Here is a 55,729-nt window from a genome sequence, read left to right as displayed (position 1 = left end):
CGCTATGGGCGAAACCCTGCGTCATGCCCATTTCCGCGACCGGATCGAGGTCAACCGCGCGGGCCAGCCGCTTTTTCACGACGCGATGACGCTCAGCGGCGATGTCACCGCGCATCTGGGGGCGCCGCACATCGCGGCCGGGGCCGGTGCCCTTGCCACGCTGATCTATGTGGCCCCCGATGCCGAAGCGCGGCTGCCCCGGCTTCGCGCCCAATTGCCCGACAGCGCCGGGGCCAGTCTCATCGGTCCTGACCTGCTGGTCGCCCGGATCCTCGCCGCAGATAGTTTCGACCTTCGCCAATCGCTCGTCCCGATTTTGGGCACGTTGAGCGGTGACACCCTTCCCCGATCATGGATGACCTGACGTGCAACTGACCCCGCGAGAGAAAGACAAACTGCTGATTTCAATGGCTGCCGAGGTCGCCCGCAAGCGCCTTGCGCGGGGGGTCAAGCTGAACCACCCCGAGGCCATCGCGCTCATCACCGACACCGTTGTCGAAGGCGCGCGGGATGGCCGCAGCGTGGCCGATATGATGCAGGCCGGTGCCCATGTCATCACCCGCGACGACTGTATGGAGGGGGTGGCCGAAATGATCCCCGAGGTGCAGGTCGAAGCCACTTTTCCCGACGGGACCAAATTGGTCACCGTGCACAACCCCATCAGATAGGATATCCCATGCCGCGTTTTGCCCCCCTTCTTGCCCTGCCGCTTATGTCGCTCGCCATGGCGGCCTTCGCCCATAGCGCGCCGCTCCCCCACAGCCATGGCGGAGAGGGTGACGGATCGCTCGCCGTCTACCTGATCGCCGCCGCGGCCTTTGCGCTATCGGGGGGGATCCTCGTCCTGCGGCGTCTGAAGACCGCCAAAGCATGATCCCCGGAGAGATCATTCCGGCGGAGGGCCTGTTGACCCTCAATGCCGACAGCACGGCGATCACGCTGATGGTCGCCAATACCGGCGACCGCCCGGTGCAGGTCGGCAGCCACTACCATTTCGCCGAGAGCAATCCCGCGCTTGAGTTCGACCGCGCCGCCGCGCGGGGCTTGCGCCTCGACATCGCGGCAGGGACTGCGGTGCGTTTCGAGCCCGGCCAACGGCGCGAGGTCGCGCTCATCCCGATCGGCGGGGCGCGGCGGGTCTTTGGCTTTAACAGCGCGGTGATGGGAGACCTCTGATGCCTGCACAGATCAAACGCGGTGACTATGCCGCCATGTTCGGCCCCACGGTGGGCGACCGGGTGCGGCTGGCCGATACGGACCTTATTATCGAAGTCGAGCGTGACCTGACCACCGGCGAGGGCCGGGCCTACGGCGAAGAGGTCAAATTCGGCGGCGGCAAGGTGATCCGCGACGGCATGGGCCAGTCGCAGGTCACCCGCGCGGGCGGCGCCGTGGACACGGTCATCACCAATGCGCTGATCGTCGATCATACCGGCATCTACAAGGCCGATGTCGGCCTGAAAGACGGGCGCATCGCCAAGATCGGCAAGGCAGGCAACCCCGACACGCAGCCGGGGGTCGATATCATCATCGGGCCGGGGACCGAGGTGATCGCGGGCGAGGGGCGCATCCTCACCGCCGGGGGGTTTGATAGCCATATCCATTTCATCTGCCCGCAACAGATCGAAGACGCGCTGCATTCGGGACTGACCACCATGCTCGGCGGCGGCACTGGCCCTGCGCATGGCACTTTGGCCACCACCTGCACGCCGGGCGGCTGGCATATCGGGCGCATGATGCAGGCCGCCGATGCCTTTCCGATGAACCTCGCCTTTGCTGGGAAAGGCAATGCCTCGCAACCCGCCGCGTTGGAAGAGCAGATCAACGCAGGCGCCTGCGCGCTGAAACTGCATGAGGATTGGGGCACCACCCCGGCGGCCATCGACTGCTGCCTTGGCGTGGCCGATGCGATGGACGTGCAGGTGATGATCCACACCGACACACTGAACGAGAGCGGCTTTGTCGAACATACCGTGAAGGCCATGAAAGGCCGCACGATCCACGCCTTCCACACCGAAGGCGCGGGCGGGGGCCATGCGCCAGATATCATCAAGATCTGCGGCGAAGAGCATGTGCTGCCCTCCTCGACCAACCCCACGCGGCCCTTCACGGTCAATACTTTGGAAGAGCATCTGGATATGCTCATGGTCTGCCACCACCTCGACAAGTCGATCCCCGAGGATGTGGCCTTTGCCGAAAGCCGCATCCGGCGAGAGACCATCGCCGCCGAAGACATTCTGCATGACATGGGGGCGTTCTCGATCATCGCCTCTGACAGTCAGGCCATGGGCCGGGTCGGAGAGGTCTTGATCCGCACATGGCAGACCGCCGACAAGATGAAAAAGCAGCGCGGGCGGCTGCCCGAAGAGACGGGCGACAACGACAATTTCCGTGTGCGCCGCTACATCGCGAAATACACCATTAACCCCGCCATCGCTCATGGCATCTCGACCCATATCGGCAGCATCGAAGAGGGCAAGCGCGCCGATCTGGTGCTGTGGAACCCCGCCTTTTTCGGGGTGAAGCCCGAGATGGTCTTGCTCGGCGGCAGCATCGTCTGCGCGCAGATGGGCGACCCCAACGCCTCGATCCCCACGCCGCAGCCGGTCTATTCGCGGTCCATGTTCGGCGCCTATGGCCGGGCGGTGGAAAACTCCGCCGTGGTCTTTGTCAGCGAAGCGGCAGAGGCCGCGGGAGTGGGCGGCAACCTCGGCCTTGCCAAACAGACGCTTGCGGTGCGCAACACCCGCGAGATCGGCAAGCGCGATCTGAAGTTGAACGACGCGCTGCCCGAGGTTGAGGTCAACCCCGAGACCTATGAGGTGCGCGCGGATGGTGAATTGTTGACCTGTGAACCCGCCTCCGTGCTGCCCATGGCGCAGCGCTATTTCCTGTTTTGAAGAGACCGAGATGACCCCAATCCTTTGCCAAGAGATGCGCCGCGCCGGAGCGTGGTCCGATGCCAGTGACCGGGTCGAGCTGACCTATGACGGGCGCTTTCTGCGCCGCAAGGTGCTGACCACGGCGGACGGGCTAGCGTTTCTGGTCGATCTGGCGCAGACCACCTCGCTCGACCACGGCGACGCCTTCGTGCTAGCCGACGGGCGTCTCATCGAAGTAGTGGCTGCCGACGAAGCTCTGCTGGAGGTGACCGGCCCAGACCTGCCGCGCATCGCGTGGCATATCGGCAACCGCCATACCCCCTGCCAGATCGACGCCGACCGGCTGGTGATTCAGCGCGACCATGTGATCGCCAAGATGCTCGGCCAGATCGGTGCCACCACGCGAGAGATCACCGGCCCCTTCCGCCCCGAAGGCGGTGCCTATGGCCATGGGCGCACCCATGGGCATGATCACGGCCATGTTCACCACGCTGTTCACAATCACGACCACCCGCATGACCATGCGCATGGCTGACACCCTACAGGCCGACGCCCTTTTGACCTTGGTGCAGATGCTGTCGCCCTCCTACCCGGTGGGCGCCTTCGCCTATAGCCATGGGTTGGAATGGGCGGTGCAGAACGGGGATGTGGCGGGGCAAGACAGCTTGGCCGATTGGCTGGGCGGCGTGTTGCGGCATGGGGCGGGTCAGGCGGATGCGCTTTTCCTTGCGGCGGCTTATCGCGCGGATGACCCATCGGAGATCGACGCGCAGGCCCGCGCCTTTGCCGCCTCTGCCGAGCGGTTGAAAGAGACCGTGCTACAGGGCGAAGCCTTTGCCCGCGCCAGCGCCGCGATCTGGCAGCACGACATGCCGCCGCTTTGCTATCCCGTCTCCGTCGGACGCGCCGCACGGCTGCAAGGGCTGCCGCTGCGCCAAACGCTTGAGATGTTCTTGCACGCCTTCACCGCCAACCTCGCCACCGCGGGCATGCGCCTGATCCCCTTGGGACAGACCGAGGGGCAGATCGTCATCCGCGGCCTTGCGCCACTCTGTCTTGAGGTCGCCGCGGCGGCAGAGGACGGCACGCTCGACGATCTCTCCTCCACCGCCTTTCTCTGCGACATCGCCGCGATGAAACACGAAACCCAATATTCAAGGATTTTCCGCACATGAAACGCAACAACGGCCCTTTGCGCGTCGGCATCGGCGGCCCGGTGGGCGCGGGCAAGACCACTCTGACCGCCGCGCTCAGCCGCGCGCTGCGGGATCGGCTGTCCATCGGCGTAATCACCAATGACATCTACACCCAAGAGGATGCCGAGGCGCTGATGCGCATGCAGGTGCTGCCGCAAGACCGTATCATCGGGGTCGAGACCGGCGGCTGCCCGCATACGGCAATTCGCGAGGATGCCTCGATCAACCTTGCCGCCGTGGCGGAGATGGTTTCGCGGCACCCGGATGTGGAAGTGGTCTTGATCGAAAGCGGAGGCGACAACCTGTCGGCCACCTTCAGCCCTGAACTCGCGGATGTGACGCTCTATGTGATCGACGTGGCGGCGGGGGAGGAGATCCCCCGCAAGGGCGGCCCGGCGATCACCAAGTCCGACATTCTGGTCATCAACAAGACCGACCTTGCCCCCCATGTCGGTGCCTCGCTCGAGGTCATGGAGCGCGACAGCGCGCGGATGCGGCCGGACCTGCCGACGGTCTTCTGTGCGTTAAGGTCCGGCGAGGGGATCGACGCGCTGCTGGCGCATCTGGCGCAGGTCGGGGGGCTCGACCTCGCCCCCATGGACCCGGTGAGCGCGGCTTAATCGCGGTAGACCTCGGCCATCCGGTCGCGGAAGGCGTGCAGAAGGCTGCCATCATAGCCCCGGTGCGGCACCCCATGCCAAAGCGCGTTGAGGATCGCGTCCTCAACCGCTTCGACCGCGGCGATAAAGAAGGCATCCATCCGGTCTTCGTTCAACCGCTCGACGCTCTGCGTATCGGCCCCGCCGCGCGTGATGCGGTTGGCGGTCGAAAAGGCCAGCGCGATGTCGCCGCTTTGATGGCCGATGTGGCTGCCCAACCGGCCAAGGGCCGCGGCGCTGCGCCGGGCCATGCGGGTCAACTGCCGCGAGCCCATCGGCGCGTCGGTCGCCAGAATGATGATGATCGAGCCCTTGTCGGGGTCATCCCCCGGCCCCGGCGGCGGCAGCTGTTGGCCAAAAACCCGCAGCGCGCTTTGCTGGCCGAAATTCGACAAGACCAGCGCGCCAAGGTCGAACCCCGCGCCGCCCGGCAGGGTGACCCGCCGCGAAGCAGAGCCGAGACCACCAGCATAGCCGAAGGTCTTCATCCCGCTACCGGCCCCGACCGTGCCCTGCGCAAACGCTGGCCCGCAAGCCGCAATCGCCGCCTGCGCGTGATCCTCGGTCACCGCCAGCGCCTGAATGTCGTTCACCGTGCCGTCGTTGCATTCCAAAACCAGCGGGTTGACCGTGCAAAGGCCCCGCCCGATCTCGGGGTTTTCTGCAACCGCCCGCCGGATCAGTGCCGTGCTACAGGGGCCGACGCCAAAGGTGTTGGTCAGCAGGATCGGCGTCTCGATCTGGCCCAGTTCGGCCAGTTGCATCAGGCCCGCGCTTTTGCCGAAACCGTTCAGCACGGCGACGCCCGCAGGCACCGGATTGCGGAAAAGATCACCTTCATGCGGCAGAACTGCCGTCACCCCGGAGCAAAGCCCCTCCCCGCGTAGGTCTTGGCTGCCCACACCCACCCCCGCGACATCGCAGATGGTATTTCGTGGCCCCGTGGGCAGGGTCCACCAGTTCTTGCTGTCGATCGTATTGCGCATTTTGCCTTCGAGAGTTTGGATTACGTTGGCGCGTCAATCCGCGCCAAAAAGATCGCGGGTGAAGACCTTGTCGGGGACATCCGCCAGATCGGGGTGACTGCAGTTGGCCACGATCACATCCGCGCGCGTCTTGAACGCTTCCAAATCGCGGGTGACTTCGGAGCCGAAGAAGCGTTCCTCTTGCAACACCGGCTCATAAACGATCACCTCGATGCCCTTGGCCTTGAGCCGCTTCATGATCCCTTGGACCGAGCTTTGGCGGAAGTTGTCCGACCCGGCCTTCATCACCAACCGGTAGATGCCCACCCGCTGAGGGCCAAGCGCCAGGATCTGCTCCGAGACGAAATCCTTGCGGGTGCGGTTTGCCTGGACCACGGCGTTGATCAGGTTTTGTGGCACGTCAGAGTAATTGGCCAGTAACTGTTTGGAATCCTTTGGCAAACAATAGCCCCCATACCCAAACGACGGGTTGTTGTAATGCCCACCAATGCGCGGGTCGAGGCAGACACCGTCAATGATCTGCCGCGTATCCAGCCCATTGGTCAGCGCGTAGCTGTCCAATTCGTTGAAATAGGCCACCCGCATGGCAAGGAAGGTATTGGCAAAGAGCTTGACCGCCTCCGCCTCGGACGCACCGGTAAAGAGCATGGGAATGTCGTCGGCGATTGCCCCCTCGGCCAGCAGTTGCGCGAAGCGCCGGGCGCGTGGGCTGTCTTCGCCGACGACGATGCGCGAGGGGTGGAGGTTGTCGTATAGCGCGCGGCCCTCGCGCAGGAATTCCGGGCTGAAGATCACTTGGTCGCTGCTTAACTCGGCGGAGAGGCCCGCGGTATAGCCCACCGGGACGGTGGATTTGATGACGATGGTGGCCGTTTTGGTGACCGCCAAGACATCCCGCACCACCGCCTCAACACTGGAGGTGTCGAAGACATTGGTGCGCGGGTCATAGTTGGTCGGCGTGGCGATGAGCACGTATTCAGCCTCGCGATATGCCGCCTCTGCGTCGGTCGTGGCCCGGAGGGTGAGGGGCTTTTCCGCGAGATATTGCTCGATCTCCGGATCGACGATTGGCGCGCGGCGGGCATTCACTTGCGCCACCCGTTCTGCGTTCAAATCGACCGCTGTTACCTCATTGTGCTGCGCCAGCAGCACCGCATTCGAAAGCCCGACGTAGCCGATACCGACAACGGCGATCTTGGTCTTGGACATAAGCGTGGGCCTTTCTTGCGCGGCGTGGCGTAATGTTAAACTGCGGCTTTCGTTTTGAAAAGGCTCCGCCTGACAGAGAGTTAGGGCGGTTGGGCGAAAGTGAAAGCCGTATCGTGAACCTTCCGCCCGCGCCGTGCGATGGGGCAGAACCGCCGCTTGTTGCGCGCGGCCCGAACGGTGGGTTGTCAGGCTGGCAAGACTTCCTTCTCACAGTCTCAGGCGACCCATAACGCGGAGAGCCCCGATGCCCGACACCTCTGAGCGCCTATCCCTGCCCTATTTGATGCCCGCACAGGCGCAAAAACATGTGACCCATAACGAAGCGCTGCAACGGCTCGATCTTCTCGTGCAGCTTGCGGTCGAAGGCTTTGACGCCAACACGCCGCCCGCCCTGCCGCAGGCGGGGGAGATTTACGCCCTCGGTGATGCGCCGACAGAGGTTTGGGCGGGTCATCCCGGTGAACTGGCCGCCTGGGTCGGAGAGACTTGGCAGTTCACCGCCCCGCAAGACGGCTGGGTCGCTTTGGATAAATCGACCGGGATTCTGCACCGTCGGGGGGCTGGGGCTTGGACCGAAGTCTCGCCCCCCGATCTGGCGAACCTCTCCGGGCTGGGGGTCAATACGGATTACGACAGTGGCAATCGCTTGTCGGTCTCCTCCCCGGCGAGCCTGTTTACCCACGAAGGGGCGGGGCATCAGCTGAAGCTCAACAAGGCCAGCGCCGCCGATACCGCGAGCCTGCTGTTCCAAACCGATTGGTCTGGCCGTGCCGAGATGGGCACGGCGGGGCAGGATGATTTCGCCATCAAGGTCAGCGCCGATGGCAGCAGTTGGACCACCGCACTGGCCTTTGACGCAGCGAGCGGCATCGCTTCAGGCGCGGCGCTGACGCAGGACGTAGGTGATGCGACCGTGGGTCGGCTGCTGCGGGTCGGGGATTTCGGCATCGGCGCTGACGCGGGGCCGCTGGTGACGGACCTCGACGCGCATGATCTTTCGGGCAGTTTTTCAAGCTATGGCGGCGCTCATGCGCAGGCGCCTTCCGGGGCCAACCCTTTCCCGGCGCTGAATGGGGTCTTCGGCCTGCTCTGCGGCAATAGCACCTTGGGCGGGCAGAGCGCCTATCTGTGGCAGTTCGCCTTGGGAATCGACACGCCGGGTCTGGCCTTTCGTGTCCGGGCGACGGGGACATGGGGCGCGTGGCAGCCCCTGTGGTCCGGGGCGAATACGACCGTGGATGCCAATGGGTTCATCAAGGAAGCCAGCCCGATCGTGCGCCTGTTCCGCGATGGCAGTGAAGAGCCTGCGGTGCCTTTGGGTGCAGGGTTCGAACGGATCGGGCTCGGCCATTACCGATTGTCGAATGTGCCGCCGCTCGCCAGCCGCGGCTGGCAGATCGAAGCGCCGCAGGATGCGAATGGCAATCGGCTGGTTCATGTCGCGTGCAGCTATGATGCGGGCACGCTCGATATCCGCACCCGCAAGGTGATCTGGCAGGACGGCTGGGCCGGCGGTGCGCCTCGTGACATTCCTGATGGCCGTTGGGTCGACCTGCGGTTCGACATGCGCTGAGGGGAAATGGCCGGGCAGCCGTCAGATGTTTCCGCGCAACTGCTCGACCTCATAATTGCCACCGCATAGCAAAACGACAGAGGTCTGGCCCGCGTAGTTCTGCGGCCCTGCCAGATAGGCCGCCAGCGCCAAAGCGGCGGCCCCTTCGACCAGCATGTTCTCTTCCCAAGCTAACACTTTTAACGCTTCGGCGATCTGATCCTCGTCGCAATGGATGATCTCGTCGATCACCGCGCTTGCGAGCGGCAGGGTCATCGAGCCAGCATCGACCCCGCCCGCCACGCCATCGGCCAGCGTGTCGAGATGTTCCGTTTCGACGATCTTGCCCGCTTTGATCGACGCGGCCAGCGCGCAGCTATTCGCAGCGCTCACACCGATGACGCGGGTCTGCGGCGAGAATTCCTTGATCACCGATCCCATGCCCGAGATCAGCCCACCGCCGCCCATCGAGACGAAGACATTGTCGATGCCTTCGATCTGGTCGAGCAGTTCCAGCGCGGCGGTGCCCTGCCCCGCGATTACCTCGGCATCGTTGTAGGGTGAGATATAGGTATAGCCCTCAGCCTCAGCCAAACTCTGCGCATGCAGCTCTGAAAGCGAGGCATCCGCCCCATGGATCACGACCCTCGTGCCGTAGCTTTCAATGATCTTGCGTTTCTTGGCGACGACGGTTTCGGGCAGTACCACGATCAACTCATGCCCCGTGGTCTGGGCCGCAAGCGAGCAGGCGATGCCGTGGTTGCCGGAGGATGCGGTGATGACAGGCCGGTCGAGCGGCACCGTCGTCAGTTTTGCACTGGCGCCGCGCAGCTTGAATGACCCGGTATGCTGGAAGTTCTCGGCTTTGTAGAACATCCGCGAGCCCTCTGCCATTGGCAAGCGGGAGGCGATCACCGGGGTGCGGTAAACCGCGTCCGCGATCTTGCGATGAACCACGCAGGAACGGGCGGCGCTTTGGGCGATCAGGTCTGAGGCTGACGGCATGATGGGCTCCATCTAGCTTGACTGTGCTGCACCGTGACGCGCGAGGAAAGCGGAGACACGCGCCAATCCGTCGCGCAAGTCCGCCGTCGAATTGGCGAAACCGATGCGCAGCCAGCCCTCCATGTCCATGGCGCTGCCGGGGGTGAAGAGGACGCCCTCTTCCTCCAGTAGCTGCGTGCAGAAATCACGGCTCGGCAACGGCAGGTCGTATTTCAGCAGCGCCGTGGTGCCCGCTTGCGGTTTCACCCATGAGATCAGCGGCTCGGCCTCGACCCAATCCGACAGGATCGCGAGGTTCTCACGCGTGATCCGATGTGCGCGGTCGAGGATCTGGGCGCGGTTTTCAAGGGCAAGGGCCGCGAAATACTCGTCAATCCGCCCGACGGAAATCGTGTTGTAGTCGCGGTGGATCATGATGTCTTCCAGCAGGGTCTTCGGCCCCGCGACCCAGCCCACGCGAAGCCCGGCAAGCGAATAGGCCTTGGACATCCCCGCCGTGCTGATACCACGCTGGTAGAGATCGCAGATCGAGGCGGTATAGCCGTTCCCCGCCTGATCGGTGCCGCGATAGACCTCGTCGCAGAGCACCCATGCGCCGCTGCCGCGCGCGATCTCGGCGATCTCTAAGAGCATCGCGCGGTCCATCAGCGCGCCGGTCGGGTTGTTGGGGTTGTTGGTGGCGATCATCCGCGTGTCGGGCCGCATCATCGCGCGCAGCTCTTCAAGGTCGGGCAGGAAGCCGTTCTCGGGGCGCAGATGCAGCAGTTCGACCTCGGCGCCGATGCTTTCGGGGATCGAGTAATGCTGCTGGTAGGTCGGCACGATGGCGATGACATGATCGCCGCGGCTGACCAGCGTCTGATGAACCAGCGCATTGGCCCCGATGGTGCCGTGGGTGGTCAGCACGTTCTCCCGGGACTGGTTCTCGTAGAGCCCCGCCACTGCGTCGCGCAGCCGGTCCGTGCCCTCGATCGCGCCATAGCCCATGCGCATCTCGCGCAATTCGCCCAGCACGGAATTGTCGACGCCCGCCATGTCAATTAACTCACCCAAGGTGATCGAGTCCACGCAGGTCTCGGCGAGGTTGTAGCGGCAGTGGTTCTCGAATTCGTTCATCCACATTTCGACCCCAAAGGTCTTGATATGCATGGTGTTTCCTTTCGTGTCAGCTATCGGCCAGCGCGGCGAAGAGCCGGCGGAGGAATTGCGGCGTGGCGGTCGGCGCGAGCCAGCGCATCACCGCGACGATTTCCTGCTCGGGCGCGATCCAGATCGTATGGCCGCCCGCGCCCTGCGCGCTGAAGGCGGTATCGGGCAGTTTCGGATCGGCTTCCGCCCCGCGGTTCAGCCACCACAGGAAGCCGTATTTGTCGAGCGTCGGTGTCGGCATCAGGGACCGCTGCATCCAGTCCTCGGGCAGAATTTGTTCGCCGTTCCAATTGCCGTTCTGGCAGATGAACTGGCCGAATTTCGCGTGATCCTCGGCAGAGATGAAGAGGCCCCCACCCCAGTGCCCGCCGCCGGTGACCGATTGCATCCGGGAGCCGTCCACCTCGACCCATGAGGTCGAATAGCCCTCCCACCGCCAGTCCGGCGAGGCGCCGATCGGGTCCATGATCCGCGCGCGCAGCACCTCCGGCAGGGCCCGCCCGAACCGCATCAGCAGCGCATAGGCCAACGCGTTCACCCGCACATCGTTGTACTCATACTGGCTCCCCGGCGCACCGACCTCCCGCAACTGGCCCTTTCGGCTGTTGTCCGCCCCCGGCCCGATCTGGCGGTAATGATCGACCTGATCGTCCTTGCCGAAAATCTCGCCGCGCCATTCGCTGTTCATCTGCAGCATATGCCGCCAAGTGATGCGCCCGTTGTGATCGCCTGCGAAATGCGGCCCCGGCACGCTGTCGCCCACGGGCGCGTCGAGGTCCGCGATCAGCCCGTCCTTCACCGCCAGCCCCGCCAGCACCGACAGGTAGCTCTTGGCGATGGAGAATGTCATGTCGGCGCGTGTCGTATCGCCCCAGTCGGCCACGCGCTGGCCGCGATGCAGGATCACCCCGGCAGGGCCGCCGCGCGGGCGCACCGGGCCCACGATCTCGGTCCAAGGGCCGCTCTCGTTCCACTCGCGGTTGCCGACATAGGCGCCATCGGGGTGGTACATCGAGCGGGGCCAGTCGGTCTCATGCGCTTGCGCATGGTCGACGACGGCTTGCAGGGCGGGGGTGGCGGCGAATGTCATGGGGGCTCCTCGGGGCTTCGGGCGAACATTTCCCAAGGGGGGCGGAATTGTAAACCGGTTAAATGTCTCCGACCGCTCAATCGCCGATATCGGGATAGACCTGAGAGCGTTTGACCACGCCGTAGACAAAACTGGTGTCGATCGAGCCGATGCCGCCGATGGGATGCAGCCGCGCCCGCACGAAGCGCTCATAGTCCTCGAGATCGCCCACCACGACGCGCAGCAGGTAGTCCGACAGCCCGCTCATCACGAAACATTCCAGCACTTCCGGGATCGCGCGGATCTGGCTTTCGAAACGCTGCACCGTGCCCTCGTCGTGACCGTCCAGCGTCACCCGCACCATGACTGTCACCGGCAGGCCGTAGGCCTTGGCATCGACCTCCACGCTGTAGCCCCGGATCGCGCCGTTTTTCTCCAGCGCCCGCAAGCGGCGCAGGCAGGGCGAAGGCGAGAGGCCCACTTCATCCGCCAGATCAAGGTTGGTCATCCGGCCATTGCGCTGCAGGGCGCGGATGATGCGGCGGTCTGTGGCGTCCAATCGGGGCGTTTGGGGCATGATATGCCAAATCTCCTGCAATTCGCGCATATATTAGCAACCAAATGCCCCTTGCGCCATCGGATCATGCCCTCAAATTCAGACAGGGGCCAGCCATGACCGAGAACCAGAAATCCTTTGCCACCCGCGCCATCCACCACGGCTATGACGCGCAGGACGAACAGGGCGCGCTGAACCCGCCGATCTACATGAGCTCGACCTTCACCTTCGAGACTGCCGAAGCCGGCGGCGACATGTTCGCGGGCGAGCGCGAAGGGCATTTCTACACCCGCATCAGCAACCCCACGCTGGACCATCTTGAAAAACGTATCGCCAACCTCGAAGGGGCCGAGGCTGGCCTCGCCACCGCTTCGGGCATGGGGGCGATCACCTCGACGCTCTGGTCCTTCCTGCAGGCGGGCGACGAGATCATCATCGACAAAACGCTTTATGGCTGCACCTTCGCCTTCATGACCCACGGACTGCCGCGCTTTGGCGTCAAGGTGACGCTGGTCGACATGACCGAGCCTGCAAACCTCGCCGAGGTGATCAGCGACCAGACCAAGGTGGTCTATTTCGAAACCCCCGCGAACCCCAACAACCGGCTGGTGGACATCGCCGCCATCTCCGAGATCGCGCATCGCGTGGGCGCCAAGGTGGTGGTCGACAACACCTATGCCACGCCGGTCATCACCCGGCCCATCGAACATGGCGCCGACATCGTGCTGCATTCGGCGACGAAGTTCCTTTCGGGTCACGGCGACGTGGTCGCGGGCCTCGTGGTGGGCAATGCCGAGGACATGATGCAAGTGCGCCTCGTGGGTCTGAAAGACATGACCGGCGCGGTGATGTCGCCGCTCACCGCCATGCTGCTTTTGCGCGGGATCAAGACGCTGGAACTGCGCATGGAGCGTCACTGCGCCACCGCTGCCAAGGTCGCCGAAGCGCTGGAGCAGCACCCGGCGGTGCTGCATGTCGCCTACCCGGGGCTGGCAAGCTTCCCGCAGGCCGAACTCGCGCGGCGGCAGATGGGCAACTTCGGCGGCATGATCCCCTTCGAGGTCAAGGGCGGCAAGGCGGGCGGCATCGCCTTCATGAACCGGCTGAAGCTCATTCAGCGCGCGGTGAGCCTTGGCGACGCGGAAAGCCTGATCCAGCACCCCGCCAGCATGACCCATTCCACCTATTCCCCCGAGGAACGCGCCGAACACGGCATCGCCGAGGGGTTGGTGCGGCTTTCGGTCGGGCTGGAATCGGCGGAAGACATCATTGATGACCTTTACGCCGCGCTCGGGGCGCATAACATGCAAGCGGCCTGATCCGGCACGAACCGGACCAGTCGCGGGCGGTGTCGAGGAGGGCACCGCCCGAGGCATCCTCAAGATGAAAGACCTGCCATGACCGCTCTCGCCCCTGAACAGCTCAAGACCGTCGAACAGCGTCTGCTGTGGCTGTCGCACTGGATGATCCACAACGCCAACCACATCCGGCCCAAGGTGGACGGGATCAAAGTGGGCGGGCATCAGGCGTCTTCGGCCTCGATAGTGTCGATCATGACGGCGCTTTATTTCAGCGCGCTGCGGCCTGAGGACCGGGTGGCAGTCAAACCCCATGCCTCGCCGATCTTCCACGCGATGCAATACCTCATGGGCAACCAGACCCGCGAGAAGATGGAGAATTTCCGCGGGTTTCAGGGTGTGCAGAGCTACCCGAGCCGGACCAAGGATGTGGACGATGTCGATTTCTCCACCGGGTCCGTGGGCCTTGGCGTGGCGGTCACTTCCTTCGCCTCTCTCGTGCAGGACTACATCACCGCAAAGTCTTGGGGGCAGGACGTGGATCTGGGCCGCATGGTGGCGCTGGTCGGCGACGCCGAACTCGACGAAGGCAACATCTACGAGGCGCTGCAGGAGGGCTGGAAGAACGATCTGCGCAATACGTGGTGGATCATCGACTACAACCGCCAATCGCTCGACGGGGTGGTGCGCGAGGGGCTGTTCAAGCGCATCGAGCAAATTTTCGACGCCTTCGGCTGGGACGTGGTGAAGGTGAAATACGGCGCCCTGCAACGGGCCGCGTTCGAGGAGCCCGGCGGCGACAAGCTGCGCGACTGGATCGACAATTGCCCCAACCAGCTCTACTCGGCGCTGACCTATCAGGGCGGCGCGGTCTGGCGCGAGCGGCTGATGGAGGCGCTTGCCGATCAGGGCGATGTCACGGCGCTGATCGACGCGCGCAGCGACGATGAACTGGCCGCGCTGATGGAGAACCTCGGCGGCAATTGCGTTGAGACCATGGCCGAAACCTTCGCCGCCATCGACCACGACCGCCCGGTCTGTTTCCTCGCCTACACCATCAAGGGCTGGGGCACGCCGATTGCGGGGCACAAGGACAACCACGGCGGTCTGATGACCAAAAGCCAGATGGCCGACTGGCAGAAACACATGGGCGTGGCCGAGGGGGAGGAATGGGAGCCTTTCGCCACCGTAGAAGACCCGCAAGCGCTGCAAGCGGCGCTAGATCGCGTGCCCTTCTTCGCCAAGGGCCGTCGCCGCTACAATGATGCCACACTGCCGGTGCCGCAGATCGAACTGTCGAGCGACCGGGAGATCTCCACGCAGATGGCCTTTGGCAAAATTCTCGACGATCTGTCCAAGGGCGACAGCGATCTCGCCTCCCGGATCGTGACCATGTCGCCGGACGTGACCGGCACCACGAACCTTGGGCCATGGGTGAACCGGCGCAAGCTCTTTGCCCGCAGCGAACAGGCCGACACTTTCATCAACGAGAAGATCCCCTCCACCGCGAAATGGGAATTCACGCCCGAGGGCCAGCATATCGAGTTGGGCATCGCCGAGATGAACCTCTTCCTGCTTCTGGGCGCCGCGGGCCTGTCGCATTCGCTCTTCGGCAAGCGGGTCATTCCCATCGGCACGGTCTACGACCCCTTCGTCGCCCGCGGCTTGGACGCGCTGAACTACGCCTGCTATCAGGATGCGCGCTTCATGATCGTGGGCACGCCCTCCGGCGTGACGCTCGCGCCCGAGGGCGGGGCGCATCAATCCATCGGCACGCCGCTCATCGGCATGAGTCAGGATGGGCTGGCGAGTTTCGAGCCCGCCTTCGCCGATGAGCTTGCTGTCATCATGCAGTGGGCCTTCGACTATTTGCAACGCGACGGCGAGGGCGACCCGGACGAGCGCACATGGCTGCGCGACGAGACCGGCGGCTCGGTCTATCTGCGGCTCACCACCAACCCGATCGAACAGCCCGGCAAACGCGTCGACGAGGACTTCCGCCAAGGTGCCATCGACGGGGCCTATTGGCTGCGCAAGCCCGGGCCGAACTGCGACGTGGTGATCGCCTACCAAGGCGCCGTGGCGCCCGAGGCGATCAAGGCCGCGGGCAGCATCGCCGAGGGCCGCCGCGACGTAGGCGTGCTGGCGGTGACCTCCGCCGACCGGCTGAACGCCGGCTGGACCGCGGCACAGCGCGCCCGGGCGCGCGGCAACCACGCGGCGCAGAGCCATATCGAAACGCTGCTGGGTCAGCTTCCGCGCGACTGCAAGCTGGTGACGGTGATCGACGGCCATCCGGCGACGCTGTCCTGGCTGGGCGCGGTCGTGGGCCATCAGACGGTGCCGCTCGGGGTCGAGCATTTTGGCCAGACCGGCACCATCGCCGACCTCTACCGGCATTTCGGCATCGACGCGCGCTCGATCGTGGAAAAGGTGCAGGGCCTGACCCCGGGCCGCCAGATGTTGCACCGGGTAGCGGGCTAAGGTTCGAAGGGGGGGGGCAAACTGCCCCCCTCATCACCTGCCGAACTTGGCTTCCAGATAGGCCAGATAGGCCGTCGGGTCGTAGGCCCCGGCCCCGATCCCCGCGAGGATCTCGGCCCGGCTGCGCGACCGACCATGCTGCCAGACCAGATCGCCCAATGCCGCGTGAAGCGGCGCGTAGTCGCCCGCCGTCACGCCCGCGCGCACCTCGGGCTGCGTGGCATCCAGATGCGCCATGATCTGCGCGGCGGTCGAATTGCCCACGGTATAAGTCGGGAAGGAGCCGATGTAGCCGTGCGACCAATGCACGTCCTGCAGACAGCCCGCGCCGTTGTCCGGCACCTCAAGTCCCAGATCATCCCGCATCGCCGCGTTCCACGCCTCGGGGACGTCGGCGACCTTCAGCGAGCCGTCCATCAGCGCCATCTCGATCTTCACCCGCAGCATGACATGCAGATCGTAAGTGAGCTCGTCCGCCTCGACCCGGGTGAGGCCGGGCGAGACGCGGTTGATCGCGGCGACGAATTCCGCTTCGCTCACGTCGCCCAACTGCTCGGGGAAGGTGTCGCGCAGGCGTCCGTAATGCACCGCCCAGAAGGCGGGCGAGCGGCCGATGTGGTTTTCCAGCAGGCGCGACTGGCTTTCGTGCATCCCGAAACTGGTGCCCGCCACGGCGTAGAGCCCGATCATGTCCGTCGCATGCGCCCCACGCGTGAGCGCCGGATCGGCGCCCATCTCGTAGAGCGCATGGCCCGCCTCGTGGATCGTGCCGAAGATCGACATTGGCAGGTAGTTCGGGTTCCAGCGCGAGGTGATCCGCACGTCGTTGCGGGTCATGGAAATCTCGAAGGGATGCACCGCCGTGTCGAGCCGCCCACGGTCCATGTCATAGCCCAAGGCCTCGGCGATATAGGCACAAAAGGCCTGCTGGCCGGCGACGGGATAGTCGCGGAACAGGAACTCGCTGCGCGGCGCGGGCCGGGCGAGCGCCGCGTCGAGGATCGGGCGGATGCCGTGGCGGAGCTGGTCGAAGAACCGGGTGAGCTGCGCCGCTGTCGCGCCGGGCTCGAAAACGTCGGCCATCGGATCGTAGGGGTGGCCGTCGTGGCCGAGCGCCTCGGCCTTCTCGCGGGCCAGATCGACGATGCTTTGCAGATGCGGCTGGAACAGGGCGAAGTCGCCGGTGCGGCGGGCCTCGGTCCAGGCGGCGCCGGCGGTGATGGATTGCTCGGCCTGTCGGCGCAGCAGGGCGGCGGGGATGCGGGCGTGATGGGTGCGCGCCTCCTGCACCGATTGCGCGGCGCGGCGCTCGATCTCGGGCGCGTCGCTGTTGAGCACGGCTTCGGCGGCTTTGCCCATCTCGGGGTCGAGGATCATCTCACGCGCGATGCCCATCAAGGTGGCGATCTGGTGCCCACGCGTCTCGGCCCCGCCCTTGGGCATCATCACCCGGGCGTCCCAGTTCAGCAGGTTTACCGAGACGAGCACGTCGTTCAGCCGCCCCACGCGGTCGGTCAGGGTCAGGCTCATGCGGCGGCTCCTGTTTCGGCGCCGGTGCCCCCGTCATGCAGGTGGCAGGCGACGCTGCGGTTGTCTTTCGGGTTCACGAGGCGCGGCACCTCGGTTTTGCAGCGCGGCCCTGCAAGCGGGCAGCGCGGATGGAAAGCGCAGCCCTTGGGCGGGTTGATCGGCGAGGGGATCTCGCCCTTGATCGGGTGGAAATTGGCGCGCCCGGTGCCGAGGGTCGGCACGGAGGCAAAGAGCGCCTCGGTATAAGGATGCAGCGGCTTGGCGTAGAGTTCATCCGCCGGGGCGGTTTCCACCACGCGCCCGAGATACATGATCGCCACCCTGTCGCAGACGTGGCGCACGACCGAAAGGTCGTGGCTGATAAACAGCGCCGTGAGGTTCAACTCGCGCCGCAGCTTCATGAAGAGATTGAGCACCTGCGCCTGAATGGACACGTCGAGCGAGGCGACAGCCTCGTCCAGCACCAGAAGCTCCGGCTGCATTGCCAAGGCCCGCGCGATGGCGACCCGCTGGCGCTGCCCGCCCGAGAACTGGTGCGGCAATCGGTTGGCGTAAGCGCCCTCCAGCCCCACCTGTTGAAGCAGGCTGCGCACGCGCTCCTGCACTTCACGCGCCGGGATCAGCCCGTGGATGCGCGGGCCTTCGGCGATGATCTCGCCCACCTTCATGCGGGGGTTGAGGCTTGCGAAGGGGTCTTGATGGATCATCTGCACGCGGGTGGTGAGTTTGTCGACATTGCCGCGATGGTCGCGCGCCACTGGCTGGCCTTCGAGCGTCACCGTGCCTTCACTCGGCGCATAGATGCCCGAGACAACGCGCCCCAAGGTGGACTTGCCGCAGCCGCTCTCGCCGACGATGCCCAGCACCTCGCCGCGCGGGACGCTTAGATTGACGTCGTTCACGGCATGAACGGTCTGGGTGGAGTCGCGCCCCGACAGGCGGTCCAGCCCCCGGACCACCAGCCCCGGCTTGCGGGTGAACCGCTTGGAGACGCCCTCGATTTTCAGAATGGGATCGGTCATGTGGCCTCGATCGGATGGTGGCACAGGACGGAATGTGCCTCGGTTCCAGTATTGGGTGGGAGCGTCGCACAGACCGCGCTCGCACGAGGGCAGCGCGGGCGGAACGGGCAGCCAGAGGGCAGGTTCGCCAGCTGCGGGGTCGAGCCGGGGATCTGCGGCAGGTCGCGGCCCGGTTCGTGCAGGCCGGGGACCGAGTCGATCAACCCGCGCGTATAGGGGTGACGCGGGTGGGCGATGACCTCCTCCGCCGTGCCGCTCTCGACGATCCGGCCTGCGTACATCACCGCGATGTCGTCGGCGAGCGAGGAGACAACGGCGAGGTCATGGGTAACCCAGACAATGGCGGTGCCGGTCTCATCCGCCAGCCGCCGCACCTCGGCGAGGATCTGGCCCTGGATAGAGACGTCGAGCGCGGTGGTCGGCTCGTCGGCGAGGATCACGGCAGGCCGGTGCAGCAGGGCCGTGGCAATCGCCACGCGCTGGCGCATCCCGCCCGAGAGTTGGTGCGGATAGGCTTGCAACCGCTCGGCGGGGGCCGGAATGCCGACGATCTCCAGCGCCTCGCGGGCGCGGTCCCATGCGGCGGCCTTGCTGACCTTGTCGTGCACGCGCACGGCCATGGCCATCTGGTCGCCCACCCGCAGCACCGGGTTGAGGGTCATCATCGGGTCCTGAAACACCATCGAGACATTGCGACCCCGCATCTGGCGTCGGCCCTCGGCGCTGAGGCTGCGCATGTCGGTGCCCTGCACCAGAACCTCGCCAGCGGTGATCCGCCCCGGCTCATCGATGAGCCCCATGATCGAAAAACCGGTGACGCTCTTGCCCGAGCCGCTTTCCCCCACCAGCCCAAGGATGCGCCCCGGCTGGACCGAAAAGCTCACGTCATTGACGGCGGTGACGGCCCCCTTGCGGGTGCTGAATTGCGTGGTCAGACCCCTGACCTCCAGTGCGGCGCTCATCGGCTGTTCCTCGGGTCGAGCACCTTGCGGACCTGATCGCCCACGAGGTTGATTGCAACAACGGTCACCATCAGCGCCAATCCGGGATAGATCGACAGCCAGTAGCGGTCCGAATGGATGTATTTGAACCCGTTGGAGATCAGCGATCCCAGCGAAGGTTCAGTGAGCGGCAGGCCCACACCGAGGAAGGACAGCGTCGCCTCCAGCGCGATTGCGCTCGCCACCTGCACCGTGGCCACGACAATGAGCGGCGGCAGCACGTTGGGCAGCAGGTGCTTGAAGAGCACTCGATGCGTCGGCAGCGGGGTGGAGCGCGCCGCCTCGATATAATCTTTGCCGCGTTCGACCTTGGCTGCGCCATGGGTGGTCCGGGCGAAATAGGCGTATTGGGCGACGACCAGTGCAAGGATGATCTGCGCGATCCCCTGCCCCAGCATCGCCACCAGCACCAGCGCCAGCAGGATCGCGGGCATCGACAGTTGCAGATCGACGACACGCATCAACAACGCTTCGATCCGCCCCCCGAAATAGGCCGCGGTGAGACCAACCGCGATGCCGACCAACAGCGCCAGTGCCCCGGCGGACAGACCGATCACGAAACTGGTGCGCAGCCCGTAGAAAATGGCCGAGAGCATGTCGCGGCCCGCGTTGTCGGTGCCCAGCAGATGGACATAGCCGCCCGAGCCTTCGGTGCCGGGGCGCAGAAAGGCGTCGAGCCAATCGAGCGCGGCCATGTCGTAGGGGTCCTGCGGCGAGACCAGCGGCGCGCCGAAGGAGAGGAACAGAAGCACGGCGATCACGATGAGCGCGCCCACGGCGACCCAGCTTTCGCGGAAGTCCGACCAGAAGTTGCGCAGCCGCTCGGCGCGCGTCTCCACCGGCGGGGCCGAGGGCACGGCGATGGTGTTTTCAGCGACGATCTCGGGCATCATGCGCCTCCTTTCAGGCGGACCCGCGGGTCCAGTCGGGCGTAGACCAGATCAACCACGAGGTTGATGAGGACAAAGAGGATCACGACCATGATAAGGTAAGAGACCATCACCGGCCGGTCGAGTTGCAGGATCGAGTCGATGATCAGCTTGCCAACGCCGGGCCAGTTGAACACGCTCTCGGTCACCACCGCGAAGGCCAGCGTCGAGCCGAGCTCGAGCCCCAGCACCGTGACGATTGGGATCGAGATGTTGCGCAGGATGTGGCGAAAGACGATCTGCCGGTCCGGCAGGCCCTGTGCGCGGGCGAACTTGACGTAATCGGTGCCCATGGCCTCGACCATGCCGGCGCGGGTGAGGCGGATCATCAGGCCCATCTTGAACAGCGACAGGTTGATTGCGGGCATGATGACATGGCTCCAGCCGTCGGGGGTGAAAAGCGAGGAGGTGATGCCGAAGACCGTCGCCTCGTCGCCGCGCCCGCCCGAGGGCAGCCAGCCAAGCTCGACCGCGAAGCCCATGATCAACAGCATGCCGATCCAGAAGGTCGGCACCGAGAAGCCCAGCACCGACAGCGCCATGATCATCTTGGCGCCGAGGCTCTCGGGGCGGTAACCGGCCCAGAGACCGGCGGGAATGCCCACGCCCACGGCGATCAGCACCGAGACAAGCACCAGCTCCAGCGTTGCCGGAAAGCGGGAGAAGACAAGGTCGACGACAGGGATGTTATAGACCATCGAGGTGCCCAGATCGCCCTGGGCCACGTTCTTGAGGAAGGTCCAGTACTGCACGACCAGCGGTTGATCGAGCCCGTATTGCTCGATCAGCTTCTGGCGGATCTCGGCGGTGGCGCCCGGATCGATCATCACGTCGATCGGATTGCCGATAGCAAAGACGCCGACAAAGACGATCACCGACATGGCAAAGACCACGACAACCGCCTGTGCCAACCGGGTTACAAAATAGCTGAGCATTCGACCTCGCCCATCAGACTTGAAAAAAAGAGGCGCCCGCCGGCAAGCAGCGGGCGCCCGGTGCGTTATGAAGCCTTATTCGACCGGAGTGATCGCATAGGCGCGGGTTTCCTGATCGACGCGGGGCGTCATCTCGATGGTGTCGGCATTGGCCGCCCAGACGGTCTGCAAGATCACCGTCGGGATCAGCGCGCGGTCTTCCATCGCGATGAAGGAGGCCTCTTCATAGAGCTTCTTGCGCGCTTCGGGGTCGAGGGTCTGGGCACCTTCGCCGAAGACCTTGTCGAACTCGGGGTTGGAATAGCCCGCGCGGTTGAAGTTGCCGAAGCCCTTCTCGGGGTCTTTGGTGTGCACCAGCGCGCCGTAGGTATAGGCGGCCTCACCGGTCAGCGTGCCCCAAGCGGACATGGTCATGGTGTATTCCTCACGCGCGGCGGCGGGGAAGAAGACGGTGCCGTTCAGCGCCTGTGCGTTCACCTTAAGACCCAGACGCGACCACATCTGTGCCAGCGCCTCGCAGACCACGGCATCGCCGGGCACGCGGTTGTTGGTGCAGGTGAAATCGATCTCAAAACCCTCGGGGTAGCCGGCCTCGGCCAGCAGCTCCTTGGCTTTCTCGATGTCATATTCGCGCTCGCCCAGTTCCGGGCTGTAGCCAAAGAAACCTTCGGGCATCAGCTGATTGGCGGGCGTGCCCAGACCTTCGAGCACCACGTTCACGAGCACGTCGCGGTTGATCGCCAGGTCCAGCGCCTTGCGCACGCGCAGATCCTGCAGCGGATTGCCCTCGACCTCTTCGCCGTTGACCTTGATCGGCTGCGGCTCTTCGTCCTTCACCGACGGTGCGATGTTGAGGATATAGACCGAGTCGGAGACGAATGTTTCGATCTCGCCGTCGTTCTTCATCGCGAGGTAGTCGGATGCGGGCACGTAGTTGATGAGGTCAACCTCACCTGAACGCAGGGCCGCAACGCGCGAGGTGTCCTCGGGGATCTCGCGACGGGTGACGGTTTCCCAAGCGGCCTGACCGCCCCAGTAGTCGTCGAAACGCTCGAGCACCAGATCGCCTTTGGGCTGCCAAGAGACGAAGGTATAGGGACCGGTGCCGATCGCCTTCTCGCCCGAGTTGAACTGCTCGTTGCCCGCTTCCATGCCGGTCTCAGAGGGCACGACGAAGAGACGGGTGAAGTCGTTGGGCAGCGAGGGCGCCATGCCCTTTGTCTTCACGCGCAGCGTGTAGTCATCGACCACTTCGACGCTGTCGACATATTTGGTGTAGAGGGTCATCGGCATCGGGCCGGTCACCTGCGGGATGCGCTCGATCGAGAATTTCGCGTCCTCGGCGGTGAAGTCGGTGCCGTCATGGAATTTCACGCCCTCGCGCATCTTGAATTCCCATGTGGTGTCGTCGATCGGCTCCCAGCTGACGGCGAGGCCGGGCTTGAGCTGCAGCTTCTCGTCAACGTCCACCAGCGTGTCGAAGACGTGACGCAGGGCTTCGGCCTGCGAGCCCAAGGTCGACCAATGCGGGTCAATCGAATCCGGGCCGGCGCGCAGGCCGATCACCAGATCGGCGGCCATCGCTGCTGGCGCGGCAGCGATCAGCGCCAATGCGGCGACGGCGGATTTCAGGGTAAGCTTCTTCATTGGTCAAAACCTCCATGTGTTATATCTTGCAGTTACACTAGACAGCTATAATTGTGACGGTCAACACAAATATGTAACATTGCAACCTTTGCCTGCCGTATAAGCCCGATATATAAGCTTGTCGCGCTACTGTTTTTGAGGCAGTGTTACAGACATGAGTGACAAACAGGCAAAATTTGAACGGGCAATGGATCGAATCGTACAGGCGATGGATCGCAGCTCGTCCGTATCTCTTTCCGTTCAGCTCCGCGGAGCGCTGGAATTCGGGATTGCGTCGGGCGAATTGCCCTCCGACGCGCGCCTGCCCTCGGTCCGCGCTTTGGCCGCACGGATGAAGATTTCCCCCGTCACGGTCAGCAATGTCTACGCCGCGCTGCAATCCTCGGGGTTGGTCGAGGGGCGCGTCGGCTCGGGTACATTCGTCAGCGGCGGTGGCAGCCGCGCCCACGACGGGCGCTTTCGTCAGCTTGATCAACAGATCGCTGAACTGTTGAGCCTTGCGAAATCCTGTGGCGTCAGCGCGTCGGAACTGGCTGTGCGCATTTCCATGGCCAGCAGCGCAAGCCCGCGCCCGCTGCGCATCCTGATGGTCGGCAATTTCATCGACGCGACCCGCGCTTATGCAGATGAACTGCGCCAGCATCTGCCCGAGGGCGATGAGATCGACGCCGCGGTTCTGGATGAGATCGCACCCAATCCGCCCAAGGACATCGACCTGATTATCGCGCCCAAAACCCTGCTGTCCAAAACGCGAGAAATCTTGCCGAATGTCGAAGTGCTGGGCCTGACACTCATCCCCAACGAGGCAACCCGCGTGGCGCTGGCCTCGATCCCGCCTGACGCCAAGACGCTCGCTTACTCCTATTTTGCCGGCTTCGTTACGATCATGAAAGCGGGCATCCTGCGGTTTGCCCCCCATGTCACGCAGTTGACCATGAAGGTTCGTGACGAGAATGGCCTGTCATCGGCCATGCGCGAGGCAGATGTGGTCATCTATGCCACCGGTGCCGACTACCTTCGTGGCGCGTTGCGCCCCGAGCAGACCGCTTTTGAATACCGTCACACCCCAGACGTACACGCCATCCGCTCAGAAATCCTGCCCGCCATCGAGACATGCCGGGCCTCTCTCAAATCCACAAAGGCCGCCGAAGAATGAAGATATCCGAAAGCAATTGGTTCGAGATCGAAGAATACCTCAAGACCGACGACCGCTGCGTCCTCCCCTTGGGCAGCACCGAGCAGCACGCCTATCTCAGCCTCTCTGTCGATTCGATCCTGTCGGAGAAGGTCGCCGCCGATGCTGCCGAACCTCTGGGCGTTCCGGTGTTTCCGGCCGTGGCCTACGGTCTGACGCCCTATTTCATGGGTTTCCCCGGCTCGGTCTCGTTGAAGCTTTCGACCTATGCGGCACTTTTGCGCGACATCCTCGACAGTCTCTATGCCACCGGCTTCCGCCGCGTGCTCATCGTCAACGGTCATGGTGGCAACAGCCCGGTGCAGCCCGTCACGATGGAGTGGATGGAGGCCAACGAAGGGGCCCGCTGCCGCTTCCATGACTGGTGGCGTGCGCCCGAGACGTGGAACTGCGTGCAGGAGATCGACCCCGTCGCCTCTCACGCGTCCTGGATGGAGAATTTCCCCTGGACCCGCCTGCCCGGCCGCGAGCTGCCGGACGAGCGGAAACCCTTCGTCGATTTCGACCGCTTGCGCGACCGCAACGCCGCCGGCGTGCGCGCGCTCATCGGGGACGGCAACTACGGCGGCGTCTACCAGAAGCCCGACGCGGACACCGACCGTCTGTGGGAGGTCGCCGTGCGCGAGACCCGCGCGCAGCTCGAGGGGGACTGGGCATGAGCGAGACCCCGATCCTGATCTGGGGCGCCGGTGCCATCGGCGGCATCCTCGGCGCCTATTTCGCCCGCGCAGGTCATGCCGTGCATATGGTCGATGTCGTGGAAGAGCATGTCGAGGCGATGCGCAGCAGCGGGCTGCGCATTGAAGGCCCGGTCGAAGCATTTACCCAAGTCCTCCCGGCCAGCACGCCGGACGAACTGACTGGCCAATACGACCGCATTTTCCTCTGCGTGAAGGCGCACCATACCGCCGCCGCTTTGGAGATGCTTGCCCCCCATCTCGCGCCGGGCGGCTATGTCGTCTCGGCCCAGAACGGGCTCAACGAAAAGGTCATCGCCGCGCGCATCGGGGCCGAGAACACGGTGGGCTGTTTCGTCAACTACGGCGCCGACTGGCTAGAGCCCGGCCGCATCCTCTTCGGCAACCGCGCCGCTGTCGCCGTGGGCGAATTGGACGGCAGCATGAGCGACCGCGTGGCCGAGGTGCATCGCCTTTTGCACCTGGTCGAACCCGAAGCCGTCGCCACCGACAACATCTGGGGTTACCTCTGGGGCAAGATGGGCTACGGCGCGCTGCTCTTCTGCACCGCCCTCACCCCCGACAGCATGTCCGACGCCATGGCGCGCAACGAACACCGCGCCGCCTACCGCGCGCTTGGCCACGAGGTGATGACACTGGCCGCGCATGAGGGCGTGTCCCCCCTCGGGTTCAACGGATTCGACCCGGAAGCCTTCCGCGAGAACGATACCGCCGCCATTGATGCCGCGATGGAGAAGATGATCGCCCACAACCGCAAGACCGCCAAGACCCACTCGGGCATCTGGCGCGACCTCGCGGTGCGCAAGCGCAAGACCGAGGTCGACGCACAGATCGGCGTCATGGTCGACTTGGGCCGTGAAGCAGGCATCGCGGTGCCGACACTGGCGCGCATGGTCGAGCTTATCCACGACATCGAGGACGGCAAGCGCGAACAATCCGCCGACCTCGTCGACCTGTTGGTGGCGGCATGAAGATCGATTTGACCGGCAAGGTCTTTGCCGTGACCGGCGCAGCACAGGGCATCGGCGCCGCGATCCTGTCCGAACTGCGCGCCGCCGGGGCCACCGTGGCCGCGATGGACATCGACGCCGCGGGCCTCGCCCCGCTGGAGGTCGAGGGCGTGACGCTGCATAGCGGCGATCTGGGCAACCGCGAAACGACCCTCGCGCTCTGCGCCGAGATCCTCGAACGGCACGGACGGATCGACGGGCTGGTGACCTCCGCCGGCGGCGTGCGCGGTCAGGTCGGCCGCCCGCTCGATGAGATCAGCGAAGCCGATTGGCAGGCGATCTTTCAAGCCAATGTCGATGCCGCCATGTGGTGTGCTCAGGGTTTCGCGCCCGCGATGAAAGAGGCAGGCGCAGGCCGGATCGTCACCATTTCCTCCGGCGCGGGGCTGAAGCCCAGCCTTACCGGCATCCAAGCCTATGCGGCGGCGAAACACGCGCTTGTGGGTCTCACCAAGCAGCTGGCCCTGGAGCTTGGGCCGCAGGGCATCACCGTGAATTCCGTGGCCCCCGGCTTTGTCCTGTCGAACCCCTCGACGGAAAAGCAATGGGACGCCTTCGGCCCCGAGCGGCAGAAGCAAATCATCGGCGGCATCCACATGCGTCGCTTGGGCCGCGCGCAGGACATCGCCGACGCAGTCACCTTCCTCTGCTCCGACCGCGCCGGTTGGATCACGGGGCAAATCCTTTCCGTCGACGGAGGCCACGCATGAGCGAGCCGCATGAATGGGCCGAGCCGCATTGGCGCGGGCTGGTCGAACAGGTCCGTGCAGGGAAGAACCTGTTGCCGAAGTCCTGGCCCGGCGGCGCGCGCTGTGCCGTGGCGCTGAGTTTCGACAGCGATCACGAAACCAACGAGCTACGCGACGGCGGCACAAGCATTGCGCGCCTCGGCTGGGGCGAATACGGCGCACGGCGTGGCATCCCCCGCATCCGCCGCGTCCTTGACCGGCATGGGGTGAAGGCGAGCTTCTTCGTGCCCGCCGTCTCTGCCTTGCTGCACCCCGAAGAACAGCGCAGCCTCGCCGACGAAGGCCACGAGATCGGCCTGCACGGCTGGATCCACGAGCGCAACACGCAGGTGCCGCCGGAGGCCGAGCGCGAGTTGATGCTGCGCGCCTCGGACACGCTGGAAAAGATCACCGGCACGCGCCCTGTCGGCATGCGCACGCCGTCTTGGGACTACAGCGCCCACACGCTCTCGATCGCCCGCGAGATGGGGCTACTCTACGACAGCTCCCTGTTCTCGGACGACGACCCCTATGAGATCGTGGAGAAAGGCGAGGCGACCGGGATCGTGGAACTGCCGGTGGAGTGGATTCGCGACGACGCCGTCTATTTCATGATGAACCGTTTTGGCGCGCAGCGGCCCTATACGCCGCCCGCGGATGTGCTCGACATTTTCCGGCGCGAGTTCGACGGGGCCTATGACGAGGGCGGGCTCTTCCTCTTGACCATGCACCCGCATGTGACAGGCTACCGCTCGCGCATCTTCATCCTCGACGAGCTTATCGACCACATCAAATCCCGCGGCGATTGTTGGATCGCCACCCATGCCGAGATCGCCGCCTATTGCGCCGAGCAGGCCGGATTGAAAGGACCGAAATGACCTATTCCCTTGCCATCCACGGTGGTGCCGGAACCATCCTCAAGGAAAACATGACGCCCGAGAAGGAGGCCGCCTATCACGACGGTCTCGCCCGTGCGCTGGAGGCGGGCGAAGCGGTACTGCGCGACGGTGGCAGCGCGATGGACGCGGTGGTGGCCGCGGTCTGCGCGCTCGAAGATGAGCCGCTGTTCAACGCAGGGCACGGCGCGGTCTATACTTCCGAGGGCGTGCAGGAGATGGACGCCGCCGTGATGGACGGCGCCGACCGGCGCGCGGGCTCGGTCGCCGGTGTTTTCGGGCCGAAGAACCCGGTGAAACTGGCGCGCGCCGTCATGGAGCGGACCGAGCATGTCACCCTCATCGGCCCCAACGCGCTGGAGATCGCGCGGCAGGCGGGGCTCGAGTTCGCCGACCGTGACTATTTCTTCACCCAGTCACGCTGGGATGCCTTGCAGGAGACGCTCGAGATGCGCGCCCGGGGCGAGGTCTCCGACGATCCGGCGCGGCGGCATGGCACCGTGGGGGCCGTGGCGCGCGACGCGGCGGGCAACATTGCCGCCGCCACCTCAACGGGGGGCATGACCGCCAAGGCCCCGGGCCGGGTTGGCGACACGCCGATGATCGGCGCGGGCACCTTTGCCGACAACGCGACCTGCGCGGTCTCGGCCACCGGGCATGGCGAGATTTTCATCCGCTGGAACGCCGCCGGGGAGATCGCCGCGCGGATGCGCCACGCGGACGAGGATCTGGCCACCGCCGCCGAACATGTGGTGATGCAGGATCTGGCACCCAACGACGGCTCAGGCGGGATCATCGCCGTGGATGCGGCGGGCAATATCGCCATGCCGTTTAACTCGCAGGGCATGTACCGCGGCATGGTGCGTAAAGGCACCGCGCCCGAAACCAGTATCTATTGAGCGGCGCGGCCCTTCGGTTGCCTTCCTGCCACGGGAAGGCGACAAATGCCGCCGGGAAGAGCCGCCCGCCATCTAAATCTTGACATTTTGTCCCCTCCCTTTGATTGACGATCAAACGAACTTGACGGGAGAGGGGACAAGGTGCGTTTTTTAGCAGCAATTGCCAGGGTGATCTGCGCGGTGAACTTGGTCATCGGCAATCTCTTCTCATGGCTCGCACTCGGCATCGTGTTGGTCTGTTTCACCGTGGTCGTGCAGCGCTATGTCTTCGCGATCAGCTTCGTTTGGATGCAAGACCTTTATATCTGGCTCAACGGCGCGATGTTCACGGCCGTGGCCGGTTTTGCGCTGCTGCGCGATGACCATGTGCGCGTCGACATCTTCTACCGCCCCGCCACCATGGCCCGCCGCGCGCTGATTGACCTGATCGGTGTCATCGTCTTTCTGCTGCCCTTTTGCTGGATCGTCTACACCTATTCGATCCCCTTCGTGATCCGCGCTTGGGGCTATCAGGAAGGGTCGGCCAATGTGGGCGGCATGCCGGGGCTTTACATTCTCAAAGCCTTCATCATCGGCTTCGCATTTCTACTCGCAATTCAAGGGATTGCATGGATCATCCGCTCCATCCTCGTGCTCAGCGGCAATGCTGAGCTGGTGCCCAAATCCATGCAATACAGCCGGGACCAAATCCCCGCAGACCATCCGCAGGGAGCCGTTTGATGGATCCGATTTTCATTGGCGAGATGCTCGCCGCGCTCATGTTCTTTGGCGTGATCGGCTTTTTGCTGCTCGGCTTTCCGGTGGCTTTCACCCTTGCGGGCGTGTCGCTTCTGTTTGGCGCCGTGGGCATGGGGTTCGGCGTGTTCGATCCCTCGAACTTCGGCTCGCTGCCGAACCGCTACATTGGCTTCATGACCAACGAAGTCTTGGTCGCCGTGCCGCTCTTTATCTTCATGGGGGTGATGCTGGAACGCAGCCAGATCGCCGAGCAACTGCTGCTGACCATGGGCAAGCTTTTCGGCAATATGCGCGGCGGTCTGGGGATTTCGGTGGTGCTTGTGGGGGCAATGCTCGCGGCATCCACCGGCGTCGTGGGGGCGACGGTTGTCACCATGGGCCTGATCTCTCTGCCCGCCATGTTGCGGGCGGGCTATGACCCCAAGCTTGCAACCGGGGTGATCTGCGCCAGCGGCACCTTGGGGCAGATCATTCCGCCCTCCACCGTGTTGATCTTCATGGGCGATATGCTTTCGGGCATTAACTCTCAGGTGCAGATGGCCAAGGGCAACTTTGCCCCCACGCCCGTCTCTGTGGGGGATCTCTTCGCCGGGGCGCTGTTACCGGGGATTTTGCTGGTCTCGCTTTATCTCAGCTACGTTCTATTCAAAGCCGCGACCGCGCCAGCCTCCTGCCCCGCGACGCCGGTTCCGGCGGATGAGAAAAGCCAACTGGTGCGGGATTTCTTTGTCGCCCTGATGCCGCCGCTCTTGCTGATCCTCGCCGTGCTGGGGTCGATCCTCGGCGGCATCGCGACCCCGACCGAGGCGGCCTCTGTCGGTGCTGTGGGGGCGATGGTGCTTGCGGCCATGCGCTGGCGTCTGTCCTTCCGCATCCTGCGGGAGACGATGATCGCCACGGCCACGATCACCAGCATGGTCTTTGTCATTCTGCTGGGGGCTTCGGTCTTTTCCATCGTGTTCCGTATGATGGGCGGCGATAATCTGGTGCATGAGTTCCTGAGCAACCTGCCCGGCGGCCCCTTGGCGGCGGTGGCGGTGGTGATGATCATTATGTTCTTCTTGGGCTTCATCCTCGATACCTTTGAGATCATCTTTATCGTGATCCCGATCACCGCGCCGGTGCTGTTGATGCTGGACATCGATCCGATCTGGCTGGGCGTTTTGGTTGGGGTGAACTTGCAGACATCCTTCCTGACGCCGCCCTTCGGCTTTGCGCTGTTCTATCTGCGCGGGGTGGCGCCGGCGGATCTGCCGACGAGCGCGATTTACAAAGGGATCCTGCCCTTCGTGATGTTGCAGGTGGTGGCGATTGCGATCCTCTTTGCCTTCCCGCAGATCGTGACTTGGTTGCCTAAGGTGATCGCGGGGTGAGATAGCCCCCCTCGACGTTCAAAGGCCCGGCAGCAACGCCGGGCCTTTTTTGATTGAGCGGTAAGGGCATCGCCCTCCCTGGTGGGCGATCGAAGCCCTGAAAGGGGCTGCGCCGGTGCCCATCTCGCGAACCGATCCGGCTGTCGAAACGCTGCAAAATCGCCCTCCGGGGGGAGGGAGGGCGATGCCCGGTGTGCCACCGGGCGGGACAGATTTCTTGGGGTTCGCCCATGAAAAAGGCCCGGCGTTTCCACCGGGCCTTTCCAATCACATTCAGCGCGAAGCTTAGTACTTCAAGAACTTCTGACGCGCCTGCACATAGGGGCTGTCGATGTTCTCGGTCCGGGTACGGACGAGGTTCAGCGCTTCGACAAAGCTCTCGGCGGTCTTCTTGACCAGCGGGTCGTCGCTGCTGCGCAGTTCTTCGACCACTTCGACCGAGGCCTTGGCACCGGCTTCCATGATATCGTCGGGGAAGTTGCGCACGGTTACGCCATGCTCTTCCTGCAGGGTCTTCAGTGCACGGGGATCGTTGGCGTAGAAGTCCGCAGCGACTTGGTCGTACTCCGCTTGGCTGACGTCACGGATGATCGCCTGCAGGTTCTCAGGCAGTTCCTGATACTTCTTCTTGTCGACGACAAGCTCGGTCGCCAGACCCGATTCCACGAAGGACGGCATGTAGTAGTTCTTGGCCACCTGATGGAAGCCGAGCGCCAGATCGTTGTAGGGGCCGACGAATTCCGCAGCGTCGAGCGTGCCCGACTGAAGCGCTTGGAAGATCTCGCCCGCGGCCATGTTGGTCACGGTCGCGCCCAGTTTCTCCCACACGCGGCCACCAAGGCCCGGCGTCCGGAAGCGCACACCTTTGACGTCGTCGAGGCTCTTCAGCTCATCGCGGAACCAGCCGCCCGTTTGCGTGCCGGTGTTGCCCGACAGGAAGCCCTGAACGCCGAACTGGTCATAGATCTCGTCCCAGATCTCCTGACCGCCCATGTAGCGCATCCATGCGGTCAATTCCGGCGTCGTCATGCCGTAGGGCACGCCGGTGAAGAACGACAGCGCGGGCGACTTGTTCTGCCAGTAGTAGGCGGCGCCGTGGCTCATCTCAGCGGTGCCGTCGATCACGGCGTCGAGCGATTGCAGCGGGGGCACCATCTCACCAGCCGAGAAGACCTGAATGGTCAGCTCGCCACCCGAGGCAGCGGTGATCCGGTCGGCCAGACGCTGCGCGCCGACACCCAGACCGGGGAAGTTCTTGGGCCATGTGGTAACCATGCGCCATGTGATGTTGCCCTGCGCAATAGCGGGCGCTGCAAGTGTCGTGGCGGCGGCACCTGCCCCCATTACACCTGCTTTGCGGATAAATGAACGACGATCCATGTTTTTCCTCCCAAACGGATATTTGCTTAGCCTCCCCCGACGTCGACGCGGAGGGCCATGCGCAGCAGATAATCGTCGCTTTTCGAAAATGTCCATGGCTTAGGCAAATTGAGATCTCACCTTCTGGACAATTTGGCTCCAAGCCGCATACGTAGTGCTACTTAAAGCAGCATTATTATTGGTCTTTTGCCTTGTTTTCGGCAGAAAGGCCAATAATGTGCGAGCTGCCAGGGAGGGCTCAGATCTTGATAAAATTCATCGACCAGATGAACGAATTCGTCGGGCGCATCGTGTCGGTCGTCGCCGTCATTTTCGCCGCAATCATCATCTATGACGTCTTCATGCGCTATGCGCTGAATGACCCGACCCGCTGGGCCTTTGACGTCACGAAACAACTTTATGGCTTCTATTTCGTGATGCTGGGCGGCTATGCGCTGCGCCATCAGGCCCATGTGCGGGTCGATCTGATCACCGAAACTCTTGGCCCCAGCCTGCGCCGTTGGGTGGAAGCGGCGGGCTATGTGATCTTTTTCTTCCCCTTCGCGTGGATCTTCACCACCCGCTCTTATGAATTCGCCATGCGCTCCTATGCCCAAGGTGAGACGACATATGGCTCGGTCCAGCTGCCGGTCTATCCGCTGAAAATGGCCATGGCCCTCGCTGCCGGTCTTTTGCTGCTGCAAGGCGTGGCGGAATTTTTGAAACTCGTACTTAACCGTCAGGAACTGCCCCGTGACGCCTGAACTCATTGCACTCACCATGTTCGGCCTGCTTTTGCTGGGCCTTTTCATGGGCCACCCGCTGGCCTTCGTTCTGGGCGGCACCGCCGTTTTGGGCGCTGTCATCGCCGGCAAACCGATGGTGCTGGGCATCGTCATTAACCGGATTTTCGGCGATGTGCTAGACAACTTCACGCTGATCGCGATTCCGCTCTTTATCTTGATGGCACGGTTCCTGTCCGATTCGGGCGTGACGGATAAGATGTTCGAATCACTGCGACTTTTGATGTCGAACATTCGCGGCGGTCTGGCGCTGGCGGTGGTTTTTATTTCGATCCTGCTCGCCGCGACCACGGGTATCATCGGCGCCTCGATCACCGTGATGGGCGTGATGGCCCTGCGCCCGATGCTGCAATATGGCTATAGCCCGACCCTGACCACCGGGGTCATCGCGGCATCAGGCTGTTTGGGCATTCTGATCCCGCCGTCGATCATGTTGATCCTCATGGCCTCTTATTCCCCCCTCTCGGTGGGAGAGCTTTTCGCGGGCGCCATGGTGCCGGGCGTGGTGCTGGGGCTGCTCTATGCGGTCTGGGTTTTCGTCGTCGCCGTGGTCCGGCCCGACATGGCCCCCGCCGTCGAGCCGGATGAGAAAATCTCGAAACCCGCCCTTGTGCGCATGTTGCTGATCGAAGCCGTGCCGCCACTGGTGCTGATCCTCGGCATTCTGGGCTCTCTGCTCGCGGGCATCGCCACGGCGACCGAAGCTTCCGCCATCGGCGCGGCGCTGGCACTGGTGATCGTCATCATGCGCGGCAAGTTCAGCTGGGCGTCCTTCTACGGCGCGATGTTGGAGACCGGGCGCACCTCGGCGATGATCCTGTTTATCGTCGTGGGCGCCACGGCCTTTACCGGCGTGTTCAACATCACCGGGGGTCTGCGCGCGACGCAGGAGATCATCCGCAACCTCGACATGGCGCCTTGGCTCTTGATCGCGATGATGATGTTCATCGTCTTCATCCTCGGGGCCTTCCTTGACTGGACCGGCATCGTTCTGCTGTCCTTCCCGATCTTCCTGCCGATCGTGCAGGAGATGGACGTGAGCCTGTTGTGGTTCGTCGTCCTGATGTCGGTGGTTCTGCAAACGTCCTTTTTGACCCCGCCCTTTGGATATGCGCTCTTCTACCTGCGCGCCATTGCCCCGCGTGAGGTCAAGACGTCGCATATCATCGTCGGCGTACTGCCTTTCATCGGTCTGATCCTGATGATGTGCGTGGCCATCGCCCTGTTCCCGCAGCTTGTCACCTGGCTGCCGGAAACGCTCTATACAAAATAATCAACGGAGGAGAGAAATTATGAAATTGAAATCAACCCTTGCCGGACTGGCACTCTGCGCGGGCGTTGCCACGCAGGCCGCGGCCCAAGACAGCTGGACCATGACCACCACATGGCCGACCTCGCTGGAACTGATCGAGATCGACAAGCATTTCGTCGATCTGGCCAACAAGCTGACCGGCGACGACCTGACCATCGAATTCTTCGAAGGTGGCTCCCTCGTGCCCGCGGGCGAAGTGTTCGGCGCGGTTGAATCCAACACCGTGCAAGCTGGTGCCGACTGGCCCGGTTACTGGGCAGGCCGCAACTCTGCCTTCTCGCCGCTGGCGACCACGGCGAGCCTGTTCAACGCGGTCGACTACGTCAACTGGATCGAGCAATGGGGCGGCAAAGAGCTTTATAACGAGATCTACGGCAAGTTCGGCATGGTCTATCTGCCCTACGGCGTGACCAACAACGAATCCGGCTTCCGCACCAACGAGCAAATCGTCACGCTGGAAGACCTTAAGGGCAAGCGTCTGCGTCTGTCGGGTCTGGAGCAGGGCCGTCTGTTGGAAAAACTGGGCGGGTCGCAGGTCTCGATGGCTGGCGGCGAAATCTATCAGTCGCTTGAGCGCGGCGTGATCGATGGCGCGGAATTCTCGACCCCGAACGTCGACTTCTCGGGCGGTTTCCAGCAGGTCACCAAATACTGGGCGACACCGGGCTGGCACCAGTCCGCCTCGATCTTCGGTGTGATGATCAACAAAGGCGCATGGGACGCCCTGTCGGATGAGACCCGCGAAGCGCTTGAGATTGCGGCGCAGGCCAACCTCGTTTGGTCGCTGTCCTTCACCGAGAAGCGCGCGACCGAAGCCTACCAGCAGTTCCTCGACGCGGGCATCGAAATCAACCGCTACGATGACGAGACGCTGACCAAGGTTCAGGAGATGGCCAACGAGACCATCGAAGAGACCGCCTGCGAGAACCCCGATTCCGCTAAGGTTTACCTGAGCCAGCTGGAGTATCTGAACGACTACGCCAAATGGCGTGACGCGTCGGCTCCGTTCAACCTGGGCCGCACGCCGAATGGACCGGACATCGAGAAGATCCGCGCCTGCGCGGAGTGATTTGAGCCGTCAGGTTTAAACGGAAAGGCCCGCCATCGGCGGGCCTTTTTGCGTTTGGAGAAGAAAATCGAGGGCCATCGCCTGCCCGCGGGTCGGCGATCAAACGCTAGATGCTGCCACTTTATCCCTCAGCCATGATGTGCTTTCGCGAGGTTGCACCCAGCCTCACCAAATCGCCTACCCGTCCGGGCGGGCAGGCGATGGCCCGGCGCCTGCGGCTTGATTCCGGGCCCCGCTGGCAAAATCGGCCCCTACCCCTCGACCCGTTTCAAGAACTTCTGCAAACGCGCATCCTTCGGCGCGCCAAAAATCTCCGACGGGGCACCGCTCTCTACAATCTTCCCGCCGTCCATAAAGATCACCCGATCTGCGATCTCCCGCGCGAACTGCATTTCATGGGTCACGATCAGCATGGTCTGCTTCCGCTCGGCCACCGCGCGCATCAGGTCGAGCACCTCCCCCACCCATTCCGGGTCGAGCGCCGAGGTCGGCTCGTCGAACAACATCAGTTCCGCCCCGAGCGCCATGGCGCGACCGATGCCAACGCGCTGTTGCTGCCCGCCGGACAACGCCGCCGGGAAACTGTCAGCCTTATCGGCCAAGCCCGTCTCAGCCAGAACCGAAAGCGCGCGTTCTTCGGCCTCGGCCTTGGGCCGTTTCTGCACCGTGACGAGCGCTTCCATGATGTTCTCTTTCGCCGTCTTATTGGCGAAAAGCGCGTAGTTCTGGAACACCATCGCCGTCCGACGCCGCAGCGCCAGAATATCCGCCTTGCGCGCCTTGGCGGCATCGACGGTCACATCGCCAATGCGAATGACCCCCTCTTGCGGCACGTCGAGGAAATTGAGGCAGCGCAGCAGGGTCGACTTGCCGGTGCCGGAGGGGCCGATCACAACCACCCGCTCGCCTTCGGCAATCTGCAAATCAATGCCATTCAGAACCGGCGCGCCGCCGAAGTCTTTGGTCAGGCCAGTGATATTGATCATCGCACGAACGCCTTATTCAGATAGGTTTCAAGCCGCTTTTGCACTTGGCTCAGCGCTTCGACGATGACCCAATATATCATGGCGACAACGAGATAGGCCTCGAAATAAAGAAAGCTCCCGGCGGCTTCTTTCTGCGCGGCGCCCATCATCTCGGTCACGCCGAGGGTAAAGGCGAGCGAGGTGCCTTTGATCATGTCGATGAAATAATTCACCAACGTCGGCGCGGCAATCCGGGCCGCCTGTGGCAGGATGATCCGCCACATCATCTGACCTTGGGTCATGCCGATGGACTGGGCCGCCTCCCATTGGCTGCGGTCCACCCCCATGATCGCGGCGCGGATGCTTTCGGCCATATAGGCGGCAAAATGCAGGGTCAGCCCCATGATGGCGGCAGTCACACCGCTGATATTGGTCAGGAACGACAGCACCTGCGGCAGACCGAAGTAAAAGAGGAACAGTTGCACCAGCAGCGGCGTGCCGCGGAAGAAGCTGATGAAAACGATCACGAGCCAGTCGAGCACGGGCACTTTCACAACCCGTTCGACCGCCAAAAGCGAGGCGAGGATGAGTGCGCACACCATCCCCGCCACCGCCATGAACAAGGTCAGCGGTACATAGCCCAATATGACGGGCACCAGCCCCAGCATGTAGTCAAGGTCTAGCGCCCGCATGGGTTACTCCGCTTTGGTGATGTCTGTGCCGAACCACTTGTCCGAGATTTCGGCCAGTGTACCGTCTTCGCGCAGGGATTCCAGCGCAGTGTCGACACGGTCACGCAGCGCGCGGCCTTCGTCATTGTCTTGGAACGGCAGGGCGTTGCGGATCTCAGAGAAAGGCTTGCCCGCCAGTTGCAGCGGCAGGGGGCTTTCCTGAATGAGCTGCGCCGAGGAAACCCGGTCCATCACAAAGGCATCGACCCGGCCAAGCGCGGTATCTTGGGCGATGTTGGACTCATAGGTCTTGATCTCGATCTCATCCGCGAAGGAGAGCTCGTTCAAAAGCTGCTCGAAGTTCGACCCAAGGTTCACCGCAACGGTTTTGCCGCGCAGGTCTTCGACGCCGCCGATCTCTTCGTTGCCCTCTTTGGTCACGACCTGTGCGCCGTCAAAGACATAAGGCGCGGTAAAGGCAAACTTTTCCTGACGCTCGGGCGTGATGGTGATCTGGTTGGCGATCGTATCAATGCGGCCCGCGTCCAACGCGCCGATCAGGCCGGAGAATGCCATGGTCTCGAACTCGACCTCGAAACCCGCCTCTTCGCCGACGGCGTTCATGACATCGACCTCAAACCCCTGAAGCACGTCCTGCTTCACAAAGGTGAAGGGAAAATAGCCGCCCGACATGCCGACGCGGAGCGTGTCATTGTCTTGGGCAAAGGCTGCGGTGCCGGTGACCGCGGCGAGCGCGGTTGCGGTAACGATCTGTTTCAGCATTGAATTTACTCCTCTAACGCTTGCGCTTCAGATGTCACCGGGCGCCGCCCGCTTCAACACCGTCGCTAAAACAGGAACGTTTGACGGGCAGGATCGGTTCAGATGGAATAACGGGTCTAGGCGAGCGACCCCGGCAGGGACATCCTCCCTACCACAGCGCCCGTGACAGAATGGTATTCTGCGAATCCGAAGCAGATTCCCCACATGCGGAACGGATATGCGCGTTTCGCATAGCTTTAACCCGTCAAAGCGTCTCGATATCCAACCCTTCGGCGGCCCAAGCGGCGAGCTTGCGGTCTACGGTTTTGCGCGACACGCCCAAGCGGCGCGCGGCCTCGGCCCGGTTGCCGTTCGACAGATCAAGGATGTGCAGCATATGGCGCTGCGTGACCAGTTCGAGGTCTTCGATCGCCCGCGGTCCATCGACCGCGCCATGGCCCGCGAAGGCTTCGGGCAGGCTGCCGAGGATCACCGAGCGTTCGATCAGGTTGCGCAATTCGCGCACATTCCCCGGCCAGTCGTAACGGCGCAATTTCAGCAAGGTCTCCGCATCCAAACGCAGCGCGGGCATGCCGAGCGCGGTCGAAAACTGCTGCATGAACATCGCCGCCAGTTCGACGATATCCTCAGACCGGTCCTTGAGAGGCGGCATCGCGACTTCAACCACGTTCATGCGGTGATAGAGGTCGGCGCGGAAACGCCCCTCTTCCACCGCCTTGGGCAGATCGGCGTTGGTGGCGAATAGGAACCGCAGATTCAGCGGGATCTCCCGCTCTGCCCCCTCGGGCCGGATGCGCTGGTCTTCCAACACCCGCAAGAGCGCCGCCTGTAGCTGCTCCGGCATCTGCGCCACTTCGTCGAGAAACAACGTGCCGCCGTCGGCCAAGAGGAACAGCCCCGGTTGCAGGGTCTCGTTCCCCTCCACCGCGCCAAAGAGTTCGGGCACGATCCGGTCCGGCGTGATGGCGGCGCAATTCACCGCGACGAAGGGATTATCGGCGCGGTCGGACATCTGGTGCAACTGCCGCGCGGCCAACTCCTTGCCCGTGCCGCTGGGACCGGTGAACAGCACCGGCGTCGGCACCGGGGCAAGACGGTTGAGCATGCCGCGCACTTTCGACAGCGCCTCGGATTTACCGAGCATCTGCACCGCCGCGCCACCCTGTAATTCGCGCCTGAGCAGGGTGTTGTCGCGGCGCAGGTTCTTGCGATCCAAGGTGCGCGAGACCGCGCCGAGGATTTGGTTCGCCCGGAAGGGTTTTAGCACGAAATCACTCACGCCTGCCCGGAGTGCGGCAATGGCGGTTTCAAGATCGGCGTAGGCGGTGATCAGGACCGTGTCGGCGTAGAACCCCTTGCGGCGCTGCTCGACGACCCATTCCAGTCCGGTCTTGCCGGGCATGACATTGTCCAGCACGACCACATCGAAATGCGCCTCGTCCAAGAGCTTGGTGGCCTCCGCAGGAGAAGCCGCTTGGGCCACGCGTTTGACGCGCGACTCCAATATCTTGGTGAGGAAATGGCGCATCCCCGGTTCGTCGTCGATCACAAGGATCGACGCGCCTTCGAGCGTGCCGCCGTATTCATCGCCTGCCGCCATGATATGCCTCTTTGGTGTCAGTCCAACCGGACGTTTTCACCTGAATAGACCTCGGCGGAGGAAAAGCCTATCTCATGCAGCCCGAAATAGGCCACGACGCCGATCACCGCGACGCCCAGAAACCCTGCCAACATGGCTTTCATCGCGCGACTCCTTTGATTTGAACGCCGCCGCCCGTCATTCTGCGGGGGTCCGTTTGTCTTGTTTGACCTCATCAAGCCAGAGTGAGTGGTGCTGTTCGGCCCAACGCTCATCGACCTCGCCATTGCCCATGGCGTCAAAGGCGCCTTCCATGCCGAGCGTCCCGATGTAGATATGGCCCAAGATCACCGCCATCATCAGAAAGCCAATGATCGCGTGCCACAGCTGGGTATATTGCATTTCGGCATGCGGCGTCAGATCGCCCTGAAGCGGACCAAAGCCCGCAGCCTCGGCCATGCCGATGTCATTGATGATGTTGAACGTATGCCCGAAAAGCTGGATCTCGAAGGGAAAGAGCAGCGACAGCCCCGAGAGCGAGACCGAGAAGCCCAGCAGGATCACGGCCCAAAAGACGATCTTTTGGCCGAAGTTGAACTTCTTGGCGGGCGGGTGTTTGTCACCGATGAAACCGCCGCCCTGTTTGATCCAGACCCAATCGGTCTTGTTCGGGATATTGTGCCAAATCCACATGACGAAGACCATGACAAGCGCGATCATGAAGGCCCACGAGACATTGTTGTGGATGAACTTCGACCCGGTCAACAGGGTCGAGTTGAACTCATGCCCCAGCAAAGGGATGACGACCTTGCGGCCAAAAAGCGTGGCCAAGCCCGTCAGCGCGAGCAGGATGAACGAGCCCGCCAGCATCCAATGCGCGAAACGCTCAATGGCTTTGAAGCGGGTGACGGTGCGCCCGACCTTGCCGCCTTCGATGCGGATCCGGCCCCGCAGAAGGTAAAAGAGCAGCAGCACGGCCAGCGTCCCGGCGAGCAGCCAAGCGCCATAGGTCGCAAGTGGGCCTTCGCGGAATTGCTGCCACCACATCCCGTTGTCTTGAACAAGGACGCGGCCCGTCTTGTTCATCGTACTCACGCGCACGGGCAATTCGTTATAGCGGATGCCACGCCACAGGTCGGGGTCGGAGCGTCCGCCGAGCGGGCCAAGGCTTGGCACCGTGGCCGCATCGCCGCCCAGATTGTTGCGCCGGAACCCATCGTCGATCTCTGCGCCATTCTGACGTCGTTCGATATCGGCCAAGTTCTGCGCGCCGCCGGTGCTGGCGCGGTCGATGGCCGAAGGGGTCGCGTTCTCAGGCAGGCGCACGTCCTGCGCCGTGACGCTGACCGGCAGCGCGGCCAAGGCGAGAATGAAAAGAGCCATCAGGTGGCGCAGCATGGGAAATCCCCCGGCTAGACAGATATGGAGAAAAGGGACGGCCCGCTCAGGCCGCCCCCGAAAGCCGTTACTGGCCCTTTTGCTCGTAAGCCGTGCCCCAGCCCCAAGCGCCGGAGCCGAAGCCGCGTGCGACCACGCGCTCACGGTAGATGTCCGAGACCATGTCCCCGTCACCGGCCAGCAGCGCCTTGGTCGAACACATCTCGGCGCAGATCGGCAGCTTGCCTTCCGCGATCCGGTTGCGACCGTACTTCTGGAACTCGGCTTGGGAGTGGTTCTCTTCGGGGCCACCGGCGCAGAAGGTACATTTGTCCATCTTGCCGCGGCTGCCGAAGTTGCCGGCCTGCGGGTACTGCGGCGCGCCGAAGGGGCAGGCGTAGAAGCAGTAGCCGCAGCCGATGCAGAGGTCTTTGGAGTGCAGCACGATGCCGTCGTCGGTCTGGTAGAAACAATCCACCGGGCAGACCGCCATGCAGGGCGCGTCCGAACAGTGCATGCAGGCGACCGAAATCGAGCGTTCGCCCGGCTGGCCGTCCTGAATGGTCACCACGCGGCGGCGGTTGATGCCCCAAGGCACCTCGTGTTCGTTCTTACAAGCCGTTACACATGCGTTGCATTCAATGCAGCGCTCGGCATCGCAGAGAAACTTTGCTCTTGCCATTCTCTTGTCTCCTTACGCTGGCATGATCTTGCAGAGAGTCGCTTTGGTCTCCTGCATTTGCGTGACTGAATCGTAGCCGTAGGTCTGCACGGTGTTGGTGCTTTCGCCCAGCACGATCGGGTCGGCCCCATCGGGGTATTTATCCCGCAGGCTGACGCCGCCCATGTGCCCGCCGAAGTGGAAGGGCATGAAGGCCACGCCCTCGCCGACACGTTCGGTCACCATCGCCATCACCTTGATCTTGCCGCCCTCCGGGCCTTCGACCCAGACATCGGACCCGTCGCGCACGCCGAGGTTGTTGGCGTCACGGGTGTTGATCTCAATGAACATGTTCTGTTGCAGCTCGGCCAGCCATGGGTTCGACCGGGTCTCATCCCCGCCGCCCTCATATTCGACCAGACGGCCGGAGGTGAGGATGATCGGGAATTCCTGCGAGAAGTCGTTCTTTTGGATCGACGCATAGAGCGTCGGCACCCGCCAGAAGGTCTTGTCGTCATAGGTCGGATAATCCGCCACCAGATCACGCCGGTTGGAATAAAGCGGCTCGCGGTGTTTCGGCACCGGATCGGGGAAGGTCCAGACCACGCAGCGGGCCTTGGCGTTGCCGAAGGGGGCGCAGCCATGCGCGATCGCCACCCGCTGGATGCCGCCCGACAGGTCGGTCTTCCAGTTGATGCCGCCGACTTGGGCCACATAATCGGAATCGATCTCACCCTGCTGCGAGGTTTCGCCGACTTCTGCTTGCCCGTCATCCGCGTTTTGTGGCGCTTCGTAGCCGGCGACCGCTTCGATGATGCGGCGCTCATCCGCTGTCAGGTCACCGTCCCAACCCAGATCCATCAGCATCTGCATGGTGAATTCGGGATAGCCATCCTTGATCTCGGACCCTTTGGAATAAACGCCCTCGGCCAGCAGGTTTTCACCATCACGCTCCACGCCGAAACGCGCGCGGAAGGTCAGGCCACCATCGGCCACCGGCAGCGACATGTCGTAGAGGTTCGCGGTGCCGGGGTGCTTCATCTCGGGCGTGCCCCAGCAGGGCCACGGCATACCGTAGTAATCGCCATCCGCCGGGCCACCAACGGCACGCAGGGTGGTTTTGTCGAAAGTATGCTGGTTCTGCATGTGCATCTTCATCCGCTCGGGCGACTGCCCGGTGTAGCCGATGGTCCACATGCCCTTGTTGAACTCGCGCGTCAGGTCTTCGATGAGCGGCTCTTCACCATTCACCTCGATGTTGCGGAACATGCGATCTTCAAAGCCGAACTTCTTGGCGAACTTATAGAGGATGGTGTGGTCGGGCAGGCTCTCGAACAGCGGCTCCACGACCTTTTCGCGCCACTGAAGCGAGCGGTTGGATGCGGTGACCGAGCCGGAGGTTTCAAACTGCGTACAGGCCGGCAGAAGATAGGTGTCTTCGGTCCGGTCATGCAGAACGGCGGAAACGGTGGGGTATGGGTCGACCACAACCAAGAGGTCGAGTTTCTCCATCGCCGTTTTCATCTCGCCCTGACGGGTTTGCGAGTTCGGCGCGTGGCCCCAGAGCACCATCGCTTTGGTGTTGTCGGGCTGTTCGAGGTTCTCACGATCCTCAAGCACGCCGTCGATCCAGCGCGACACCGGGATGCCGGTGAGGTTGATCATGCGCTGCTCTTCGCCTGCGCCATCGGTCCAAGCGGCGAAACGGCTCTGGATCCACTCCAGATCCTCACCCCAAACACGCGCCCAATGCGCCCAAGAGCCATCGGACAGACCGTAGTAGCCCGGCAGCGTATCGGCCAGAACGCCAAGGTCAGTGGCGCCCTGCACGTTGTCGTGGCCGCGGAAGATGTTGGTGCCGCCGCCCGCGGTGCCCATGTTGCCAAGGGCCAGCTGCAGGATGCAGTAGGCACGGGTGTTGTTGTTGCCATTGGTGTGCTGTGTGCCACCCATGCACCAGATCACGGTGCCGGGACGGTGGTTGGCCAGCGTGCGCGCGACGCGCTCAAGCTGGGAGCCGGGCACGCCGGTGACGCGCTCGACCTCGTCGGGCGTCCAGTTGGCGACTTCCTTGCGGATCTCATCCATGCCCCAGACGCGGGTGCGGATGAACTCCTCATCCTCCCAGCCGTTCTCGAAGATGTGGTAGAGGATGCCCCAGACCAGCGCCACGTCCGAACCGGGACGCATGCGCACATATTCGTCGGCATGGGCCGCGGTGCGGGTGAAACGCGGGTCGCAAACGATCAGCGGCGCGTTGTTTTCCTCTTTCGCTTTCAGCACGTGCTGGAGCGAGACGGGGTGCGCCTCGGCGGGGTTGCCGCCGATGATGAAGATCGCCTTGGATTTGTGGATGTCATTGTAGCTGTTGGTCATGGCGCCGTAGCCCCATGTGTTCGCCACGCCCGCCACGGTGGTGGAGTGACAAATCCGCGCCTGGTGGTCGACGTTGTTGGTGCCCCAGTAGGCCGCGAACTTGCGGAACAGATAGGCCTGTTCGTTGGAGTGTTTCGCCGAGCCCAGCCAGTAAACCGAATCCGGGCCGGAGGTGTCACGGATCGACAGCATCTTGTCGCCGATCTCATTGATCGCCTGATCCCAAGAGATCCGCTGCCATTCGCCACCGACCTTCTTCATCGGGTACTTCAGGCGGCGTTCGCCATGGGCGTGCTCACGGACCGAAGCGCCCTTGGCGCAATGCGCGCCGAGGTTGAAGGGGCTGTCCCAACCGGGTTCCTGACCCAGCCAAACACCGTCCGACACTTCGGCGATGACGGTACAACCGACCGAGCAATGGGTGCAGACGGATTTCTTGATTTCCATCTTACCGCTGACAGCGGCGGTGGCGGCGCTGGCCTGTTGCACGCTGCCCGCAGTGCCCGCGATTGCGGCAAGTCCACCGATGGCAAGGCCCGAGCCGCGCAGGAACGCGCGCCGGTCAATACCGCTGCGCGCCACATCGGACAAGATGCCTGTCCGCTGCGCAGACCGCGCGACCCCATTGGTCTTTTTCCTCAACATATCTTCACTCCCTATGCGCGGGCTGGCCCCGCCTGAGGTGGCTATTGAACGGCGGGCGTTGTCGCCCTGCCAATTTTCGGGGCCGCGCCCCGGTTATCTGGTCAGAACCGCGCAGCGGCGTAATAGGCGCGCGTGTGTTCGGTGTCTTGGATACGGTCCGACGACAGGTCGGGCGCCTTGGCCGCTTCGGCCTCGGTCCCGGTGGTGGCCACGGCGACGGCGGCCAAAGGCGCGGCGCTGCCCGCGAATTTCAGGAAGTCGCGCCGATCCTTGCGAACGGCTGTGTCGGTGGTTCCCTCTGGCTTGCGTGTCATCTTCTCTCTCCTGTTACGTCTCTTGTTCAGGGGCGCGCGGCCCCGCCTGTCTCATCCCGCTTGGTCTAGTCGTCTTTGCTCAGCCGGAAGGCTTCGGCCTCAATCTGCATGAAGGCGCGGCCGATCTTGCCCACAGGGGCGTAGAAGACCGAGTTTTTCGCGCCTTCGAGGTCGGCAAAGAAATGGCCGGCCCAGGGGGCGATATGCCGGTTAAAGAATGTCTTTTGCTGTGCCACCGTGGCGGGGGCCGAGAAACGGCCTGCGATCATCGCGCCCATCATCTCCATCAATGAGGCGATGTTGTCTTCGGGCTCGAACACATTCGACGCCCGCTCCAAGCCGCGTGCGACCATGTCTTGGCGCAGTGCGGCCAGCGGCTTTTCGTTGAGAAAGCCGGTGAGGTAGAAGCTGGCATAGGGCAACAGTTCGCCCCGGCCCAAACCGATAAAGAGCCGGTTGAACTCGCTCTTGGCCCCCGCGGGTTTGGTCTTGGCGGCCAGTTTGGAGAGCGCTTTGAACCCCTGCCCCAATTCGCTGTCGTCGCCCGACAGGGCGGCACATTGGTCCAGCAGAATCTGATCCGGCGGGCCGGAAAGGATCAGCCCCATGAAGTTGTAAAGGTCCGCGCGCAGGCGGTCTTCTTCGGGCAGGGGCGTTGCGGCCAATTGGGTCATGCGCTGCTACCTTCCATGTCCTGTGCCAGATCGCTGGCGAAGTGAAACCGCATGCGGCGGTGGGTCGGCGCAGGTTGCGCCTCGGCGTCTTCTTCGGGGGTCACCATCTGCGCCTCGTAAGGTGCGTCTTGAGCCAGAGCCGTTTCGGTCCGGCGCGGGCCCGGCACGACGACATCATGGGTCGGTGCCAGCGCGGGCGCTTCTGCCTCAGCCACCTCTTCCGGCGCGTCGGCCTCGGCGGTCAGCACCTCTTCGACCTTCGCGACCATGCCCCGGCCCACTTTGTAGATCGTGTTGACCGGCTTTCCAGCGGTGGCTGCCGCTGTGTAGTCGTCGTCATAATCGTTCAACCCGTCAAGGCAGGCGAGCACCGGGTTGGTTTTCCAAAAGCTGCGCAGCGCACGGGTCTTGAGCCGTTGCGGCAGTTGCGCCTTGAGAAAGGCACGCAGCTGTTCGCCGCTTACCAGATCCTCGGGCGCGGGCAGGTCGAACTCGGCCAGCAGATCATCATCGCTGCGTTCGGCCAATGCGGCCTCTTCGGCGGCAGCGGCGCGGGCTTCATGAAGGCGCGCTTCTGCCTCCGCCTCGGCGGCGACGGCGGCGCGGCGCTTTTGCCAGAAACCGCTCATGCCAGACGCTTTCGTTTCAACGCGGGCGAGGCGTAGATGTCAGCGGGCTTTTCGATGCGCGGGTCGCCGATACCGTCTTGCTTTCGATCGGTGCGCAGACGATCCCGGCGGCGTTTGACGAAGGCTTCCTCTTGATGGAACTCTTCGACGAATTCCTGCACCCATGCGATCAGCCCCGGCGTCATCGCGACCTTTTCCACGACCTCTTCGGCGCTGTCGCAATAGTCCTGCGCCTCATAGGGCGAAGCGGTAACCAGCGCGAGTTTGAAGGGACGGTCTGTCGCGCCGGGAATGGGGCGCATGACGACATAGACACATGGCACATCCGCGCCCAGCCCGTGCACATAGGCCTCGGTCTCGGCCCCGTGCAGTTCAAGCTTGAGGGTCGCGGCGTGGTATTCGACGATCTCACCTTCGCGGCGCAGCTCACGCCAATCCGCCTCCCCGGCACCGGGCAGCACGGCGGTCGCTTTCCAGCTCCACTTGGCCCAACGGGTCACCCCCGGCGCGCGCCGCAGCACAATGCCCAAGGGCATCGTCCGATACATTGTCGGGTTGTGAATCAAGTCGCTCCTCCGTTTCGAAGACCTTCGCCGGAAAGCCCGGTCCGGGGGAAGCGCTAATCCGCGCCGAGGCCCGAAAAACCCGGCTTTCGAGACAAGATGGCCCGCCGGTTCTGCCCGTCAATGGCGCCTCGGCCTATTTGTCTAACTTGAGTATTTTGATCGGAAAACCGACAAATCGCCGATATCGAATCACCCGGGCGGCAAGGAGCCGCGCCGCCCCGCCGATCGCCCCTGTCGCGACGCGGTCGCGGGGCGAATTTCGGTTGTAGGGGGTGGCAAATCCCGTCTAGCTTGGGGCCTCAGCCGCCGCCGGAGAGGCCGCGGATTGACGGGCGAGATAAGGGAAAATTCATGGCCAAGACATTGATAACATGCGATTGCGCAGGGTCGCAGCGTATCGATTCCGATGCATTGGCCGAGCGTAGCGGTTTGGCGGTCTCCCCCCCCTGTTCGGCCCTTTGCACCACCCAGATCGACCGCGCGGCCAAGGCGCTCACCGCGGGCGATGCGATTTTATGCTGCACCCAAGAAGAGCGGGTCTTTACCGAATTGGCCGAGGAATTGGGCCTGCCCCCTGCCCCCCTGTTGGACCTGCGCGACCGGGCCGGATGGTCCGATGACCCCCGGGACAAACTACCCAAAATGTCCGCCCTCGCGACGGAAGCGCTGTTGGACGTTCCAGCTGAGAAAACCATCGATGTTGCCTCCGAAGGGCTCTGCCTGATCATAGGGCGCGGCCCGGCAGCGCTGGAGGCGGCGGCGCAGCTCAAGGACCACCTCAGCGTCACGCTTCTGATGGACGATGCGGTGACTGAGGCCGAAGACAATCTGCCCGAGGTCCGCGACTTCGACCTCATCTCAGGCAAACTGCGCCGCGCCAAGGGAGCGCTCGGCCAGTTCGAGCTGGTGATCGACGCGCTGCGGCAGGTCGATCCGCGCGGCCGTGGTCCGCTGAACTGGACCGAGCCGCGCGACGGCGCCCGCAGCCAATGCGACATCATCCTCGATCTGCGCGGCGAGACCCCGCTTTTCCCGGCGCACGAAAAACGCGAAGGCTACCTGCGCGCCGATCCCGGCCATCCGCCCGCTGTCGCCGCTGCTATCCTGGCGGCCTCGCATCTGACCGGCACCTTCGAGCAGCCGCTCTATGTCCGCACCGAGCCGCTGCTCTGCGCCCATTCCCGCGCCGGGCAAACAGGCTGCACTGCCTGCCTCGACCTCTGCCCCACCGGCGCGATCACGCCCGACGGCGATCACGTCACCGTCGATCCGATGATCTGTGCGGGCTGCGGCGCCTGTTCCTCTGCCTGCCCCTCAGGCGCGATCAGCTATGATGCGCCGCCGGTGGATTTCACCATGCGCCGGGTCCAGACGCTGGCGCGCGCCTATCTCGAAGCGGGCGGCGAAGCACCGCGCCTGCTAGTCCACGATGCCCACGGCGCCGAGATGATCCGCCTCGCCGCGCGCCACGGCCGCGGCCTGCCGGCGGACGTGGTGCCGATAGAGCTCGACGCGCTCGCCGCCTTCGGCCATGCCGAAGCGCTTGCCGCCCTCGCCGCCGGTTTCGCCCAAGTCTCGCTGCTCCTCGGCCCCAAGGCCGACCGGGATGCCATCGAGACCCAGACCGCGCTGGCCCGCGCCATCGCGGGCGAGGCGCGGATGTCCCTCATCGACACGCCCGACCCCGAGGCGCTGACCGACATCCTCTACGATGGCGCGGCCTCTGCCCCCGTCGCCCAGCCGGTGCGCCCCATGGGCAGCCGCCGCCAGATTGCCCGCCAATCCGCGCGCGCGCTGAACCCCGAAGCCGAGGTGCTGGACCTGCCCGCCGGCGCCCCCTACGGTGCCGTGCTCGTGGACAAGGACGCCTGCACGCTCTGCCTTTCCTGCGTCTCGCTCTGCCCCTCGGGGGCGCTTGGCGATAACCCGGACCTGCCGCAGCTGCGCTTTCAGGAGGACGCCTGCCTGCAATGCGGCCTCTGCGCCAATGTCTGCCCCGAGGATGCCATCACCCTCGCGCCGCGCCTCGACCTGACCGAGGCGGCGCTGAGCCAGCGTGTGCTTAACGAGGAAGAACCCTTTGCCTGCGTGGAATGCGGCAGCCTCTTCGGCGTGAAATCCACCGTCGAGCGGATCACCGACAAGCTGCGCAGCCATTCCATGTTTGCCGACGAGGCCAAGCTGCGGATGATCCAGATGTGCGATGACTGCCGCATCAATGCGCAGTATCACAGCACCAATAACCCGATGACAGGCGGCGATCGCCCCCGTCCCCGCACCACCGACGATTACCTCTCCAAACGGCGCGACCACTAGGCCGCCCTCAAGCACAGGAGCCCCCCATGAGCGAAGACTTCAACATGTCGATGCGCAAGTTTCTCAAGCAGGTCGGCGTGACCTCGCAACAGGCCATCGAAAAGGCCATGCGCGAGCATGACACGAGCGGCAAAACCTTCCCGGTAAAGGCCGTGATCTCGATCCCCGAACTGGGTCTGGAACATACCATCGACGGCACCATCGCCGGCGCGGACAAGGACGAGGCATAAGCGACGTGACTGCCAGCAGAGACGCGGTCCTGACCGCCTTGAAGACCGTGACCGATCCGGCCACGGGCACCGATATCGTGGCCAGCGGCGTGATGCGCGCGCTCAACGTGGACGCCGCGGGCGCGGTGCGTTTCGTGATGGAAATTCCGCCCGCGCAGGCCAAGGCCTACGAGGAGGCCAAGGCGCAGGCTGAAGCCGCGCTGGCACAGGTCGAGGGGGTCTCGAAGGTCTCCATCGTGCTGACCGGCCACAGCGAGAAGGCTCCGCCCCCGGACCTCAAGCCGCAGCGCAAAGCGGAGCCTTCGGGCCCGCAGAAGATCCCCGGTGTGGAGCGGATCATCGCCGTGGCCTCGGGCAAGGGCGGCGTGGGCAAATCCACGGTTTCGGCGAACCTCGCCTGTGCGCTTGCCGCGCAAGGCCGGCGGGTTGGCCTGCTCGATGCCGATGTCTACGGCCCCAGCCAGCCGCGGATGCTCGGCGTTTCGGGCCGTCCGGCCTCGCCCGATGGCAAGACCATCCTGCCGATGCGCAACCACGGCGTCACCATGATGTCGATCGGGCTCATGACGAACGAGGATCAGGCCGTGGTCTGGCGCGGGCCGATGCTGATGGGCGCGCTGCAGCAGATGATGACGCAGGTGCAATGGGGCGCGCTCGACGTGCTGATCGTGGACCTGCCGCCGGGCACCGGCGACGTGCAGATGACGCTGGCGCAAAAGGCGCAGGTCGACGGCGCGGTGATCGTCTCTACCCCGCAGGATGTGGCCCTGATCGACGCCCGTAAGGGCATCGACATGTTCAACCAACTCAAGGTGCCGATCCTCGGCATGATCGAGAACATGTCGACCCATGTCTGCTCGAACTGCGGTCACGAGGAACATGTCTTCGGTCACGGCGGTGTCGCCTCCGAAGCCGAGAAATGGGGCGTGCCGCTGCTCGCCGAGGTGCCGCTCGACCTGCAGATCCGTCTTGCCTCCGACGGCGGCGCGCCGATCACCGTGAGCCAGCCCGACAGCAAGCAGGCCGCGGCTTTCCACGTCATCGCCAAGACATTGGTCGACAGCGGCGCGGCATGAGCGAAGACCTGTCCTTTCCCCCGTTGATGTCGGGCGAGGCGGTGACGGGCGATGCCCTCGCCGCCGCCTGCGCCCGCGCGGCCGAGGGCTGCGACGCGGGGCTGATTTGCTACCGGTTGGGCGAGACGGAGATCGAGGCCGCGCTGGTCTTCGCCCCCGAGGTGCCGCTGGCGCGCGCCGTGGCGATGCTGCCGCTCTGCGGGGTGGGCTTCCAAAATGCACTCGGCGCGCTGTCGCCGCCTGAGGTGGCGGTGCAGCTCGACTGGGACGGCGGCATCCGCCTTAACTGCGCTTCCTGTGGCCGCTTTCGCATGGTGGCGTCCACGAGTGACGCTGAGACGGTGCCCGACTGGCTCGTCGTGGGCTTCACCCTGCCGCTCTACCCCGCCGACGATCCCAAGATGACTCAAACCGGTCTTACCCCCGATCAAACCGCGCTTTATGCCGAAGGCTGCGCCGAGGTCCAGCCCCCTGCCCTCGTGGAATCCTGGGCGCGGCACAGCATGCATTGGATCAACCGCTGGGAAGACCTCGGCCCGAAAGCGCTGCATAATGAATGGCGCGGGCTGGTCTTCAACCTCGACACGCAGGTGACCGTGCAGGGCCAAAGCGGTACATTCATCGGTGTCGACGAGGATTTCGGCATGTTACTGCGCGACGGAGAGACCACCCGTCTCATCCCGCTCACCACCCTATTGGAGCCCGCCCCATGACCCTGAAACTCGCCCGCGCGATCCATTTCGACGAAAGCGACCGCAACGTCTTCGCCTCCCCCGCCCGCACCGGCGAATGGTGCATCTCGGGCGGTTTCGAGTTCTCCGACTGGACCGAAGGCGATCTGACCGGCAAGGCGCGCCAAGCCTTCGCCAACGGCTGGCTTGGGCTAGAGACCTTCGGCCGCGTCACCTTCGTCGCCGTCACGCAGATCGAAGAGGCCGAGGTCGAGACCCTCGCCGCACTGCTGGCGCAGCATTTCGTGACATACTACGGCGCGCCCTCGGTCGATGCCGCGCGCCCCGTGGCGAAAGAGGAACTTGCGCAGATGGCCGATCTCTGCGCCGACCACGCGCCCAATTGCCTGCTCACCGTGGCGCGCGAGTTGACCGAGGCGGGCGTGCGCGAAAGCTTCCGCATGATCCAGCCGCAGGACGCGGGGCTCGAGCAATTCGCCATCCACGGCGATCTGCCCGAATGAACCACCCGCGCCCCGGCAGGCGCGGATGGTCTCTAACAAAGGCTATTCAGCGTCTGCCGCGTTGAAGACAAAGAGCGTCTCACCGTTGATCTTGTAGTCATTAATCAAGGTTTTCGCGCGGTCTGATGTCAGCCAATCCTCCAACTTCAAGGCCAGTTCGTTTTTCACATGCCCATGCATTTCGGGATTCACCGGCAGATAGGCATATTGGTTAAACAGAACCGGATCGCCCGCGTAGAGCAGCGCCAGATCGCCTTTGTTTCCGAAGTTCAGCCAGCTCGCGCGGTCTGACATGACATAGGCGGGCATCCCCGACGCGGTGTTTAGCGCGGCGCCCATGCCCGCGCCGACAGCGTTGTACCAATCCCCAAACGTCGCCGGGTCAAGGCCCGCTTCGGCCCAGAGCGACAGTTCCTTCTTATGGGTGCCGCTGTCGTCCCCCCGGCTCACGAAGGCAGTCTCCGCCTCGGCGATTGCGCCCAAGGCAGCCGTGGCCGCCTCAGACCCTTCAATGCTCGCCGGATCGTCTTTCGGCCCGATGAAGACGAAATCGTTATACATGATCTCGGTCCGGTGGCTGCCAAAGCCGCCCTCGACAAAGGCTTCCTCCGCCTTGCGCGAATGGACGAGGATCGCATCCACGTCGCCCGCCTCGCCCAGTTTGATCGCTTGGCCGGTGCCGACGACCAACAGTTGAACGTCCAGATCGAGGTCCGCCGCGATCTCGGGCAGGAGCACGTCCGCAAGGCCCGAGTTGTTGAACGAGGTGGTCACCGCCATCTTCATCACATCCGCGGCCTGCGCGGCACTGCTCATCGCCAGCGCGGAAATTGCGCCGATCATCCAATGTTTCATTCTACGATATCTCCTCTTAGAAATGCCTGAGCCTCTGCGGTCTCAGGTCGGTTGAAAAACACATTTGCGGGACCGGCCTCATGCAGACGGCCCCCCAGCAAAAACAACACGTCATCGGCCAAGCGACGGGCCTGGCCAAGGTCATGTGTCGATAGGATCAGCCGCGTGCCGGTCGATTTCGCCGATTGCAAAATCGCCTCGATCTCTCGCGTCGCGCGCCCGTCCAATGCGGCACAGGGCTCATCCAGAAACAGCAATTTGGGTTTGCAGATCAGTGCACGGGCAAGGGCCAGCTTTTGCTGCTCACCGCCCGAGAGCACCGGGGCCGCGCGGCCCAAAAGCGGCTCTAACCCGACGCGGTTGGCCCATTCCTCGGCTTCTTTTCGAGCGTGGGCCTTTGACACGCCGCGCAGGAGCAAGGGGTAGATGAGGTTCTCAAGCACCGTCCGCCGCAGCATGACCGGGCGCTGAAAGACAAATGCTTGGTGATGCCGCGCCTCCTCGGTCGAGCAAGCCCACTCGATCTCTCCGGCCGAGAGCCGGGCGGTGCCGTGCAGCAGCTGTAGCAGCGTGGTCTTCCCTGCGCCGTTCGGCCCCATCACAACCGTAGCGCCCTGCCCGTCCAGCGTCAGATCGATCGGCCCGACCAGCCGCTGCCCCCGCCTGCGGCTTTCGATCGCTTTGGTTTGCATCGGGAAAAGTTGCGTCACCACCGGCCCTCCCGCTCCGTCCGGCCCAGCCAATGGATGGCGAGGTTCACCGCCACCGCAAGCCCGATCAGCACAAACCCAAGGGCGAGCGCGAGGGCGAACTCCCCCTTCCCGGTTTCAAGCGCGATGGCCGTGGTCAACACACGCGTCGCATGGTCGATATTGCCGCCGACGATCATGATCGCTCCGACCTCACCAATCGCGCGGCCAAACCCCGCAAGTGCCGCAGTCAGCAACGCGCGGCGCGAGTCCCAGAGCAGTGTCCGTATTTTCTGGCCCTGCGTGACATTCATCGAAATCAGAAGGTCATGATATTCCTGCCAAAGCTCGCGGATCGACTGATGCGCGATGGAAGCAATCAGGGGCACGATAATGATCACTTGGGCGATGATCATCGCCGTGGGGGTGAAGAGCAGTCCGAACACCCCAAGCGGCCCGGAGCGGGAGAGAACCACATAGACGATCAGCCCCACCACGACCGGCGGCAGCCCCATGAGCGCGTTCAATATCGCAATGACCAACCGCCTTGCGCGGAACCGTTTGACGGCGACCAAAGCGGCGAGGGGCAGCGCGATCAGGCAGGCGACAGTCAAAGCAGAGAGGGTGATACGAAGGGACCGGCCGGCGATCTCCACCAGCTCGGCATCGAAGGTAAAGACAAGCCAAAAGGCCTGCGTCATACCGCTCCAAATATCGACCATCTCGCGGAGGCCTCCCCCGAATAGGAGCCCGCGGCCCCATCGCCCGCGCAGAGTGGCAGGACTATCCTTCGGGCGCCAGAGCCTATGGGCGTGAATTTACCTAGGAAGACAGGCTGGCTTTGATTTTACCTCGCTCAGAAGGACATAAGGTCAAGATGACCCGCCTGTGATTCCCGCGAAAGGAAGGATGTGGCTCTAATAAGGCGGAGCGAACGCGCCCGTGGGGCTAACTCGTGGTTGCCAAGGGCCTCTCGCCGCAAGAATAGTTTTATTGTTTATTTACAATCACTTTCGCAGAACGAGGCATTCTATCTTTGCCTATGTCCCAGATAATTAACGCCGCCTGGCCCTCTCCTTCCGCAAGAATCTATTGCAAGCTTCGCTCCAATCGCATTAAGTAACGGAAACAAAAGCGCTACCGAATAATAGCGTTACTGAGAGCGAGGGCAGATGTGACGGACACGGTACACATCAATACACGGATCCGCCGTAATGCGGAAACGCTTTCCGAGGCGTTGGAAAGTCACATGCTGAAGGTCTTTGCGCCCGACGCGCGCAAGGAGTTGCGCCGCTTCTCCGCCGGGGAAGCAGCTGAATTGCTTGGCATTTCCACGAGCTTCCTTCGCAAACTCCATTTCGACAATAAGATCGTCGATGTCCAGACCACCCCGGGCGGGCGGCGGCACTACAGTGCGGACGATCTACTGTCGATCCGACGGACATTGGAATCCACCGCCAAAACGCGCGGCGCCTACCAACGCGGCCGGCGTGAAGGGGACAAACTGCAAGTATTGTCCTTTTTGAACTTCAAAGGCGGTAGCGGCAAAACCACGAGCGCGATCCACGCGGCACAGCGGTTGGCCCTTAAAGGCTACCGTGTGCTTTGTGTCGATATCGACCCGCAAGCGTCTCTAACAACTCTGTTTGGCTATCGGCCTGAGTATGATTTCCTGAATTCTGGCACCATTTATGATGCGATCCGCTATGATGATCCCGTCCCCTTGGCCGATGTGATCCAAAACACATTCTTTACCGGCATTGATTTGGCCCCGGGCGGATTGATGCTGCAGGAGTTCGAGCATGAAACGCCTCAAGCACTGCTTAACAACACGCAGCCACCGTTTTTCGCGCGTTTGGCGACATCCTTGCAGGATGTAGAGCAGAATTACGACGTGGTGATCTTCGATTGCCCGCCGCAATTGGGCTATCTGACCATGTCGGCGCTCTGCGCTTCGACGGGTGTGTTGATCACAGTAGTTCCAAACATGCTCGACGTCGCATCGATGTCGCAATTCCTTCAGATGAGCGCCGATCTGCTCGATGTCGTCTCTAACGCGGGGGCAAGCATGGAGTTCGACTTCCTGCGCTTCCTCATCAATCGTTACGAGCCGAATGACGGGCCGCAGCAGCAGGTTCTATCCTTTTTGCGGCAACTCTTTGACGAGGAAGTCATGGTGGCCCCGATGCTGAAATCCACCGCGATTTCTGACGCGGGACTAACCCATCAGACAATCTATGAGGTTGACCGGTCGCAGTTTCATCGGACGACCTATGACCGCGCGGTGGATTCACTCAATCTTGTGAATGATGAGATCGAAAGCATGATCCAAAAAGCATGGGGGCGGTAATGGCACGTAAAGGTATTCTATCATCTGCTCCGGCGAAATCTCCAAAGACGGAGCCGCCGAAAACACCCGTGTTAGAGCCGAATAAGAGCCGGAACAAGCCTAGCCTTATGCCCCGCGGGGCTGTTGGGGCGCTTCAGTCCTCACTGAACCGGATGCAAGAGAATGCAGTTCAAGAATTGGACGGCAGCCTGATTGATATGGCCGGCATCGAAGACCGCTTAGGGACTGATACGCAGTCACAAAAACAGCTTCATGACAGTCTAAAGACCTATGGCCAGCAGGTCCCGGTTCTGGTTCGGCCGCATCCGGAAACCCCGGGACGGTTCGAGATTGTCTACGGGCGGCGGCGACTTCAGGCTCTGAAAGCGCTTGGGATGCCGGTTAAAGCGATGGTGCGTCAATTGGATGACCACGCTTTGGTAATGGCGCAGGGCCAAGAGAACACGGCCCGTCAGGATCTCTCTTTCATCGAGAAAGCGAGTTTTGCGGCTCAGCTCGATGCGGGGGGGCATGACCGGCAGACAATTGCGGATGCGCTTTCGATCGACCTGCCAATGGTCAGCCGGATGCTTAAGGTCGGCCATGCGTT

57 protein-coding genes (2 of these 57 running past the window's edge) are annotated in these 55,729 nt (G+C 63.4%); 29 read left to right on the top strand and 28 right to left on the bottom strand.

Annotated features, from left to right (window positions below; all coding sequences use genetic code 11):
* The 8 genes in view from ACGYK4_RS15890 to ureG are tightly spaced (at most 10 nt apart) and all read left to right on the top strand, a layout consistent with a single transcriptional unit that may run on beyond the window.
* Positions 1-364, top strand: the 3' portion of a protein-coding gene (locus ACGYK4_RS15890) for an urease accessory protein UreD (RefSeq protein ID WP_394431392.1). It extends 434 nt beyond the left edge of the window; only the last 364 of its 798 coding nucleotides appear in the window; its start codon lies off the left edge, out of view; the stop codon is at positions 362-364.
* A 1-nt stretch (position 365) separates the two neighbouring features.
* Positions 366-668 (top strand): urease subunit gamma, encoded by a 303-nt coding sequence (locus ACGYK4_RS15885; protein ID WP_067263701.1) that lies wholly within the window; start codon positions 366-368, stop codon positions 666-668.
* A gap of 8 nt (positions 669-676) precedes the next feature.
* Positions 677-874: a hypothetical protein gene (locus ACGYK4_RS15880; protein ID WP_073037937.1), complete on the top strand. Its 198-nt coding sequence runs from the start codon at positions 677-679 to the stop codon at positions 872-874.
* On the top strand, positions 871-1,176 hold the full coding sequence (locus ACGYK4_RS15875; protein WP_067263695.1) for an urease subunit beta: 306 nt from the start codon (positions 871-873) through the stop codon (positions 1,174-1,176). Before ACGYK4_RS15880 ends, ACGYK4_RS15875 begins: the two co-directional genes overlap by 4 nt.
* Complete coding sequence (ureC, locus tag ACGYK4_RS15870; protein WP_394457326.1) at positions 1,176-2,900, top strand: urease subunit alpha; 1,725 nt, start codon at positions 1,176-1,178, stop codon at positions 2,898-2,900. The genes ACGYK4_RS15875 and ureC overlap by 1 nt, the downstream gene beginning before the upstream one ends.
* A 10-nt stretch (positions 2,901-2,910) precedes the next feature.
* Positions 2,911-3,417, top strand: coding sequence for an urease accessory protein UreE (gene ureE / locus ACGYK4_RS15865; protein WP_394457325.1), 507 nt, complete (start codon positions 2,911-2,913; stop codon positions 3,415-3,417).
* On the top strand, positions 3,410-4,057 hold the full coding sequence (locus ACGYK4_RS15860) for an urease accessory protein UreF (protein WP_394457355.1): 648 nt from the start codon (positions 3,410-3,412) through the stop codon (positions 4,055-4,057). Before ureE ends, ACGYK4_RS15860 begins: the two co-directional genes overlap by 8 nt.
* Positions 4,054-4,698 carry an urease accessory protein UreG gene (ureG, locus tag ACGYK4_RS15855; RefSeq protein ID WP_394431401.1) on the top strand — a complete coding sequence of 215 codons (645 nt, stop codon included), beginning with the start codon at positions 4,054-4,056 and terminating at the stop codon, positions 4,696-4,698. Before ACGYK4_RS15860 ends, ureG begins: the two co-directional genes overlap by 4 nt.
* Here the strand turns inward: ureG and ACGYK4_RS15850 are convergent.
* Both ACGYK4_RS15850 and ACGYK4_RS15845 read right to left on the bottom strand, forming a co-directional pair.
* Positions 4,695-5,723 (bottom strand): P1 family peptidase, encoded by a 1,029-nt coding sequence (locus ACGYK4_RS15850; RefSeq protein ID WP_394457324.1) that lies wholly within the window; start codon positions 5,721-5,723, stop codon positions 4,695-4,697. The genes ureG and ACGYK4_RS15850 overlap by 4 nt on opposite strands.
* Positions 5,724-5,756: 33 nt before the next feature.
* Positions 5,757-6,932, bottom strand: a complete 1,176-nt coding sequence (locus ACGYK4_RS15845; protein ID WP_394457323.1) for a nucleotide sugar dehydrogenase — start codon at positions 6,930-6,932, stop codon at positions 5,757-5,759.
* Positions 6,933-7,176: 244 nt separating this feature from the next.
* Between ACGYK4_RS15845 and ACGYK4_RS15840 the strand changes: the two genes are divergently transcribed.
* A complete protein-coding gene (locus ACGYK4_RS15840; protein ID WP_394457322.1) occupies positions 7,177-8,505 on the top strand; it encodes a DUF2793 domain-containing protein in 1,329 nt (442 codons plus the stop codon).
* 21 nt (positions 8,506-8,526) lie between these two features.
* Here ACGYK4_RS15840 and ACGYK4_RS15835 read toward each other — a convergent pair whose 3' ends face one another.
* The 4 genes from ACGYK4_RS15835 to ACGYK4_RS15820 all read right to left on the bottom strand — a co-directional run bounded on the left by ACGYK4_RS15835 (position 8,527) and on the right by ACGYK4_RS15820 (position 12,284).
* On the bottom strand, positions 8,527-9,489 hold the full coding sequence (locus ACGYK4_RS15835) for a pyridoxal-phosphate dependent enzyme (RefSeq protein WP_394457321.1): 963 nt from the start codon (positions 9,487-9,489) through the stop codon (positions 8,527-8,529).
* Positions 9,490-9,501: 12 nt separating this feature from the next.
* The gene (locus ACGYK4_RS15830) at positions 9,502-10,638 is read right to left on the bottom strand and encodes an aminotransferase (RefSeq protein ID WP_394457320.1); all 1,137 of its coding nucleotides are present in this window, start codon (positions 10,636-10,638) and stop codon (positions 9,502-9,504) included.
* 16 nt (positions 10,639-10,654) lie between these two features.
* Positions 10,655-11,728: a serine hydrolase domain-containing protein gene (locus ACGYK4_RS15825; RefSeq protein WP_394457319.1), complete on the bottom strand. Its 1,074-nt coding sequence runs from the start codon at positions 11,726-11,728 to the stop codon at positions 10,655-10,657.
* A gap of 76 nt (positions 11,729-11,804) precedes the next feature.
* Positions 11,805-12,284, bottom strand: coding sequence for an Lrp/AsnC family transcriptional regulator (locus tag ACGYK4_RS15820; protein WP_209219245.1), 480 nt, complete (start codon positions 12,282-12,284; stop codon positions 11,805-11,807).
* Positions 12,285-12,379: 95 nt separating this feature from the next.
* Between ACGYK4_RS15820 and ACGYK4_RS15815 the strand changes: the two genes are divergently transcribed.
* Together ACGYK4_RS15815 and ACGYK4_RS15810 are read left to right on the top strand one after the other, a co-directional pair.
* Entirely contained in the window at positions 12,380-13,582 is a 1,203-nt protein-coding gene (locus tag ACGYK4_RS15815) for a methionine gamma-lyase (protein WP_394431416.1), read from the top strand.
* Positions 13,583-13,660: 78 nt separating this feature from the next.
* Positions 13,661-16,045 (top strand): transketolase-like TK C-terminal-containing protein, encoded by a 2,385-nt coding sequence (locus ACGYK4_RS15810; protein ID WP_394457318.1) that lies wholly within the window; start codon positions 13,661-13,663, stop codon positions 16,043-16,045.
* Positions 16,046-16,078: 33 nt separating this feature from the next.
* On the opposite strand, the gene ACGYK4_RS15805 is transcribed toward ACGYK4_RS15810, so the two are convergent.
* From ACGYK4_RS15805 to ACGYK4_RS15780, 6 genes are all read right to left on the bottom strand, one after another.
* A complete protein-coding gene (locus tag ACGYK4_RS15805) occupies positions 16,079-17,575 on the bottom strand; it encodes a carboxypeptidase M32 (RefSeq protein ID WP_394457317.1) in 1,497 nt (498 codons plus the stop codon).
* Positions 17,572-18,597 (bottom strand): ABC transporter ATP-binding protein, encoded by a 1,026-nt coding sequence (locus ACGYK4_RS15800; RefSeq protein ID WP_394457315.1) that lies wholly within the window; start codon positions 18,595-18,597, stop codon positions 17,572-17,574. Before ACGYK4_RS15800 ends, ACGYK4_RS15805 begins: the two co-directional genes overlap by 4 nt.
* Complete coding sequence (locus ACGYK4_RS15795; protein WP_394457314.1) at positions 18,594-19,559, bottom strand: ABC transporter ATP-binding protein; 966 nt, start codon at positions 19,557-19,559, stop codon at positions 18,594-18,596. Before ACGYK4_RS15795 ends, ACGYK4_RS15800 begins: the two co-directional genes overlap by 4 nt.
* A complete protein-coding gene (locus ACGYK4_RS15790) occupies positions 19,556-20,488 on the bottom strand; it encodes an ABC transporter permease (RefSeq protein ID WP_394457313.1) in 933 nt (310 codons plus the stop codon). Before ACGYK4_RS15790 ends, ACGYK4_RS15795 begins: the two co-directional genes overlap by 4 nt.
* Positions 20,488-21,462 (bottom strand): ABC transporter permease, encoded by a 975-nt coding sequence (locus ACGYK4_RS15785; protein ID WP_394457312.1) that lies wholly within the window; start codon positions 21,460-21,462, stop codon positions 20,488-20,490. The genes ACGYK4_RS15790 and ACGYK4_RS15785 overlap by 1 nt, the downstream gene beginning before the upstream one ends.
* A 75-nt stretch (positions 21,463-21,537) precedes the next feature.
* Positions 21,538-23,109, bottom strand: a complete 1,572-nt coding sequence (locus ACGYK4_RS15780) for an ABC transporter substrate-binding protein (RefSeq protein ID WP_394457311.1) — start codon at positions 23,107-23,109, stop codon at positions 21,538-21,540.
* 187 nt (positions 23,110-23,296) lie between these two features.
* Here ACGYK4_RS15780 and ACGYK4_RS15775 point away from each other — a divergent pair, with 187 nt between their 5' ends.
* From ACGYK4_RS15775 to ACGYK4_RS15740, 8 genes are all read left to right on the top strand, one after another.
* Complete coding sequence (locus ACGYK4_RS15775) at positions 23,297-24,265, top strand: GntR family transcriptional regulator (protein ID WP_394457310.1); 969 nt, start codon at positions 23,297-23,299, stop codon at positions 24,263-24,265.
* On the top strand, positions 24,262-24,963 hold the full coding sequence (locus ACGYK4_RS15770) for a creatininase family protein (protein ID WP_394457309.1): 702 nt from the start codon (positions 24,262-24,264) through the stop codon (positions 24,961-24,963). The genes ACGYK4_RS15775 and ACGYK4_RS15770 overlap by 4 nt, the downstream gene beginning before the upstream one ends.
* Entirely contained in the window at positions 24,960-25,973 is a 1,014-nt protein-coding gene (locus ACGYK4_RS15765) for a ketopantoate reductase family protein (RefSeq protein WP_394457308.1), read from the top strand. Before ACGYK4_RS15770 ends, ACGYK4_RS15765 begins: the two co-directional genes overlap by 4 nt.
* Positions 25,970-26,722, top strand: coding sequence for an SDR family NAD(P)-dependent oxidoreductase (locus ACGYK4_RS15760; RefSeq protein ID WP_394457307.1), 753 nt, complete (start codon positions 25,970-25,972; stop codon positions 26,720-26,722). Before ACGYK4_RS15765 ends, ACGYK4_RS15760 begins: the two co-directional genes overlap by 4 nt.
* Positions 26,719-27,618 carry a polysaccharide deacetylase gene (locus tag ACGYK4_RS15755; protein ID WP_394457306.1) on the top strand — a complete coding sequence of 300 codons (900 nt, stop codon included), beginning with the start codon at positions 26,719-26,721 and terminating at the stop codon, positions 27,616-27,618. The genes ACGYK4_RS15760 and ACGYK4_RS15755 overlap by 4 nt, the downstream gene beginning before the upstream one ends.
* Entirely contained in the window at positions 27,615-28,535 is a 921-nt protein-coding gene (locus ACGYK4_RS15750) for an isoaspartyl peptidase/L-asparaginase family protein (protein WP_394457305.1), read from the top strand. Before ACGYK4_RS15755 ends, ACGYK4_RS15750 begins: the two co-directional genes overlap by 4 nt.
* Before the next feature lie 141 nt (positions 28,536-28,676).
* Positions 28,677-29,255 (top strand): TRAP transporter small permease subunit, encoded by a 579-nt coding sequence (locus ACGYK4_RS15745; protein ID WP_067263666.1) that lies wholly within the window; start codon positions 28,677-28,679, stop codon positions 29,253-29,255.
* The gene (locus tag ACGYK4_RS15740) at positions 29,255-30,646 is read left to right on the top strand and encodes a TRAP transporter large permease subunit (RefSeq protein WP_209219229.1); all 1,392 of its coding nucleotides are present in this window, start codon (positions 29,255-29,257) and stop codon (positions 30,644-30,646) included. Before ACGYK4_RS15745 ends, ACGYK4_RS15740 begins: the two co-directional genes overlap by 1 nt.
* Before the next feature lie 285 nt (positions 30,647-30,931).
* On the opposite strand, the gene ACGYK4_RS15735 is transcribed toward ACGYK4_RS15740, so the two are convergent.
* A complete protein-coding gene (locus ACGYK4_RS15735) occupies positions 30,932-32,026 on the bottom strand; it encodes a TRAP transporter substrate-binding protein (protein ID WP_394457304.1) in 1,095 nt (364 codons plus the stop codon).
* 242 nt (positions 32,027-32,268) lie between these two features.
* On the opposite strand from ACGYK4_RS15735, the gene ACGYK4_RS15730 reads away from it, so the two are divergent.
* From ACGYK4_RS15730 to dctP, 3 genes are read left to right on the top strand one after another with little or no spacing between them, the layout of a single operon-like run.
* On the top strand, positions 32,269-32,769 hold the full coding sequence (locus ACGYK4_RS15730) for a TRAP transporter small permease subunit (RefSeq protein WP_394442560.1): 501 nt from the start codon (positions 32,269-32,271) through the stop codon (positions 32,767-32,769).
* A 16-nt stretch (positions 32,770-32,785) separates the two neighbouring features.
* Complete coding sequence (locus ACGYK4_RS15725) at positions 32,786-34,081, top strand: TRAP transporter large permease subunit (protein ID WP_067266597.1); 1,296 nt, start codon at positions 32,786-32,788, stop codon at positions 34,079-34,081.
* A 19-nt stretch (positions 34,082-34,100) separates the two neighbouring features.
* Complete coding sequence (gene dctP, locus ACGYK4_RS15720) at positions 34,101-35,189, top strand: TRAP transporter substrate-binding protein DctP (RefSeq protein WP_067266589.1); 1,089 nt, start codon at positions 34,101-34,103, stop codon at positions 35,187-35,189.
* Between the two features lie 251 nt (positions 35,190-35,440).
* Here the strand turns inward: dctP and ACGYK4_RS15715 are convergent, their stop codons facing one another.
* The 12 genes from ACGYK4_RS15715 to ACGYK4_RS15660 all read right to left on the bottom strand — a co-directional run bounded on the left by ACGYK4_RS15715 (position 35,441) and on the right by ACGYK4_RS15660 (position 46,399).
* The gene (locus ACGYK4_RS15715; RefSeq protein WP_394457303.1) at positions 35,441-36,175 is read right to left on the bottom strand and encodes an amino acid ABC transporter ATP-binding protein; all 735 of its coding nucleotides are present in this window, start codon (positions 36,173-36,175) and stop codon (positions 35,441-35,443) included.
* On the bottom strand, positions 36,172-36,846 hold the full coding sequence (locus ACGYK4_RS15710) for an amino acid ABC transporter permease (RefSeq protein WP_394457302.1): 675 nt from the start codon (positions 36,844-36,846) through the stop codon (positions 36,172-36,174). The genes ACGYK4_RS15715 and ACGYK4_RS15710 overlap by 4 nt, the downstream gene beginning before the upstream one ends.
* A 3-nt stretch (positions 36,847-36,849) precedes the next feature.
* Positions 36,850-37,608 (bottom strand): amino acid ABC transporter substrate-binding protein, encoded by a 759-nt coding sequence (locus ACGYK4_RS15705; protein WP_394457301.1) that lies wholly within the window; start codon positions 37,606-37,608, stop codon positions 36,850-36,852.
* A 244-nt stretch (positions 37,609-37,852) separates the two neighbouring features.
* Positions 37,853-39,208 (bottom strand): sigma-54-dependent transcriptional regulator, encoded by a 1,356-nt coding sequence (locus ACGYK4_RS15700; protein ID WP_394457300.1) that lies wholly within the window; start codon positions 39,206-39,208, stop codon positions 37,853-37,855.
* 17 nt (positions 39,209-39,225) lie between these two features.
* Positions 39,226-39,351, bottom strand: a complete 126-nt coding sequence (locus ACGYK4_RS15695; protein WP_259950196.1) for a hypothetical protein — start codon at positions 39,349-39,351, stop codon at positions 39,226-39,228.
* 34 nt (positions 39,352-39,385) lie between these two features.
* Entirely contained in the window at positions 39,386-40,585 is a 1,200-nt protein-coding gene (locus tag ACGYK4_RS15690) for a formate dehydrogenase subunit gamma (protein WP_394457299.1), read from the bottom strand.
* A gap of 67 nt (positions 40,586-40,652) precedes the next feature.
* Positions 40,653-41,246 (bottom strand): formate dehydrogenase FDH3 subunit beta, encoded by a 594-nt coding sequence (gene fdh3B / locus ACGYK4_RS15685; RefSeq protein ID WP_067266580.1) that lies wholly within the window; start codon positions 41,244-41,246, stop codon positions 40,653-40,655.
* Between the two features lie 12 nt (positions 41,247-41,258).
* Complete coding sequence (locus ACGYK4_RS15680; protein WP_394457298.1) at positions 41,259-44,246, bottom strand: formate dehydrogenase subunit alpha; 2,988 nt, start codon at positions 44,244-44,246, stop codon at positions 41,259-41,261.
* Positions 44,247-44,347: 101 nt separating this feature from the next.
* The gene (locus ACGYK4_RS15675; protein WP_394411770.1) at positions 44,348-44,560 is read right to left on the bottom strand and encodes a twin-arginine translocation pathway signal protein; all 213 of its coding nucleotides are present in this window, start codon (positions 44,558-44,560) and stop codon (positions 44,348-44,350) included.
* Positions 44,561-44,625: 65 nt separating this feature from the next.
* A complete protein-coding gene (locus ACGYK4_RS15670; RefSeq protein WP_394457297.1) occupies positions 44,626-45,234 on the bottom strand; it encodes a molecular chaperone in 609 nt (202 codons plus the stop codon).
* Positions 45,231-45,863, bottom strand: coding sequence for a DUF3306 domain-containing protein (locus tag ACGYK4_RS15665; protein ID WP_394419360.1), 633 nt, complete (start codon positions 45,861-45,863; stop codon positions 45,231-45,233). The genes ACGYK4_RS15670 and ACGYK4_RS15665 overlap by 4 nt, the downstream gene beginning before the upstream one ends.
* A complete protein-coding gene (locus tag ACGYK4_RS15660) occupies positions 45,860-46,399 on the bottom strand; it encodes a DUF3305 domain-containing protein (protein WP_394411873.1) in 540 nt (179 codons plus the stop codon). The genes ACGYK4_RS15665 and ACGYK4_RS15660 overlap by 4 nt, the downstream gene beginning before the upstream one ends.
* A 381-nt stretch (positions 46,400-46,780) precedes the next feature.
* On the opposite strand from ACGYK4_RS15660, the gene ACGYK4_RS15655 reads away from it, so the two are divergent.
* From ACGYK4_RS15655 to ACGYK4_RS15635, 5 genes are read left to right on the top strand one after another with little or no spacing between them, the layout of a single operon-like run.
* Positions 46,781-48,745, top strand: coding sequence for a 4Fe-4S binding protein (locus ACGYK4_RS15655; RefSeq protein WP_394457296.1), 1,965 nt, complete (start codon positions 46,781-46,783; stop codon positions 48,743-48,745).
* Positions 48,746-48,771: 26 nt separating this feature from the next.
* Positions 48,772-48,975 (top strand): DUF6494 family protein, encoded by a 204-nt coding sequence (locus ACGYK4_RS15650; protein ID WP_394434338.1) that lies wholly within the window; start codon positions 48,772-48,774, stop codon positions 48,973-48,975.
* A 5-nt stretch (positions 48,976-48,980) separates the two neighbouring features.
* Positions 48,981-50,051: an iron-sulfur cluster carrier protein ApbC gene (gene apbC, locus ACGYK4_RS15645; RefSeq protein ID WP_394434340.1), complete on the top strand. Its 1,071-nt coding sequence runs from the start codon at positions 48,981-48,983 to the stop codon at positions 50,049-50,051.
* Positions 50,048-50,764 carry a DUF4444 domain-containing protein gene (locus tag ACGYK4_RS15640; RefSeq protein ID WP_394434342.1) on the top strand — a complete coding sequence of 239 codons (717 nt, stop codon included), beginning with the start codon at positions 50,048-50,050 and terminating at the stop codon, positions 50,762-50,764. The genes apbC and ACGYK4_RS15640 overlap by 4 nt, the downstream gene beginning before the upstream one ends.
* Positions 50,761-51,246 (top strand): DUF6505 family protein, encoded by a 486-nt coding sequence (locus ACGYK4_RS15635; protein ID WP_394434344.1) that lies wholly within the window; start codon positions 50,761-50,763, stop codon positions 51,244-51,246. Before ACGYK4_RS15640 ends, ACGYK4_RS15635 begins: the two co-directional genes overlap by 4 nt.
* A 42-nt stretch (positions 51,247-51,288) precedes the next feature.
* On the opposite strand, the gene ACGYK4_RS15630 is transcribed toward ACGYK4_RS15635, so the two are convergent.
* From ACGYK4_RS15630 to ACGYK4_RS15620, 3 genes are read right to left on the bottom strand one after another with little or no spacing between them, the layout of a single operon-like run.
* Positions 51,289-52,101: a substrate-binding domain-containing protein gene (locus ACGYK4_RS15630; protein ID WP_394434347.1), complete on the bottom strand. Its 813-nt coding sequence runs from the start codon at positions 52,099-52,101 to the stop codon at positions 51,289-51,291.
* A complete protein-coding gene (locus ACGYK4_RS15625; RefSeq protein ID WP_394434349.1) occupies positions 52,098-52,811 on the bottom strand; it encodes an energy-coupling factor ABC transporter ATP-binding protein in 714 nt (237 codons plus the stop codon). The genes ACGYK4_RS15630 and ACGYK4_RS15625 overlap by 4 nt, the downstream gene beginning before the upstream one ends.
* The gene (locus tag ACGYK4_RS15620) at positions 52,808-53,512 is read right to left on the bottom strand and encodes an ABC transporter permease (RefSeq protein WP_394457295.1); all 705 of its coding nucleotides are present in this window, start codon (positions 53,510-53,512) and stop codon (positions 52,808-52,810) included. Before ACGYK4_RS15620 ends, ACGYK4_RS15625 begins: the two co-directional genes overlap by 4 nt.
* Before the next feature lie 452 nt (positions 53,513-53,964).
* On the opposite strand from ACGYK4_RS15620, the gene repA reads away from it, so the two are divergent.
* Complete coding sequence (repA, locus tag ACGYK4_RS15615; RefSeq protein WP_394457294.1) at positions 53,965-55,140, top strand: plasmid partitioning protein RepA; 1,176 nt, start codon at positions 53,965-53,967, stop codon at positions 55,138-55,140.
* Positions 55,140-55,729, top strand: partial view of a plasmid partitioning protein RepB gene (repB, locus tag ACGYK4_RS15610; RefSeq protein ID WP_394434355.1) — the 5' portion only. Its footprint extends 406 nt past the window's final position; only the first 590 of its 996 coding nucleotides appear in the window; its start codon is at positions 55,140-55,142; its stop codon lies beyond the right edge, outside the window. The genes repA and repB overlap by 1 nt, the downstream gene beginning before the upstream one ends.

The sequence above is a fragment of the Sulfitobacter sp. 1A13368 genome (assembly GCF_043557275.1).
Taxonomy (GTDB): Bacteria; Pseudomonadota; Alphaproteobacteria; order Rhodobacterales; family Rhodobacteraceae; genus Sulfitobacter; species Sulfitobacter faviae.
Note: the sequence above shows the minus strand (reverse complement) of the source record. Positions and strands in the feature narration are given on the sequence as shown.

Bases quoted from the DNA above. Each gene is read 5' to 3' on its own strand.
- ACGYK4_RS15880 (WP_073037937.1), top strand. From the start codon at position 677: ATGCCGCGTTTTGCCCCCCTTCTTGCCCTGCCGCTTATGTCGCTCGCC.
- ACGYK4_RS15875 (WP_067263695.1), top strand. From the start codon at position 871: ATGATCCCCGGAGAGATCATTCCGGCGGAGGGCCTGTTGACCCTCAAT.
- ureC (WP_394457326.1), top strand. From the start codon at position 1,176: ATGCCTGCACAGATCAAACGCGGTGACTATGCCGCCATGTTCGGCCCC.
- ureE (WP_394457325.1), top strand. From the start codon at position 2,911: ATGACCCCAATCCTTTGCCAAGAGATGCGCCGCGCCGGAGCGTGGTCC.
- ACGYK4_RS15860 (WP_394457355.1), top strand. From the start codon at position 3,410: ATGGCTGACACCCTACAGGCCGACGCCCTTTTGACCTTGGTGCAGATG.
- ureG (WP_394431401.1), top strand. From the start codon at position 4,054: ATGAAACGCAACAACGGCCCTTTGCGCGTCGGCATCGGCGGCCCGGTG.
- ACGYK4_RS15850 (WP_394457324.1), bottom strand. From the start codon at position 5,723: ATGCGCAATACGATCGACAGCAAGAACTGGTGGACCCTGCCCACGGGG.
- ACGYK4_RS15845 (WP_394457323.1), bottom strand. From the start codon at position 6,932: ATGTCCAAGACCAAGATCGCCGTTGTCGGTATCGGCTACGTCGGGCTT.
- ACGYK4_RS15840 (WP_394457322.1), top strand. From the start codon at position 7,177: ATGCCCGACACCTCTGAGCGCCTATCCCTGCCCTATTTGATGCCCGCA.
- ACGYK4_RS15835 (WP_394457321.1), bottom strand. From the start codon at position 9,489: ATGCCGTCAGCCTCAGACCTGATCGCCCAAAGCGCCGCCCGTTCCTGC.
- ACGYK4_RS15830 (WP_394457320.1), bottom strand. From the start codon at position 10,638: ATGCATATCAAGACCTTTGGGGTCGAAATGTGGATGAACGAATTCGAG.
- ACGYK4_RS15825 (WP_394457319.1), bottom strand. From the start codon at position 11,728: ATGACATTCGCCGCCACCCCCGCCCTGCAAGCCGTCGTCGACCATGCG.
- ACGYK4_RS15820 (WP_209219245.1), bottom strand. From the start codon at position 12,284: ATGCCCCAAACGCCCCGATTGGACGCCACAGACCGCCGCATCATCCGC.
- ACGYK4_RS15815 (WP_394431416.1), top strand. From the start codon at position 12,380: ATGACCGAGAACCAGAAATCCTTTGCCACCCGCGCCATCCACCACGGC.
- ACGYK4_RS15810 (WP_394457318.1), top strand. From the start codon at position 13,661: ATGACCGCTCTCGCCCCTGAACAGCTCAAGACCGTCGAACAGCGTCTG.
- ACGYK4_RS15805 (WP_394457317.1), bottom strand. From the start codon at position 17,575: ATGAGCCTGACCCTGACCGACCGCGTGGGGCGGCTGAACGACGTGCTC.
- ACGYK4_RS15800 (WP_394457315.1), bottom strand. From the start codon at position 18,597: ATGACCGATCCCATTCTGAAAATCGAGGGCGTCTCCAAGCGGTTCACC.
- ACGYK4_RS15795 (WP_394457314.1), bottom strand. From the start codon at position 19,559: ATGAGCGCCGCACTGGAGGTCAGGGGTCTGACCACGCAATTCAGCACC.
- ACGYK4_RS15790 (WP_394457313.1), bottom strand. From the start codon at position 20,488: ATGCCCGAGATCGTCGCTGAAAACACCATCGCCGTGCCCTCGGCCCCG.
- ACGYK4_RS15785 (WP_394457312.1), bottom strand. From the start codon at position 21,462: ATGCTCAGCTATTTTGTAACCCGGTTGGCACAGGCGGTTGTCGTGGTC.
- ACGYK4_RS15780 (WP_394457311.1), bottom strand. From the start codon at position 23,109: ATGAAGAAGCTTACCCTGAAATCCGCCGTCGCCGCATTGGCGCTGATC.
- ACGYK4_RS15775 (WP_394457310.1), top strand. From the start codon at position 23,297: ATGGATCGAATCGTACAGGCGATGGATCGCAGCTCGTCCGTATCTCTT.
- ACGYK4_RS15770 (WP_394457309.1), top strand. From the start codon at position 24,262: ATGAAGATATCCGAAAGCAATTGGTTCGAGATCGAAGAATACCTCAAG.
- ACGYK4_RS15765 (WP_394457308.1), top strand. From the start codon at position 24,960: ATGAGCGAGACCCCGATCCTGATCTGGGGCGCCGGTGCCATCGGCGGC.
- ACGYK4_RS15760 (WP_394457307.1), top strand. From the start codon at position 25,970: ATGAAGATCGATTTGACCGGCAAGGTCTTTGCCGTGACCGGCGCAGCA.
- ACGYK4_RS15755 (WP_394457306.1), top strand. From the start codon at position 26,719: ATGAGCGAGCCGCATGAATGGGCCGAGCCGCATTGGCGCGGGCTGGTC.
- ACGYK4_RS15750 (WP_394457305.1), top strand. From the start codon at position 27,615: ATGACCTATTCCCTTGCCATCCACGGTGGTGCCGGAACCATCCTCAAG.
- ACGYK4_RS15740 (WP_209219229.1), top strand. From the start codon at position 29,255: ATGGATCCGATTTTCATTGGCGAGATGCTCGCCGCGCTCATGTTCTTT.
- ACGYK4_RS15735 (WP_394457304.1), bottom strand. From the start codon at position 32,026: ATGGATCGTCGTTCATTTATCCGCAAAGCAGGTGTAATGGGGGCAGGT.
- ACGYK4_RS15725 (WP_067266597.1), top strand. From the start codon at position 32,786: ATGTTCGGCCTGCTTTTGCTGGGCCTTTTCATGGGCCACCCGCTGGCC.
- dctP (WP_067266589.1), top strand. From the start codon at position 34,101: ATGAAATTGAAATCAACCCTTGCCGGACTGGCACTCTGCGCGGGCGTT.
- ACGYK4_RS15715 (WP_394457303.1), bottom strand. From the start codon at position 36,175: ATGATCAATATCACTGGCCTGACCAAAGACTTCGGCGGCGCGCCGGTT.
- ACGYK4_RS15710 (WP_394457302.1), bottom strand. From the start codon at position 36,846: ATGCGGGCGCTAGACCTTGACTACATGCTGGGGCTGGTGCCCGTCATA.
- ACGYK4_RS15705 (WP_394457301.1), bottom strand. From the start codon at position 37,608: ATGCTGAAACAGATCGTTACCGCAACCGCGCTCGCCGCGGTCACCGGC.
- ACGYK4_RS15700 (WP_394457300.1), bottom strand. From the start codon at position 39,208: ATGGCGGCAGGCGATGAATACGGCGGCACGCTCGAAGGCGCGTCGATC.
- ACGYK4_RS15695 (WP_259950196.1), bottom strand. From the start codon at position 39,351: ATGAAAGCCATGTTGGCAGGGTTTCTGGGCGTCGCGGTGATCGGCGTC.
- ACGYK4_RS15690 (WP_394457299.1), bottom strand. From the start codon at position 40,585: ATGCTGCGCCACCTGATGGCTCTTTTCATTCTCGCCTTGGCCGCGCTG.
- fdh3B (WP_067266580.1), bottom strand. From the start codon at position 41,246: ATGGCAAGAGCAAAGTTTCTCTGCGATGCCGAGCGCTGCATTGAATGC.
- ACGYK4_RS15680 (WP_394457298.1), bottom strand. From the start codon at position 44,246: ATGTTGAGGAAAAAGACCAATGGGGTCGCGCGGTCTGCGCAGCGGACA.
- ACGYK4_RS15675 (WP_394411770.1), bottom strand. From the start codon at position 44,560: ATGACACGCAAGCCAGAGGGAACCACCGACACAGCCGTTCGCAAGGAT.
- ACGYK4_RS15670 (WP_394457297.1), bottom strand. From the start codon at position 45,234: ATGACCCAATTGGCCGCAACGCCCCTGCCCGAAGAAGACCGCCTGCGC.
- ACGYK4_RS15665 (WP_394419360.1), bottom strand. From the start codon at position 45,863: ATGAGCGGTTTCTGGCAAAAGCGCCGCGCCGCCGTCGCCGCCGAGGCG.
- ACGYK4_RS15660 (WP_394411873.1), bottom strand. From the start codon at position 46,399: ATGCCCTTGGGCATTGTGCTGCGGCGCGCGCCGGGGGTGACCCGTTGG.
- ACGYK4_RS15655 (WP_394457296.1), top strand. From the start codon at position 46,781: ATGGCCAAGACATTGATAACATGCGATTGCGCAGGGTCGCAGCGTATC.
- ACGYK4_RS15650 (WP_394434338.1), top strand. From the start codon at position 48,772: ATGAGCGAAGACTTCAACATGTCGATGCGCAAGTTTCTCAAGCAGGTC.
- ACGYK4_RS15640 (WP_394434342.1), top strand. From the start codon at position 50,048: ATGAGCGAAGACCTGTCCTTTCCCCCGTTGATGTCGGGCGAGGCGGTG.
- ACGYK4_RS15635 (WP_394434344.1), top strand. From the start codon at position 50,761: ATGACCCTGAAACTCGCCCGCGCGATCCATTTCGACGAAAGCGACCGC.
- ACGYK4_RS15630 (WP_394434347.1), bottom strand. From the start codon at position 52,101: ATGAAACATTGGATGATCGGCGCAATTTCCGCGCTGGCGATGAGCAGT.
- ACGYK4_RS15620 (WP_394457295.1), bottom strand. From the start codon at position 53,512: ATGGTCGATATTTGGAGCGGTATGACGCAGGCCTTTTGGCTTGTCTTT.